Here is a 56,781-nt window from a genome sequence, read left to right on the forward strand (position 1 = left end):
GTCAAGGCCGACAGAAGATAACGAAATTGTAACTTTCCCGTTTGACGGGTAACGTTAATGCACGGTGCGTGGGGTTTATCCCGCACCGGCCCATGTATTGCGCGAACGCCTAGTATTGCCCTGCGCGCAGGTGGGAAGTCAGTTCAAAGGGCAATAGCGGGGGACCCACTTTCCGACGTTTACGTCTAGGGGTGAAGTCCTGCCAAAAGCAGGCCGGTTCATTCTCAGGAACCGAATCCGACAGCTAACTTCGTAGGCGCTACATGAGAGGAATGTTTTGGTAGAAACCAAGACGACCGGCCGTCGCGCCGCCGTTGTTGAGCTGGACGTGATTGGCGAAATTACTGCTGCCGCTACCGAGCGCGCTGGCGGACGCCGCGCATCTCGTGCGAGCGAATCAGTTGCAGCCATCGCGCCCGCAGCGCCCGTGCACGCCAACTATGTAGGCCGCCGTTTCGAAGAACGCTCACGCTACGGCATCGCCCCTACCCGCCAGATGCTGGTGCTGGAAGAAGCGGGCAGCAATGTCATTGCACTGCCTGGTGCGATCGCTGTCGAGCCGGAATCCGCAGAGATCTCGAGCAACGTTGAATTCATCTCGAAGCTGGATACGGGTTCCAAAAAGCCATCGCGACTTGGATTTAGCCACAAGGTTGCCGCAGTTGCCGCCGTCTCAGGCCTGGCCCTTGCCGCTGTTGCTCCGCAGTTCTCGGGCTCGTCCAGCGATGACGTGAACATGGCAGTTGCCTCCGAGCGCACCGCAACCTCCGCAGTAGTGGACGTAACCGCACCGGGGTCGGCCGGCCTGGACGTCGAGCGTGCAGCTTTGACTTCAGAGCTGAACCCCAATGTGGCGGGTGAAGAGAAGCTGTCTGAGGTCATGGCGGCTTCCGGCGGCAAGGTGACCGCCATCAAGTCGACTTCCGGTCTGCTTGACCGTCCAGTGAAGTCGAACCGCATCACCTCGCCTTTCGGACACCGCAACAACCCGACCGGCGCTGGCACCATGATCCATGGTGGTACAGATTACGGTGTGGCCTGCGGCACTGAGGTTTATGCCTCCGCATCCGGCACCGTAACAGTCGCAGGATGGGCCGGCCACTCGGGCAACCGGGTCATGGTGGACCACGGTGACGGTCTGGAGACCGGCTACAGCCACAACACGAAGGTTCTGGTCAACGTCGGAGACAAGGTCAAGCGCGGCGACTTGATCGCGCTGAGCGGCACCACCGGCAACTCCACTGGCTGCCATGTGCACTTCGACGTCATCATCGACGGACAGTTCAAAGACCCTGCCGGCTGGTTGTAACGATCTCCGTCACCATTCCGTGACCTAAACGTGACATTTGGAAAATCATCCTATAGGCTTATAGGCGTGCCAGGGGGGATCCTCTGAGCAACATTGCGTGAGAACCGAGCACTGCCAACACGCAATGTGCACTTATAAACAACTCGTACGGCAGTGGCGGGGGAACCAATATCGGGTAGTTAGTTTGAACTAACAACCCTAGGGGTGAAGTGGAAGAGAAGGAAACTTCGAATCCACCGAGGTAACTCCACTTCGAACCCGACAGCTTACCTCGTAGGTATCAAGGAGAGGCTTTAACAAGTGACCAAGCGTCAAACTCACGGACGTCGCCGCGCCGATGTGCCACGTACCAATTCTCTGGAAGCGATCTCGCAGGCTGTTGCATCAAATGCCGGCTCTGTAGGTCGTCAGGCAGCTGTCGTAGCTGCAGCTTCCGGTCTGATCATCACCCTGGGTGTACCTGGCCAGGCCACTGCCCCACGCGACGTTTCCGCAGCTCCGGTTGATACGATCAACCCAGAGCGCGTGGCAGTCAAGGCTGTCAGCGTTGCCGCTGACAAGAAGTCTTCGGTGGATATCGAGCGAGCCAGCTTCACTGCTGATGAGAAGCCGGAACCGGTCGTCATCGCAGTAGCCAATGAAGTTTCCGCGACTTCTTCGAACGCGTCGGCTCCAACGACCCGCTCGAACGCGTCGGCTCCAACGACCCGCTCGAACGCCTCGGCTCCAACCACCCGTGCGAATCAGTCGTCTTCCAGCAGCTCCTCGGATGACTTCGCTCCGGTGACCCGCCAGAACGTCAACAGCCAGTCGAGCTCCACCCAGTCGACCAGCACCAAGAAGAAGGCCAAGAGCACCTCTTCGGTCAACACGTCGAACCTCTCCGGCATTGCGGCTACCGCTGCTAAGTACGTCGGTGTTCCATACGTATGGGGCGGCAACGGCCCTTCGGGCTGGGATTGCTCCGGCTTCGTGAAGTACGTTTACGCACAGCACGGCATCAACATCGCCCGCGGCACCTCGGCAATTCTGGGTTCCGGCCAGTTCAAGCGCACCAGCAACCCTAAGCCGGGCGACCTGGTGTTCCAGAACGGTGGCGGCCACGTTGGCATCTACCTGGGCGGCGGTCAGATGATCGGTGCACAGAACCCAACCGTGGACACTATGATCCACTCGGTGAGCCGTAACCCACTGTACGGTTACTACACCCTGGCTCGCTAAGCCTAAAGCTTTCCATAGGCCGTCGAACGTGAAATACGTTCGGCGGCCTATTGCTTTAAGCAGGATGAACATCTTGGCCTTCATAGATGAACTCCGCAGAATATCTGTCTTGAACCCTCACGTAGCAGCGGGTTGATCCCTTAGGCTTGCGATAGAGCCTTTCCACAGGGAACGCGAGCCCCACCAATGCCAGATGGCGGCTATCGGTTCAAGAAGGAAGTACTGCAAGATGCGAACACTGGTTTTGAATGCCGGCTACGAGCCCCTGGCCGTGGTGACTTTCCGCCGAGCCCTTTTACTGGTTATGGCGGAGAAAGCCACCATCGTCCTGCAGGATGACTCGTCGCCCGTGCGCAGTGCTCATGGCGAGTTACCGCGGCCAACGGTCATCGTCTTGAAGCGCTATGTACGACGCCCCTACAGGGACATGAATCATGTCACCCGTAGGGGCGTTCTCCGTAGGGACGGCTTTACCTGCGCCTACTGCGGCAAGTCAGCCAACACCATCGACCACGTCATTCCCCGCAGCAGGGGCGGCCAGAATACGTGGGAGAACCTGGTGGCGGCCTGTCTGGCCTGCAATAGCCGCAAGGCCGACAAGATGCTTGCCCAGCTCGGCTGGCAGCTTCGTGTCACCCCGCATCGCCCACGCTACGGAGGGCATCTGGTCTCGGGGCTCAACCACATCGATGACTCGTGGGATGCCTACCTCCAAGCCGGCTGATCCCTTGCCCTCGGAGTCAAGAGTCCTCGACTAGATGAGTAATTCCAAGGGGTCAGTGATCATACGCAACCAGCGAACGACGCACCGCCAGCCCTAACGATTCGTTGTGCCAGATCGCTGCGGTCAACGCCAAGAGGCGCTGAACCACCCGCGCAGCCACCCCGCTGGGAACCCGGCCACCATGCCGCTCCAAGTCAAGCTGCGCTTTCAACGTCTGGTTGACCGACTCGATGATCTGGCGCAACGGCTTGAAAAACCGTGCACCAGCCCGGGGTGCCTCGCCGACGCGCGCCGGGTGTAGCAGTTCGATCCCCGACTCATCCAGGATCCGCTCGAACTCCCGGCCGAAATAGTTCTTATCCCCGATCAGCACCTGCCGGTGCCCGTCGGCCTGCACCCGATTCATCACCTCGTCATCGGAAAGGATATCCAGCAGGGTCTGTCGTTCATCGGCTTTGGCCCCGGTCAGCGCGAACCCGACCGGCAGCCCGTGCACCGTGCACACCAGATGCAACCGCAGCCCCCAGAAGTACCGTGAATGCGAAGCGCAGTACCCGTACTCGGCCCACCCGGCCAGCCCCGAACGCTTGACCGTTTCCCTGGAGCGGGCGCATTCGACCGGGGTGGAGTCCACCAGCCACACATCGTCGCAGCCCACGTCAGTGCGCTGGGCCAGCACGCCGATGAGCCATTTCATGCACTGCCCCAGCTTGCGCAGGCGCTTGTTATAGCCTGATTGGCCAGGCAGGTAGGGGAAAAGGTTGCGGTGTTGTTCGGTGGCGTAACGCAGCCATCTGGCTTCGGAGACGAAGCCTTGCAGGCCTTGCATCAGGGCCAGGGTGATCAGTTCGGCGTCGCTGATTTTCGGGCTGATTCCGATTCGTGGACGGTAGGGAAGATGTTCTGGGTGACTCTTCAAAATGTCGTCGATGACGACATAGAATGCAGTAGCAAGGGAGTCCAGATCGGTGTCCACCATGACCTCCGGGTCGTGAATGTGGGTTAAGTACGCCGATCATGGACCCCCCTGCTTTGTTCAGGGGTGCGTCACGCCGTGGTGGGATCCCTTGGAATTACTCATCTAGGCTCCGGCGCGGGCAATCGCGGATGGCAGCACGTGCTCGCGCAACAGCGGCGCGAGATCGCCGCGCAGCAGCGCCTTCTTCGGGTCGATCCAAAGGAGTTCTTCAAGCTCGGCCAATGGTTCGAGCTTGCCACTGAGGTGTCCCGAGAAAAGATGTGCGTGGATCGAGGTGGAGGCCTCATTGGCGGCGGGACCGTGCCACTCGCCGCGGTACTCTAGTGCATCCGGCGCGAAGTCGACACCGAGCTCTTCCTTAATTTCTCTAATGACAGTTTGTAAAGGCGACTCGCCTTTCTCGGGTTTGCCGCCGGGTTGCATGAACTTGCTGGTTCCGCGTTTGCGGACCAGCAAGATTTCTCCTTGGTTGTTGATTAAACAAGCAGCTGATATCGTCAATTTTTTCTGCATGAATTCACAATATCGCGTGTGCGAAGCCGTCGCAGGTGGTAACGTGCTTAAGTGGATCTCCAACGTTTTTAGTTGTTGTTCGCCGTGGTCTTATTACTCGCAATTTTTTGACCGAGTTGGTGGTGACAGGTGAAGGCCGAGGAATGGAAAGATCGATCCATCAAATTTATAGATCTATGGAGCATTAATGCGACGGGGTACCAACCTAGGGCGCTTGGGAGACTTCAACCAAGCCGTAATTCTTGAATCCATCCGTAGGGCACCGGATGGAATCAGCCGCGTTGAACTGGCAAGTTCGACGGGTCTGTCACCGCAGACCATTTCAAATGTCGTGCGTCGTCTGCTTGACGACGGCATCGTGCGCGAAGACCGCACCATCGTTTCCGGCCCGGGCAAGCCACGCACCGTGCTCGAGCTGGAAGGAAACCGCTTGGTTTCGATTGGTATCCACCTGGATCCCAGCGTGCTCACCTTCGTGGCCATGAACCTGCGCGGCGAAGTCCTGCGCGAGCGCAGAATTGAGGTTCCTAACCTCGAAGTGGCTTCTGAGACAGTGCAACAGATGGCGACTACTGTCAAGGAGCTCATCGCCGAGATCCGTGTTCCGAAGAAGCATATCGTCGGAGTTGGCATTGCTGTGCCTGGGCCGGTCAACGTCGAAGAAGGCGTGGTCATCAATCCACCGCTGCTCGACGGCTGGGCCGACGTTGAACTCGTTAATCCGCTGCGCAAGCTTCTGCGCCTGCAGGTCATCATCGAGAAAGACACGATTGCCTCCGCAGTTGGGGAACTGTGGCAGTCGAAGGAAGAAAAGACCGACGACTTCGTTTTCGTCTACTGCGGTCACGGCTTCGGTGCCGGCATCGTCATCGATGGCGATGTCCACCACGGTTCGAGCAACAACGCCGGCGAAATCGGGCATTACTCCACCGGGCACAAGTCCGTGCTCTGCGAAGAGTGCGGCGCCGATGACTGCCTCGCTTCAGGGACCTCCTACGAGTTCATCGCTGCGAAGGCCAAGGAACGCGGTCTGGATCTGCCAGCTTACGAAGTCCTCGGCCCCGAGCAGCGCGCAGAAGGCATGAACCGCCTCACCGAGCTGGCGCTCGAAGGCAATGCAGTAGCCAAGGAACTGGTCACTGAGAGCATGGTCATGGCAGCCGAAGTCGCCGGCCAGTTGGCCAACGCGCTGGATGTGCGCGAGGTCGTCTTCGGGGGGCCGCAATGGGACAAGGTCAGCGAGCTCGTCGGTGAAGACGTCGATGCAGCGGTCAAGCGCCGTTTCGGCTTGCGTACGGTGCACGACATCGACACCCGCACTTCCACGCTGGGTGCCAACGTTGGAGCCGTCGGCGGCGCCTGCGTCGTCATGGACGCATCGCTGTCACCCAAGGCCACCGCCTTGCTGTTGCGTTAGCCGTTATTCGGCCCCACGCTATCATTGGGTGCGTTCCATATGGGACGCACCCTTTTGCGTGTTCGGGCGCGATGCCGAGCCAGAAGCGAGGGATCTGGCGCAGCAGACGAGTAAGGGCGCTTCCGCACATGAACCTCGTGTGGAAGCGCCCTTGATATCTCGGTGCCCCTGGCCGGAATCGAACCGACGGCCTACCCTTTAGGAGAGGGTCGCTCTATCCTACTGAGCTACAGAGGCTGGGCGTGAAAACACCATCAAGACTATCCTACTAGGAACTTGCCGGGGGAATCACACGGCCGCGTCAGGAGCTCTGGTCGCGGATCTCGGCCATTTTACGTCTCAGTGAACGGTTGGCCCTGGACAAGCCAAGCCCCAGGATCAGCCCGGCGGTTATGAACAGCAGCGCCCACCGAATAGTGGTGAGGATCGACGCGAGCATGACGGCTCCGGCAGTCACCTCATCGGCGGAGAACAAGGCATCGATGGCGAAATTCTCCACTATATCGGCCACGGCGAAGCCCAGCGGGGCGCACCAAGCCAGCAGTCGGGTCTGGCGACGCGGAATCCAACGGATGAATAACAGCATGCTCATCGCGGCGGTGAACAGGGGGAATAGTATGCCTGCAGTTTTGTGAACATAGTTCAGCTGTCCTCGGGCATCCTCGTCCATGACGCTGCGCAGCGCTTCAATATCCTCCACCGTGTAGCCGAAGACCCGCTGGTCCGGCATAGACAATCCGTTGCTGAGGTCAGACATCTGGCTCAACGCCATCCCGTGGAGATAGATAAACAGAAAAAGACTGATGACCAATCCGGCAGAGATCAGCAGCATGGGATTGGATTTGTTCTCGTGGGAAGTGCTTTGAACGTTATGTTTGTTCAGCTTCCGGTCCAGAGCCTCACCCTGCTGCTCGACGAACTGGGAGGGTTTGCGGTATTCCTTGGACTTCCTGACCTTCTTTGCCATACCTTCCATTATGCCCGGTAGGCTGTGTCCCGGTTCGCTCGACCGGCATCCCGATACTGTCCAATGCGCCACGTAGACTGGCTACACCATGGATTTCCTTTTTGATGACTTCGCTCCTGAACCCACACCTCAGGCTTTGCCAACCGCGGACGAACTTCTTGTAGGCATGAACCCGCAGCAGGAAGAGGCCGTGCGCTACGCAGGGGGCCCGCTGCTGATCATCGCCGGTGCCGGCTCGGGCAAGACCCGCGTTTTGACCCATCGCATCGCGTATCTGTTGGCCACGGGGCGCTCCCGGCCGCACGAAATCCTGGCCATTACCTTTACCAACAAGGCCGCGGCCGAAATGCGCGAACGTGCCGCCGAGCTCATTGGCGAGGACCAAGCGAAAAAGATGTGGATCTCCACGTTCCACTCGTCGTGCGTGCGCATCCTCCGCCGCGAGGCCGCCACCATCGGCTTGAAGTCGAACTTCTCGATCTACGACTCGGCAGACTCGCTGCGCCTGATCACCCTTGTTTCCAAGGGATTGGACATTGATCCGAAGCGCTTCACTCCCAAGGCCATCGCGCACAAGATCTCTTCGCTCAAGAACGAACTGATTGACGACGAGGACTACTCGGCGACCATCAACACGAATGATCCGTTCGCCCGGGCCGTTTCCGAGGTCTACCGCGGGTACACCCAGCGGTTGCGCGCAGCCAATGCGCTGGACTTCGACGACCTGATCGGCCAGGTCGTGTACATGTTCCGGGCGTTCCCGGCTGTGGCGGACAACTACCGCCGCCGGTTCCGCCATGTGCTGATCGACGAATACCAGGATACAAACCACGCCCAGTACTCGCTGGTTCGCGAACTCACCGGCCCCGACGGAAAGACCCCTCCGGGAGAACTGACCGTGGTCGGCGACTCCGACCAGTCCATCTACGCCTTCCGCGGCGCCGATATCCGGAACATCATCGAATTCGAGAAGGACTACCCGAACGCGGCGACGATCAAGCTGGAGCAGAACTACCGTTCCACGCAAAACATCCTGACCGCTGCCAACGAGGTTATCAAGCTCAACCCGGACCGCAATGACAAGCGGCTGTGGACCGCCAGCGGCGACGGCGAACAGATCGTGGGCTACGTGGGGGAGTCGGAGTCCGACGAGGCCCGGTGGATCGCCGAGGAGATCCTGCGGCTGAATGACGACGAAGATGTGCGCCCCGGCGACATAGCCATCTTCTATCGCACCAATGCCCAGTCGCGCGCGCTCGAAGAGCAGCTGATGCGCGTCGACCTGAAATACCGGGTGGTCGGTGGGACCCGGTTCTACGACCGCAAGGAAATCAAGGACGCATTGGCCTACCTGCGCGCCCTGGTGAATCCGGAGGACGACATCAATGTCCGGCGCATCCTCAATGAACCCAAGCGCGGCATCGGGGATCGTGCAGAGGGCGCGGTCGCCGCGTTGGCGGAACGCGAGCGCATCTCCTTCATGGAGGCGCTGCGCCGCTCGGACGAGGCTCCGGGGCTGGGTACCCGCGGCATCAAGATGACTGCGGCATTCGTGGCGCTCATGGACGACCTCCAGACGGTGGCCGAAGGCTCGGGCCCGGCCGAGGCGCTGGAGGCAGTGCTGGAACAGACCGGGTACTTGGAGACCCTTCGGTCCTCCAGCGACCCGCAGGACGAGTCCAGGGTCGAGAACCTCGCAGAATTGGTCGCCGTGGTACGCGACTACGTGAACGACGAACCCGAGGGCGGTCTGGCCGGCTTCCTGGAGCGGGTCGCGCTGGTGGCCGACGCGGACCAGATCCCCGAAGCCCCGAGCGACGAGGAGGGCGCCGCCATGGCGGCGCGCGAAGGCATGGTGACGTTGATGACCCTGCATACGGCCAAGGGGCTGGAATTCCCCGTGGTGTTCCTGACCGGCATGGAGCACGGCGTCTTCCCTCATCAGCGATCCATGACAGATGAAAAGGAACTGGCCGAAGAGCGACGCCTGGCATATGTCGGGCTGACCCGTGCCCGCGAGCGTCTCTACCTGACGCGCGCCGAGCAGCGCAGCCTCTGGGGGCAGGCGCAGTACAACCCGGCCAGCCAATTCCTGGAAGAGGTCCCAGCCCAGCTGATCGACTGGAAACGCGAGGGATCCTCCTTCGGCTCGGGGCTGTCCTTCGGGTCGGGAGCGGTCAACTTCGCCACGAGCCGCTACGAGCGAGGCAGCCACTGGGGGTCGGGTTCGTCGATGGCGAACACTCCGGCTCGCGGGCACAACGCCGCGCCAGTTGCAAAGCAGCGAGTGGTCCAGAACAAGGAAATCGTCATCCCGGAGGTCGGGCAGTCGGTCAAGCATTCGAGTTTTGGCTTGGGTACTGTCATCGCGTTGGAGGGCGCCGGGGATAAAACCGTGGCGAAAGTCCAATTTCCGGACTCCGAGAAACGGCTCCTGCTTCGTTACGCTCCCCTCGAAATCGTCGAATAGTCAATCCAATATGCCTGTTGGCTTGGTCACAGTGATAACCAATCGTTGAATCCTGCGGAAGCTCTACAACTTGTAAAAGTGGGCAGATCGGGCAACTAAGGATAGTCTGAGAAATGCGCACGGCCTATGGCGCCATTTCGGCGCTTATTTGGTTGCGGTGCGCTCTCTTTGGGTACGGCACGGACGCAGGTCCGTGACTGTGCCGCGAGTCAGCATGAACTTCGAACGAAGGACACAAACCCGTGGACCTGTATGAGTACCAGGCGCGCGATCTATTCGAGGCACACGGCGTTCCCGTGCTTGCCGGTATCGTCGCTTACACCCCTGAAGAAGCCAAAGCCGCAGCTGAGAAAATCGGCGGCGTCGTAGTCGTTAAGGCTCAGGTCAAGGTCGGCGGCCGCGGCAAGGCTGGCGGCGTTAAGGTTGCCAAGACCGCAGACGAGGCTTTCGAGCACGCATCGAACATTCTCGGTATGGACATCAAGGGCCACACCGTGAACAAGGTCATGATCGCACAGGGTGCGGACATCGCCGAGGAATTCTACTTCTCCGTGCTGCTGGACCGTGCAAACCGCAACTACTTGGCCATGTGCTCCGTAGAGGGCGGCATGGAGATCGAGCAGCTGGCCGAGGAGCGCCCGGAGGCGCTGGCTCGCGTTGCCGTTGATCCGCTGGTCGGCATCGACGCCGAAAAGGCCGCCGAGATCGTCGCAGCCGCCGGTTTCGCCGAGGAGCTGCGTGGCAAGGTCGAAGAGACCCTGCAGAAGCTGTGGGTCGTCTTCAAGGAAGAGGATGCAACCCTCGTTGAGGTCAACCCGCTGGTGAAGACCGGCGCAGGCGACATCGTCGCACTGGACGGCAAGGTCTCCCTGGACGACAACGCTTCCGAGGTCCGCCACCCGGCTCACGAAGAGCTCGAGGACAAGGGCGCAGCCGATCCGCTGGAGGCCAAGGCCAAGGCCGCGGGCCTGAACTACGTCAAGCTGGACGGCGAAGTGGGCATCATCGGCAACGGTGCAGGCCTGGTCATGTCGACCCTGGACGTTGTCGCCTACGCTGGCGAGAACCACGGCGGCGTGAAGCCGGCGAACTTCCTGGACATCGGCGGCGGCGCCTCGGCTGAGGTCATGGCTTCGGGCCTGGACGTCATCCTGAACGACCCGCAGGTCAAGTCCGTGTTCGTCAACGTCTTCGGCGGCATCACCGCATGCGACGCCGTGGCAAACGGCATCGTCGGCGCGCTGAACACCCTGGGTGACGCAGCGAACAAGCCGCTGGTCGTCCGCCTGGACGGCAACAACGTTGAAGAAGGCCGCGCCATCCTGGCCGAAGCCAACCACCCACTGGTGACCCTGGCAGCAACCATGGACGAGGGCGCCGACAAGGCCGCCGAGCTCGCCAACGCAGCGAAGTAAGAGGGATTAGCGAACAATGAGCATTTACCTGAACAAGGACTCCAAGGTCATCGTCCAGGGCATCACCGGCGGCGAAGGCACCAAGCACACCGCCCTGATGCTGAAGGCTGGCACGAACATCGTGGGCGGCGTGAACGCCCGCAAGGCCGGCACCACCGTGACCCACGGCGAGCAGGAAATCAAGGTGTACGGCACCGTGGCCGAGGCCAAGGCCGAGACCGGCGCAGACGTCTCGATCGTCTTCGTTCCGCCGAAGTTCACCAAGGACGCCGTCGTCGAGGCCATCGAAGCCGAGGTCGGCCTCGTTGTGGTCATCACCGAAGGCGTGCCGGTCCAGGACTCCGCCGAATTCTGGGCCCTGGCCCAGTCGAAGGTCGATGCTGACGGCAACCAGATCACCCGCATCATCGGCCCTAACTGCCCGGGCATCATCACCCCTGGCGAGGCGCTGGTCGGCATCACCCCGAACAACATCACCGGCAAGGGCCCGATCGGCTTGGTCTCCAAGTCCGGCACCCTGACCTACCAGATGATGTTCGAACTGCGCGACCTGGGCTTCTCCACCGCCATCGGCATCGGCGGCGACCCGGTCATCGGCACCACCCACATCGACGCCCTGGCTGCGTTCGAGGCGGATCCGGAGACCAAGGCCATCGTCATGATCGGCGAGATCGGCGGCGACGCCGAGGAGCGCGCAGCCGAGTACATCAAGGCGAACGTCACCAAGCCTGTTGTGGGCTACGTGGCAGGCTTCACTGCCCCTGAGGGCAAGACCATGGGCCACGCGGGCGCCATCGTTTCCGGCTCGGCTGGCACCGCCCAGGCCAAGAAGGAAGCACTGGAAGCTGCCGGCGTGAAGGTGGGCAAGACTCCTTCGGAGACCGCCGTGCTGCTGCGCGAAGTTTTCGCAGCCCTCTAAGCGAGGTTTCAAACCCGGTGTGACCGGGTGAGAGCGCAATGGCCGCCTGTGCCACGGGATTACCGTGGCTCGGGCGGCCATTTTTCGTCTCCACGGCGTTGTGGCTACGAATCAGAAGATTTGGGAAACAGCCCCAAGCCGGCTCTGGGATGCTGGCCCGGGGTATTGCAGTGCTCGGGGCGCCTAGCCCCGCAGGCCGGTTGCGGCCTCGGTGTCCACCCTCAGGAACGAGGATCCAATGACCGCGAAGGCTCCCGGAATCAACAGCATCCGGTGCTTCGGGTTATAGAAGATCTCATCCAGCGGAGAAGCGAGGACTTTCCGGATTTTTTCCAGAAGCCGGTCGTTCTCCAAGAGCAGGCGCTCCTGCTCGGTTTCAATCACCACACGATCTGCTTCCGTCGTCACCGAAGCGTTCATCCAGTCATCTTTCGGTGTACTCAGAGTCTCCGATTTGATCAGGGACACGGTTATGACCGCCTTCATCTTGCGCTGCCCCCTGGAGAAGACCTCCACGGGGGTGCCCGACTCGTGCGTCCGGTGTGGCGTAACGCACATGAGGTGGCATATTGAATATATCGTGTCTTGCTGGTAAGCGCCTGCTAAACCACGAAGAGTTAATCAACCTGTTACTCGAGCAGTCCCCGGATGTCCTGCGCGGTCAGCGCCTTGGAGAAGCCGTCGGCCTCGTCCATGACGGTGTTGATCAGCTTCCGCTTGGAATCCTGCAGGGCCACGACCTTCTCTTCGATGGTTCCCTTGGAGATCATGCGGTAGACCATCACCTGGCGCGTCTGGCCGATGCGGTGGGTGCGGTCGATCGCCTGGGCCTCCACCGCGGGGTTCCACCACGGGTCAAGCAGGAAGCAGTAGTCCGCCTCGGTCAGGTTCAGCCCGAATCCGCCGGCCTTCAGCGAAATCAGGAATAGCGGGGCCTCGCCCTCCTTGAACTGCTGGATGACCTCCGCGCGGTTGCGGGTGCTGCCGTCAAGGTAGACGAACTTGATTCCGCGCGCGGTCAGCTTCTCGGCCAGCACCTTCAAATACGAGGTGAACTGGCTGAACACCAGCGCTCGGTGCCCTTCGTTGAGCACATCGTCGAGTTGGTCGAAGAGCGCTTCGAGCTTGGAGCCGGGTATCCCCGCCAGTTCCGGATCGACCAGCGAAGGCTCCAGCGCGAGCATGCGCAGGTGCGTGAGCGACTGGAAGATGGTGAAGCGGTTCTTGTCCAGGTCCTCGACCAGGTGCAGGATCTTCTGGCGTTCGCGGTTCAGGTGCGTGTCGTAGACGTGCTGGTGCTCGTCGGACAGACGTACCAGCACCTGCTGCTCCTGCTTGGCCGGCAGGTCCAGCACCACGGATTCCTTGGTGCGGCGCAGCATGAACGGCTTCACGCGGCGCTGCAGCAGGGCCAGCGTCTCCTTGTCGCCCAGCACCTCGATGGGGCGGGCGAACTGGCGGTTGAATCGGCTGATGTTCACGAACAGCGACGGGGAGGTCAGCGACAGCAGCGCACCGAGCTCGGAGAGGTTGTTCTCCATCGGGGTGCCGGTCACCGCCAGCTTGAAGTTGGTCTGCAGGTTCACCGCGGTGCGGTGGGCCTTGGTTGAACGGTTCTTCACGAACTGGGCCTCGTCAAGGATCAGCCCGGCGAAGCGCTGGGATTCGTAGATCTCGTCGTTCAGGCGCAGCAGCGTATAGGTCGTGAGCACCACGTCGTGCCCCTCGGCCAGCTCACGCAGCTGCCGGGCGTCGCCCAGCGTGGAATCGATGCTGATGACCCGCAGGCTCGGCGCGAAGCGGCGGACCTCCATTTCCCAGTTGGAGACCACGGAGCTCGGGGCGACGACCAGGAATGGTGCGCGCACCCGCTGGGCCGGCGGCAAATCGGCGCAGGCCTCGGGGTCTTCCCACAGCTTGTGGGCGTGCAGCACCAGGGCGATGGTCTGCAGGGTCTTGCCCAGGCCCATGTCATCGGCCAGGATGCCGCCGAAGCCGCCCTGGTAGAGGCGGGCCAGCCAGCGGAAGCCGTCGACCTGGTAGGGGCGCAAGGTGGCCTGCAGGGTGTCCGGTACGGCGGCCTGACCGCCTTCGGCGACCCGGAGCAGCGAGCGCATGCGGCCGATGAACAGATCCGCCCCGTCGATGCCCTCGGCCAGCTCGTCCAGTTCCTCGAACAGCGAGATCTGGAATACCGAGAGCTTCAGGTCGGCGTCCTTCGGCTTGTCGTTCAGCGACTGGGCCTCGTCCACCAGCTCCTTGAGCTTGGCGAAGATCGGCTGGTCCAGGGAGAACCAGGAATTGTCCGGCAGCTTCAGTTTCATGGCGCCGTTGGTCATGGCCTTCACGATGTCAGCGAACGGCACCTCGTGGGAGCCGACGGAGATCAGCAGGCCCAAGTCCAGCCAGTCGTTGCGTTCGTGGTCCACGGCGTTGATCTTGAGCTTGGGCAGCTCGCGCAGCTGGCGGTACACCGGACGCGGCCCGGTTTCCTCCAGCTTGAGCGTGTTCAGCGCCTCCAGGGCGGGGACCAGCTCGGAAACGAAGGTGATCATCTGCTCGCCCGAGTAGAACTTGGGGGACAAGTCCGGATTGCCGGCGCCCATGACCCGTTCGAAGACCTCGTTGACCGCTGCACGCAGGAAGCCCTCGGCATGGGCGTCGTGGGGCTTGTGCTCGTCGTCCACCCCCGGGTAGCTGATGGAGAAGTCCAGGGTCGCCGATTCCTTGGAACCCTCCGCGGTCTGCTCCACCTTGTAGTCGACCTTGGCGCGGACGAACGGCGGCTTCAGCTCGGGGAAGACCAGGGCCTCGGAGGTGCTGCGCACGCCAAAGGTCCGGGCCATGCGCGGGTACTCCGTATCGAAGAACAACTGGTGGTCCTCCGCCGGCACCTGGAGGCGCTGGTGCGAGTCGTACCAGTTCAGCTGCTTGTCGGAGAGGCGGTCCAGGCTCGGGGCGATCAGGATCTGCTCCGGGTCGTCGAGCTGGATGTAGAATCCGTGGTTGCCGATGGTTCCGGCAGGGCTGTAGTCCTCCAGCGCCAGGTCCTGGCCCGCGGTGTGCAGCACGCCGTGCACCTGCAGGTTCTCCCGCTCGTCGAGCCCTGCGACCAGTTCGGTCCATGACTGCCCGGCGACCAGGACCGACAGGTCGTTGCGGGTGCCGATCAGCTCGATGCCCAGCTCGTGGGCTTCGTCCAGCAACGGCCAGAGCAGGTTCGAGGAGTACTCGTCCAGGAACAGCCAGTCTTCGTCGGTCTTGAAATTCGTTTGGGTGTTGCTGCGGGACATCGCCGCGAACCGGCAGAACCAGTGGTGCTGCGCGCGCAGCAGGTTCCAGCCGAAGGTCTTGAAGCCGATGGTGGTCCAGCGCAGCTGGCCGCGGACCCAGCGTCCTTCGGAATTGCGCACCATGGGGCGCACGCCCAGGCGGAAGCGGCGGTTGCGGTGGGTGGCATGCGGGAGCTTGCTGACCGGCAGCCATTGCTGCTGCTGGGTGGTGTTCTTCGCGTCGAAGAGCAGGAACTGCAGCGCCATCGGCACCACCGGGTCGTGGGGGGAGCCGACCAGACCGTCGCTGGGGAGCGGCTCGCGTTCGGCATACCAGGTGTCGGCCTGCTTGGACCAGGTGGTGACAACCTTCTCTTCCAGCTTGGTTGCCGCCTTGGCCAGCCCGGAGAGCTTGTTGGAGGTCAGCACCAGGGCGGCGATGTGCGGGCAGATGCCCCGGGTGTCGCAGCTGCATTCGCCCGAGTCGATTTCCCATCCGGAGGCGCCGCGGCGCAGCTGGATCATGGGAGAAAAGTCCTCGCCGCCGGCGAACACGGTGCCTTCGATCTGCCCCGATGACTCCTCGAATTCAACATCGACCACGGCATTGGCTTCGTCGGCGAGTTTCTTGCCGTGGAAGAAGGGAACGTTGCCCAGGAACGCCAGCAGATGCCGTGCGTCGATGGTCGGTGGAACAGCATTAGTCATCCGCTTATCGTTTCACGTTCTGGCCCGTCGTGAAAGTTGAGAGCCCCCTACTGTGAATAATCCCTAACTGTCACGTAGCGTGGAGCCATGTCCCAAGTCTGGCCGTATCTTCCGGCGCGAGCCGTGAACATCACTTCACTGGCAGAATTTGACAGGTTGGCGGCCGAAGCGCTGGGCTTCCAGCGCTCCCGCGGCCGCAGCTGGCGTGTGCACCGGGTGGATCTGCGCGAACGCGATACGGTGCTCGCGGCGCTGGACCTGGCCGAGGCGCTGTTCATCGACTGCCAGTTCAGCGAGGCCGGCCGCGGCCTGGTGCAGCGCACCGGCGGCCTGTGCATGGACTCGGGCGAGCAGCTGCCCTTCCGCACCAGCGGCCGAGGCCTGTACACCCCCGAGGAGCTGTACGAGGGAATCCGAAGCCAGACCTATGACCACGTGCCCGACGCGTTGATCTACACCTATTCGCAGCAGCACGGCCCGCGCCGGTCGCTCACCGACGACCAGGCGATGGCCGCAACGCTGCACGACCACCATGTGGGGCAGGCATTGATCGCCGAGGTCTACGACGGCGCCTTCAAGGACACCCCGATCATCGGGGTCATGGGCGGGCATGCACTGAGCCGCGACACCGAACGGTATGCGCAGGCGCTGGACCTGGGGGCGCAGCTGACCCGCGCCGGATACGCGGTGGCCACCGGCGGGGGACCGGGAGCCATGGAAGCGGCGAACGCCGGGGCGTGGCTGGCCGACTACGGGCCGGCGGAGGTCTCCACGGCCCTGCAGATGCTGGCCGCCGAGCCGGATGCGATCCGCCGGCGCACCGGCTGGGCGCGCACCGCGCTCGCCGTGAAGGCCCGCTTCCCCTCGGAACGCACGTCGCTGGGGGTGCCGACCTGGTTCTTCGGGCACGAGCCGCCGAACTTGTTCGCCACGCACATCGCCAAGTTCTTCGCCAATTCGACCCGCGAAGCGCTGCTGCTGGAGCAGTCCAACGGCGGGATCGTGGTGCTGCCTGGATCCGCCGGCACGGTGCAGGAGATCTTCCAGGACGCCTGCGAGAACTACTACGCCACCGGGGCCAGGGTGGTGCCGCTGGTGCTGGTCGGCCGCGAGCACTGGACCCGCACCTTGCCGGCCTGGCAGCTGCTCAAGGCGCTGGCCGCCGAGCAGACCATGGAGGACAAGATCGCGCTGGTCGATTCGGTGGACGAGGCAGTGGAATTCATCGGCGGCATGCAGTCGCTGCGCCGGCGCACCAGGTTTTGAGAACGGAAGCGGCCGCCTCCTGATGGATCAGGCGACGGCCGGGGGACTGGCTGACGGGGCCAGCGGGGCTCAGGCGACGTTGGTGCCGAACAGCAGGCCCAGGCAGTAGGTGACGGCGGCGGCGCCCCAGCCGATGGCCAGCTGGCGCAGGCCGCGCTTCATCGGCGAAGCCCCGGACAACAGCCCGACGATGCCGCCGGTGATCATCAGCGCGGCGCCGACCAGCAGCACCGAGGTGATGATCGCGGCCAGGCCCGACATGCCGAAGATGTACGGCAGGATCGGAATGACCGCGCCGGAGGCGAACAGGCAGAAGGAAGTCGCCGCGGCGCCGGTGGCCGAGCCCAGTTCCTCGTGCTCGTTCTCCAGTTCTTCGGCCCGGGCTTCCGGGTTCAGCGAGAAGGACGGGTTGCAGTCGCAGGTGAACAGGCCCATGCGTTCGGCGGCGCGGTGCTCGGCGTCCTCGTCGGTCATGCCGCGGGCCTTGTAGATGAGCACCAGTTCGTTGGCGTCCAGATCCAGGTCCGGAGCGGCGGTCAACGTCACCTGGGTGGGGCGCGAGGCGGTGAGCAGCTCGCGCTGGGAGCGCACCGAGACGTATTCGCCCGCGGCCATGGACAGCGCACCGGCCAGCAGGCCGGCAATGCCGGAGAACAGCACCAGCCCGGAGGAAACGCCGGTCGCACCGATGCCCATAACCAGGGCCAGGTTGGAAACCAGGCCGTCGTTGGCGCCGAAGACTGCGGCGCGGAAGTTGCCCGACAGCCGCGCGCGGCCGGCGGTGGCCAAGGCGCGGACGACTTCCTCATGGACCTGCTCGTCGGCGGCCATCTGCGGGGAGGCATCGGCATCGGTCGCATAGGGGGTGCTGCTTTCGGCCCGCTGGGCCAGCGCCAGCACAAACACCGAGCCGAAGCTCAGCGCCAGGAAACGCAGGAAGCTGCGGCGCAGCGAGGGCCGTACCGGGCGGGCATGCTCGCCGAGCTTGGTGCGCCAGTATTCCTCGTGGCGTTCCTCGGCCGCGGCCAGGCCCAGCAGGATCTGCTTTTCCTGTCCGGTCTTCCTTCGGGCCAGCGCGCGGTAGATCGCGCCTTCGGCGACCTCGTCCGCAACGTACTTGCGCCAGCGGCGGATCTGGGCGGGGGTGGGCTGCGTCGCGGGGTGTTGCGGCATCACGAGGATGACTCTCCTACGGCTTGGGATTTCTCAACGAAACCCGGGGTTCTGTTCAGCCTCTCACTCTAGCCAGTGCGATGGTGCCGGGGAATTTGGCAAGCCTAAAAGCGCACCTGCGCCCGTCCGGCTGTCCGGCGGCCGCCACGAACACCACCAGCTCCCCAGCTCGGGGATCGAACACCGGGCGCCGGGAGGAGCGGGAGACCAGCCGTTCAAGATGCGCGGGATCGGCGATATAGCGGGTGTGCCAGCGGCCCTGCACCGTGAACTGCACCTGGCCGGTTTGCAGATCGATAATGGGGAGGACGGAAAATGCCATGGCAGGGACAACTCTCGCTGAGCTCTTGCCCGTGCATCGGTTGATGCCCGGACCGCTTCTTCATCCGAACCACCCATGAACCTGGGGTTGGTGCGCGGCCAGTCGGAGCTTGGCGCCGCGTCTCGTGAAGCAACACTGTCGATGCTACCTTCGCGCGATTAAGCAGTGAAGTTCCGTTCCGTAATATGACCGCCGGGCAACGCCCTAGCCGCTGCCGCGCTTCGAGTCGGCGGCCTGCTGCAGCCGGTCCCGCTGCTCCTGCCATTGCCGGGCCGTGTAGTCCGGCAGGTTCGGGGCTTCGGGGCGCAGCCCGACCTGCCCGTCCAGCAGTTCGCGCACGATGTCCAGATGGCCTGCATGGCGCGAGGTCTCGGCGATCATGTGCACCATCAGGCGCTCAAGGGTGGTCTGCCGGTGGCGGACCCACCAGGGGACTTCGGCCGGGGAAGCGAGCTCGAGCTTGTCGAACCCTGCGTCGGCGAACTCGATGGCCCGCTGGTAGAGGTCGATGACCTGCTGTGCGGAGAAATCTGCCGGAGGGATGAAATCCGCCTGCGGGTCATCGAGCTCCAACATCTTCCGCGCGTAGGGGTCGTCTACCGGTCGGTTGAGGCACAACCCGAAATAGCCGTACTCGGTGATGGCCAGGTGGTGCACGACCCCCAGGATGTGGGTGCCGGTGGCGGTCATGGGCCGGCGGGCCAGTTCCTCGGTGAGCTGCCCGCTTTTGAAGATCACCGCCTGGCGCGCATCGTTCAGGTATTCCCGCAGCCGGGCGGCGGTGCTGTTCGGGGTGGAGTCCATGGATCGAGTGTAGGCGCGGGCCCCGGCCGGCGGATACCGGATCCAGCCAACGGGAAGCCTGCCCGAAAGGTGTCATAATCTTCCGTTCAGGCTGGACGGATGTTGCGTATTGGTAAACTGGGGCGCGCAACGGCCGGCAGGAGAACGCGCCCGCAGTCGCTGCCCATCCTCCGAGAGAACAGGTTCAGGTGCCCCACTGATGAAAGCTCTGCCCGTTGAACCCTCAGGCTCATCAATCAACATCGGTGCACGACTGCGCGGCATCCGCCAGCAGCAGCGCATGACGATCGACCAGGTCGCCGAGCTGTCCGGGCTGACCAAGGGTTTTCTTTCCCGCGTCGAACGGGATTTGACCAGCCCGTCGGTCTCCACGCTGCTCAAGCTCTGCGAGGTGCTGGGTATCGAGGTCGGAACCCTGTTCGAGGTCCCCGACACCACCTTGGTGCGCCTGGGCGAGGCGCCGAGGATTTCGCTGGGCGGCTCGGGGATCACCGAGCAGCTGGTCACCCCGCGCGGCGAAAAGCGCGTCCAGGTCATTCGCGCCGAGGTGGAACCGCGCGGCAGGGGAGAGGCTGAGCTGTATTCGGTGGACTGCGAACTCGAAGTGCTGCACGTGGCCTCCGGGGTGTTCACGCTGGTGCTTCCCGAGCAGCGGGTCGAGCTCGCCGCGGGGGACACCATGACGTTCCCGGGGCGCGAACCGCACAGCTGGGAAAACCCCGGGGACGAACCCGCCGTGGTGCTCTGGACCCTGATTCTCTGAGCAGCGGCCACGCCCCGAGCGCGGCGCGGCTGCCCGGGCGGCGCACGCCGGGAGGAGGGCCCGCGTTCACGTCTGGCCAATGCACCGCGTATTCTTGGAATAGTGCCTGTCAACGCAGGCGGGCTAGTGAAAACGGGAAGGAGCGCAATGGCGACTGGTAAATCCACCGGAAGCTCGGAGACCACGCCGCACGAATTGCGCTCCATCAGCTGGTGGGCTTCGGCCTTGGCCGGCATCCTGGTCGGCTCGACCCTGGCGTGGCTGCGAACCCAGCGCAACTTCTTTTTCCTCGGCGCCGCCATCCTCGCGGTCGTCATCATCGTGCTGACCGTGCGCACGGTCCGCCGCCGGGCGCGGCACCCGCAGATGATGGAAGCAAAGACCTCCTGGGCCTACAACATCTGGGCGCTGGTCCTGATCATCTTGGCCGGGCCGGTGCAGCTGGTCTACGTTCCCGACGACATCAGCGAGCTGACCATCAAGTCGCTCATCCTTTCGGTCGGATTCTGCCTGGGAATTCACGAAGTCGACCGGGCGCTGGTCAAGGGCGCCGGATCCAAGCAAAAGGCCTAATCAGAGGTTCGTCGCCGGCTAGCCGCCCAGATTCTTTTTAGATCTTTCGACCTCCACTTTGGTTCTTTTATCCAAAGAATTCTCCCCACCTCTTTCGTAGTGTGATCCACATCATCATCTTGAAAGGGGTTGGCATGACGCGAGCAGCGGCGAACCAACAAGGCACTGAGCAGGGACTCAAAAAGGTTCTCGGCAAGTGGGATGCATTGGCCATCGGCGTTGGAGCCATGATCGGCTTCGGCTGGGTAGTGCTCACCGGTGACTGGATCACCACCGCCGGCCCGATCGGCGCCTCGCTGGCCATGCTGGTCGGCGGCGGCATCATGGCCGTGGTCGGCCTGACCTACGCCGAGCTCGTCGCGGCAATGCCCAAGGCCGGCGGAGAGCACAACTACCTGCTGCGCGCCATGGGAGCCCGCTGGTCCTTCGCCGGATCCTGGGCCATCGTCGGCGGCTACATCACCATCGTCGCCTTCGAAGCGGTCGCGCTGCCCAAATCGGTGCAGTACATCTTCCCCAACCTCTCGCAGATCAAGCTCTGGGACATCGCCGGCTCCGAGGTCTACCTGACCTGGGCCTTGGTGGGCGTGCTGGGTGCCGTGGTGATCACCTGGATCAATATCCGCGGCATCAAGACCGCCGGCGTGGTGCAGACCTTCGTGGTGATCTTCCTGTTCATCATCGGCGCAATGCTGCTCACCGGGTCCTTCGCCGGCGGCGAAACCCGCAACATGGAACCGTTCTTCGAGAACGGGCTGGCCGGATTCTTCGGCGTCATGATCGTTGTTCCGTTCATGTTCGTCGGCTTCGACGTCATCCCGCAGTCCGCCGAGGAATGCGACATCCCGCCGCGCAAGATCGGCAAGTACGTGATCATCTCCGTGCTGATCGCCACCGCCTGGTACGTGATGGTGGTGCTGGCAACCTCCTCCGGCCTGGGCCCGGCCGCGCTCGCCGGTTCCGACCTGGCCACCGCCGACGCCATGGGCGCGCTGTTCAACTCCGAGGTCATGGCCAAGATCCTGATCGCCGGCGGCATCGCGGGCATCCTGACCTCCTGGAACTCGCTGCTGATGGGCGCCTCGCGGCTGATGTACGCGATGGCCCAGTCCGGGATGCTGCCGCGCTGGTTCGCCCAGCTGCATCCGAAGTACCGCACCCCGCATCATGCGCTGCTGTTCATCGGCGGGCTGTCGATCCTGGCGCCGTTCTTCGGCACCGCGATGCTGGGCTGGCTGGTCGACTCCGGCTCGCCGTCCATCGTGATGGCCTACCTGCTGGTCGGCGTAGCCTTCCTCATCCTGCGCCGCCGCGAACCGCAGATGCCGCGCCCGCTGCGCATCGGCGGCAAGGGCAACTTCGGCCAGGTCATCGGCGTCCTGTCGGTGCTCTTCTGCGCCGGCCTGATCTCCCTGTACCTGCCGGGCATGCCGGCGGCGATCACCTGGCAGCCGTGGGCGCTGTTCGGAGCCTGGTGGCTGCTGGGAATGTTCTTCCTGTTCCGGGTGCCCCGCGGGGTCCAGCCCGGTGAGCATGCCGAGGAAGAGCTGCTGCACCTGATCAGCATCCGCCAGCAATCCAAGCTGGGTGCCGTCGGGCCCGACGACGTGGCCGCGACCTCCCGCCGGGGCCGCCGCCGGCAGGCGACCAACGCGAAACGCTAGAAACCAACAGGCAAGCCCCGACCGCAAGGTCGGGGCTTGCCTGCGTCCCGGGGCCCGGCGGCCGGCCTATCCCTTGTTGCGGCGCAGGGCAAGCCAGAGCGAGGCCGAGACGTCCGGGTCGTCCAGATCGATGCCCAGCAGGTCCCCGGCCACGGTGATGCGGTGGCGCAGCGAATTGCGGTGGATGCCCAGCGCCCGCGAGGCATCTTCCCAATGCCCGCGATGCCGCAGGTACTGGGTGACGGCCGAAAGCAGATCGGCCCGGGTGTACGCTGCCAGCGCCTCCACCCAGGTCTGCGCGCTGGCATCGAAGTCCGCCCCGGCATCGGACAGCTCCCCGGCCGGGGCCCCGGACAGGTTCTGGCGCAGCGCCGGAAGGTTGGCCGGCAGCTCGGCCAGCGTGAGCGGGGCCGAGAGCACCGCGCGCAGGTTCCGGGCGGTGTCCCCGGCGCTGGGCTCCGGGTCCTGCCCCGGAGCGGCGGCGGAGGTCTTGCCCAGCTGCGCCTCGTCCAGCAGCAGGTAGAGCACCCCGTCGTCCGTGAAGCGCAGCTGGCAGCGTGCGGCCGCCTCGGCCACCGGCGGCAACGCGGCGCCTGCTGGCAGCGCACCCAGCGCCTGGATCACGGTGCGGACCTCGGTCTCCCCATCCAGGGACAGCGCCAAAACCCTGACGCGGGAGGGAAGCTCGTCCATTCCGGCTTCCTCCGCGACCAGCCGGGCGGATTCCGGCTGCCCGTGCAGCAATAGCTTGGCGGTGGCTGTGCCCAGGGCCGCATTCGTGCTGACCATCAGCTCGCGCTGGCGGGCGCGCAGCGACAGCAGCATGCACACCGTCATGATGATCTGCCGGTCGGCCTTGGTCAGCGTGCGCCCGGAGCCGACGCCGAGGAATCCGTGGATCCGGGTCCCGGCCAAGATCGGGTACAGCACCACGGCCTGGCCGTTGATCCCGAAGGTGGACGCCGAGGGCATGCCGGTGCGCGGGAAGCGCAGCGACTCCTGGCGCAGCATCGGCACGAAACCCTGGGCGGAGGCCGGGTAGACCGTGGCCGGCTGCGGGTCGTCCGGGAGGAAGGCGGCCCAGCCGCCCAGCGCCTGCGCCAGCCCGCGCACCACCGCGTTGATGGCATCGGAGCGGATCGCCGCCCGCGCCAGCGCGGTCTGGGTGCCCAGCGAGCTCATCAGGTTCACCGTGTCGTCCCTGGCCGACAGCCGCCAATAAGCCCGCGACACGCTTTGGAAGGGCGCCCCGTCCGGGACGATGCCCAGTTCCACCCCGGTCTGCCGGCAGGCATCGATCACATGCTGCGGAACCTCATCCAGCCACGGGCCGAGACCCAGGCCCAGCGCCCGGACTTCCTTGTCCCGCAGCCGCTGCATGTAGGCCAGCGAAGCGGTGGCCGAATGGCCGAAGGGCATGCCGGTGGTCAGCAGCAGTTCGCCGCCCTCAAGATAGGTGGTGGGATCCTCCAGCTCGGAAATGTGCACACCGGTGACCGGTGAGGCGCTGAAAGTGGGCGAATCGGCGGGGAAGAACTCGTCGCCAAGCTCAGCCCCCAACTGCAACAGAGTGATCATGGGTAAATTATCCAATCTTTAACTGCTCTTTGGACGTAGGAACTAATGACGCGTGTCACATGGATTTCTATCGTTGGAAGCATGACCGAAACTCTTGCGGCGCGCGACGCCGAAACGCTGACCCAGACCCGCCACCTGGCTACCGCCATCCCGGGGCCGCGCTCCATCCAGCTCCACGAAGAACGTGTGCAGCAGGTGAGCAGCGGCCTGGGCATCACCCTGCCGGTCTTCGTCTCCCGTGCCGACGGCGGCATCATCGAGGACGTCGACGGCAACCGCCTGATCGACTTCGCCTCCGGCATCGCCGTGACCTCGCTGGGCGCCTCCAACCGCCGCGTGGCGCAGCGCGTGGCCAGGCAGCTGGAAGCCTTCACCCACACCTGCTTCATGGTCACCGAATACGAATCCTTCACCAAGGTCTGCGACTGGCTGAACCGCAACACCCCGGGCGACTTCGACAAGCGCACCGCGCTGTTCTCCACCGGCGCCGAAGCCGTGGAGAACGCGGTCAAGATCGCCCGCGCCGCCACCGGCCGCGCCAACGTGCTGGTCTTCGACGAGGCCTACCACGGCCGCTCGCTGCTGACCATGGGCATGACCGCCAAGGTCAACCCCTACAAGCTGAACTTCGGCCCGATGCCGGAGCATGTCATCCGCGCCGCGTCGGCCAACCCGCTGCGTCCCGCCGTCGACGGCGGCGTCGAGGCCGCGCTGGCTTCCGTCGAGGCCACGCTCGTGGAGCACGACCCGGCCAGCTTCGCCGCCATGGTGATTGAGCCGATCCAGGGCGAGGGCGGCTTCATCGTCCCGATGGCCGGCTTCATCCCGGGCCTGCGCCAGCTGGCCGACAAGTACGGCATCGTGCTGGTCATCGACGAGATCCAGGCGGGCATGGGCCGCACCGGCACGCTGTTCGCCTCGGAGCACGAAGGAGTTGCCGGCGATCTGATCCTCACCGCCAAGGCGCTGGCCAATGGCGTGCCGCTGTCCGCGGTCACCGGGCGCACCGAGCTGCTCAACGCCCCGCATGCAGGCGGCCTGGGCGGCACCTACGCGGGCAACCCGCTGGCCTGCGAGGCGGCGCTGGCGGTCTTCGAGCAGTTCGAGGACGGCAGCTTGCTGGAGAACGCCCGGCTGATCGAGCGAGTGGCCCGCGAGGTGCTGGAACCGCTGCTGGAATCCACCGATGTGGTGGCCCAGGTCCGCGGCCGCGGCGCCATGCTGGCCGTGGAGTTCGCGGACCGCGGCACCCTGGCTCCGCGCCCGGAGCTCGCCGCCGCCGTTTCCAAGGCCTGCCACGCCCGGGGTGTGCTGACCCTGACCTGCGGCACCCATGGGAATGTGCTGCGCCTGCTGCCTCCGCTGGTCATCGGCGAGGCGCTGCTGCGCGACGGGCTTGAGGTGCTCGCGCAGAACATCATCGAGCTGGCCGGCTAACTGCCTGCCGCTGTTGCGGACCGGTTCCGCCGCCCCGATCGGGGCGGGGGAGCCGGTCCCTTTGTTTTGCGCCGGGCGGGTTCGGGAATTCCCGGCTCCGCGGCGGCCCGCATCTTGTCGTGGCGCAGATCGCAAAATAGCATAATAGGAAACTGAAGTTTCGTATTAGACAACTAGTTGCGGACTGGTCCGGGTTGTCGGAAGGATGCTCCCATGAAGGAAATCAGGATTGAAGAGAACGGCAACCTGGGCCCCATCAACGCGGCCCAGATTCCGCGTTATGCAGGCTTCGGCACCTACGCCCGCCTGCCCCGCCTGGACCAGGTGCAGCAGGCCGATATCAAGATCGTCGGCGTGCCCTTCGACACCGGGGTGTCCTACCGTCCCGGCGCCCGCTTCGGCGCCAACCACGTGCGCGAATCCTCGCGCCTGATCCGCCCCTACAACCCGGCCACCGACTCCTCGCCGTTCGCGCAGAGCCAGGTCGCCGACGCGGGGGACATGGCGGTGAACCCGTTCAACATCCACGAGGCCATCGAGACCATCGAGCACGAAGCCCTGGAGCTGACCGCCGACGGCGCCACCCTGGTGACCCTGGGCGGCGACCACACCATCGCGCTGCCGCTGCTGCGCGCGGCCGCCCGGCGCGCCGGCGCCCCGGTGGCGATGCTGCACTTCGACGCGCACCTGGACACCTGGGATACCTACTTCGGCGCCGAATACACCCACGGAACCCCCTTCCGCCGCGCGGTGGAGGAAGGCATCCTCGATACCGAGGCCATCTGCCACGTCGGCACCCGCGGCCCGCTGTACGGCAAGAAGGACTTGGAGGACGACAAGCGCTTCGGCTTCGGCATCGTGACCAGCTCGGATGTCTACTACCAGGGAGTGCGCGAGATCGTGGACAAGCTGCGCGTGCGCATCGGCAACCGCCCGCTGTACATCTCGGTGGACATCGACGTGCTGGATCCGGCCCACGCCCCGGGCACCGGCACCCCGGAAGCCGGCGGCATCACCAGCCGCGAACTGCTGGAAATCCTGCGCGGGCTGCGCGGGCTGAACATCGTCGGCGCGGACATCGTGGAGGTCTCCCCGGCCTACGACCACGCGGAGATGACCGGCGTGGCCGCGAGCCACGTCACCTACGACCTGATTTCCCTGATCAGCGACTTCCGCAGCCGTGAAGGGGTGAATGCCCGATGACCGGCATGCAGGACGCGGCGCAGGGCACCGTGAAGCGCGCCGCGCAGCGCAACGGCGGCGACCTGGTCATCGAGACCCTCACCGCGCTGGGCGCCAAAACCGTCTTCGGCATCCCCGGGCAGCACGCCCTGGGCCTGTTCGACGCGCTGTCCCGCTCCACGCTGCAGTTCATCTCCTCGCGGGTGGAGAACAACTCCGCCTTTGCGGCCGACGGCTACTCGCGGGCCACCGATGAAGTCGGGGTGCTCTTCCTGTCCACCGGCCCCGGAGCGCTGACTTCCCTGGCCGGGCTGCAGGAAGCCTATGCCACCGGCGTGCCGATGGTCGTGATCGCCAGCCAGATCCCGCTGGATGGACTGGGTGCGCGCCGCAAGGGCATGCTGCACCAGCTCGACGACCAAAAGGCCTCCGCCGCGAATGTCACCAAGTTCCAGCAGACCGTCCACCACGCCTCAGGCATCCCCTCGGCCATCCAGGATGCCTGGGCCCGGGCCGTGACCGTGCCCATGGGCCCGGTGTGGGTCGAAGTGCCGCAGGACGTGCTGCTGGCCCCGGTGATGGTACCGCCGGTGCAGGACGCCCTGGCCGAGGCCTATGACCACCCGCCGCGCGTGGAGCTGATCCGCGAAGCCGTGCGCTGGCTGTCCGAGGCCAAGCGCCCGGTGATCGTGGCCGGCGGCGGCGTGCGCCGCGCCAAGGCGCAGGCCCAGCTGCTGGACGCGGCCCGGACGCTGCAGGCCCCGGTGCTGTGCACCCCCGGCGGCAACGGCGCCTTCCCCTGGGAGCACGAGCTCTCGCTGCAGTCCTGGGTGGAAGACCGCTATGTTTCCGAGGTCCTGGAAGACGCCGACGTGCTGGTGGTCATCGGCTCCTCGCTGGGCGAGGTGTCCAGCAACTACTTCACCCTGGCCCCGCGCGGCCGGCTGATCCAGATCGACGCGGAACCGCGGGTGCTGGAATCCAACACCCCGGCCCTGGGCATCCGCGCGGATGCCGGGGCGGCGCTGGATTTCCTGAACGCGCAGCTGCACCGGGAAGGCTTCACCGCCCGCGCCGACTGGCACGGACGCGGCCCGCAAGAGGTGGTGGCCGAGACCCTGGGCAAGGTCGCGGCGCGGCTCGACGCCCAGGACCTGGGCCTGGAACGCCGCTTCATGGCGGACATCCGCGAGGCGGTCCCGGCGGCCATGCAGACCTTCTGGGACATGACGATTTCCGCCTACTGGGGCTGGAGCTGCTGGGACTCCCGCGAGGGCCAGTTCCACTCGGCGCAGGGCGCCGGCGGGCTGGGTTTCGGTTTCCCTGCGGCCATCGGCGGGGCCATCGGCCTGGGCGAGCGGGTGCTGGCGGTCAGCGGCGACGGCTCGGCCATGTACTCCATCGCGGAGCTGGCCACCGCCAAGCAGCACGAGGCCCCGGTGACCTGGCTGATCGTGGATGACGGCGGCTACGGCATCCTGCGCGAATACATGGAAGGGGCCTTCGGCAAGGCCACCGCCACGGAGCTGGCCCGTCCGGACTTCGTCGCGCTGGCCCGCTCCTTCGGCATCCCCGCCCGCGAGGTGCAGCCGCAGGACGTCGGGCAGGCGCTGCGCGAATCCTTCGCGGCGCAGGGCCCGAACGTCGTGGTGGTCAAGACGCTGCTGAAGATGTTCGCCCCGACCCACTTCTAGGTCGCCGGCGCAGCCAGGGGGCGGCACCCGTACGGGTGCCGCCCCTAATGGCAGCGTTGTTGCTGGTGTTCTAGTACTGATGCTCAGTGCGTGAAATGGTAGACGATGCCGAACATCATCGTTGAGAAGCCCAAGCTGACGCCTATGAGCAGTGGCACCCAGTCCTGCGTTTGAGTCTGGGTTGCCAACATCACTGCGAAAGTACCGAAGAGAATCATCACTCCGATCCCTCCCAGGATCACCCCTCCGCCTCCGTGATGACGCACGGCGGAGTGTGCGTTCCGGTGGAATAGTGGTTCCATACTCGTATCCTACGACCGGGAATCTCGAATTCCGAGGGGTTGGCCCAAGATCTTTGGAATTGTCAGATTATATTGCGGACCGGGCGCTGCGCCGCGCGTGCATCCGCTGCGCAGCCAGCGACAGCGATGGGTAGTCGGCCCCCGGTCCCTGGGCGATGAATCCCGGGCAGAGGTGGTCGGCGGCGAACTGCGTTCCATAGCCGAGCCCCGTGTAGCTGCCGCCGGCCATGCGCACCAGATGCGCCCCGGCGGCCACATCCCATACCTTGGTGTCGAACCCGATGGTCGCATCGCACCAGCCGGCCGCCACGTGCGCCAGCGCCAGCGCGGCGGACACCTTGCGACGCACCGTCGCGAAATCGTGGATCCACCCGCCCAGCAGTTCGAGGGCCAGCGGGCCGTCGGCCACCAGCGATTCGGCGCCGGGGTAGTCGGTCATCAGGTTCGCACGGGCCTGCTCCGGACGCGCGGCCGGGCTGAGGATGTGCCCGTTGAGGTAGGCATGGGCCAGGTCGGCGCTGAATTCGTCCCCGGAGACCGGGTCGATGACGGCCGCGGCGACCAACCGGTCGTCGATGGCGGCGGCGATGGAAACGCAGAAGAAGGCGATGCCGTGCACGAAATTGCTGGTGCCGTCGATCGGATCCACGATCCACTGCACGGTGCCCGGGGCGGCGGAGCCAGCCTCCGCCTCGACCTGCTCCTCGCCCAGTACCCAGGAACCGGGAACCGCGGCGCGCAGCGAGCGGGTGATCAGCTCCTGGCTCTGCCGGTCGATCGTGGTGACCAGGTCGTGGGTGTTGGTTTTTTCCTCCGCCCTCACGCCGCCGCGGAAGGCTCCGCGCAGCAGTTCGGCTGCCTGCCGTCCGGCAGACAAGGCGGCGCTTCGCAGGGTCGCGGCGGTGGATTCCAGATGCGCTTCGGAAAGATCAATCACGACTCCAGCCTATCGGGAGTGAGACCCGCAAAACGTTGACCTAGGCAACTATCTCAACTTACAGTTGAGTGGAACCCTAAAGATAGGCAGGCGATATATTGTGCAGTGGCCAGTAAATGAGGCTCCAACCGAGCTGCTGGGACGCCTGCTGGACGAGCTGGCCCGAACCTCGCGGCTGCTGCGCTCCTTCTCGCACCTGGACCAGACCGATCCCGAAGTCTCCAACGCCTCGCACCACGTGCTCAAGACCCTGGACATGCGCCAGCCGACGCACGCGGCCGACCTGGCCAGCCACCTGGGCATCGGCACCGCGGCGATGAGCCGGCATCTGGCCGAGCTGGAGCAGGCGGGACTGGTGGACAAGCGGCCCAGCGACCTCGACGCCCGCCGCCAGGTCCTGTGGGTCACCGAGGCCGGCAGCGACCGGCTCGAAGCCAGGGCGCAGCTGCGCATCGAACGCCTGCGGCCGCTGCTGCCCGACTGGGACGTCGACCGGCTGGCCCTGGTCGCCGACGCGCTGGGCGAACTGAACAACTCGATGATCCAGGGCATCCACGAGCATCGCGAGCTGCAGGCCGAAGAACCACGAACCGACCCCGATGACTAATCCGCCCCAGGGCGCCGCGACGCCGACCGACCTGACCGAGACGGCCGCCGACACCCCTCAGATGACGCAGCGCGAGGTGCTGCGCTCCATCGCCGGCGTGCTGGCCTCGTTCTTCGCGGCGATGCTCGCCGCCACCATCGTCGCCATCGCGCTGCCCACCATCATGGACAAGCTCGGCGGATCGCAGACCGACTTCAACTGGGTGCTGTCCACCACCCTGCTGGCCAATGCGGCCACCACCCCGATCTGGGGCAAGATGGCGGACCTGTTCAACAAGAAGAAATTGCTGCAGGTCGGCATCCTGATTTTCATTCTCGGGTCGTTCCTGGCCGGGATGGCGTGGTCCATTCCGGTGCTGCTGGCCGCCCGCGTGGTCCAGGGGATCGGCATGGGCGGGCTGACCGCCATGGGCATGGCGGTGATCGGCACGGTCATCGCCCCGCGCGAACGCGGGCGCTACTCCGGGTACTTCGGCGCCGTCATGGCGGTGTCCACCGCGGCCGGGCCGCTGCTGGGCGGGTTCATCGTCGACTCGCCGCTGGGCTGGCGCTGGTGCTTCTTCTTCGGCATCCCGATCAGCGTGCTGTCCCTGATCCTGATCCAGAAAACCCTCCACCTGAACCACCAGAAACGCACTGTGCGCATCGACTGGGGCGGCGCGCTGCTGCTGACCGTGGCGGTCTCGACGCTGCTGATCTGGGTGTCCTATGTGGGCAAGGACGAGTACTTCGCCTTCAACTCCTGGCAGACCTACACCATGCTCGGCGCGGTCGCGGTGCTGACCGCGGCGCTGCTGCTGGTTGAATCCCGCGTCGTGGAACCGATCATTCCGCTGAAGATCATCGCCACCCGCACCACCTCGCTGGCGATCCTCGCCTCCGTCTCGATCGGCGTGGGCATGTTCGGCAGCGGCGCATTCATCGGGCAGTACTTCCAGATTGCCCGGGAAGCCACCCCCACCCAAGCCGGGCTGATGACGCTGCCGATGATCGCGGGAAACTACTTCGGCTCGGTGTTCTCCGGCCAGATGATCACCCGCTACGGGCGGTGGAAGGTCTACCTGGTCATCGGTTCGCTGCTGAACGTCGCCGGGTTGGGGCTGCTGGGTTTCATGCACCACGACACCGAGTACTGGATCCTGGCCATCGGCATGTTCCTGAACGGCGTGGGCATGGGTTTCATGCTGCAGAACCTGGTGCTCGCGGTGCAGAACACCGTGAAGGTCACCGACATCGGCGCTGCCAGCTCCTCGGTGGCATTCTTCCGTTCGGTGGGCGGTTCCGCCGGCGTCGCCTTCCTCGGCGCCATGCTCGCCGCCCAGGTTGCCACCCTGGTGTCGGAGGGGCTGGAGCGGCTGGGCGTGAACACCTCGAAGGGCGGTGCCGGCGGCTCGCTGAACTTGTCGGGCATGCCGCCGGCGGTGCGCGGGGTCGTCGAATCGGCCTACGGCGAAGCAACGGGGCTGGTGTTCCTGGTCTCGGCCGCGGTCGCCGCCGTCGCCTTCATCTGCATCCTGTGCATCAAGGAAGTGCCGTTGCGCAAGACGATCTAGGATCCGCGCCGGGACGGTCCTGTGCCGGCGCCAGTCGCGGAACCCCTTCCGGAGCGGGCGGGGCCGCCCGGGAGAAGGAACTGCCGTGCCCCACCCAACCTTTCCAGGTTTCCGCCGGATCGGCGCCGCCGCGCTGGCGGCGGCGCTGTCCCTGGCCGCCCTTCCGCCGGCGCAGGCCGTCGAGCCGCCGCAGGGATGCAGCGGGCGCGCGGATCCCGGCAGCTGCCGGACGGTCGTCGGGTGGGCCGCTGCGCAGCTCGGGGACGTGCCCGGGGACGAAGCCGAGCTCGGGGCTTCGAACGGGATGCTGTCCACGTACGTGGACTTCGCCAACCACCCCGGATTCCCGGCGGATTATGCGGCCGAAGCCGCGCGGCGTGACGCGGCCCTGCTGATCGCCTGGGAGCCCTACGACTGGGAGAACCGCAGCGTGGACCAGCCGGACTACCGCCCGGCGGCCATCGCCGACGGACGCTACGACACCTATCTGGTCTCCTGGCTGCGGCAGGCCCAGGAGCATGCGGCGGACCAGCCGGTCCTGGTGCGTTTCGCCCCGGAGATGAACGACGCCATCCGACCCTGGTCGGTCGGGGTGAACGGCGGGAATACCGCCGCCGACTACGTCCGGATGTTCCGGCACGTGTACGAGCTCAAGGAGCGCTGGGCGCCGGATGCGGCCATGGTCTGGAACCCGTTGGTAGCGGGCTCGACCCCCGACGGGACGCCGGTCGACTTCGCCTCGGTCTACCCGGGCGCGGACTACGTGGATGTGCTGGCGTTGGATGGTTTCAACTGGGCCGACGCCAACGACCCCGCCGTCAATTGCAACTGGCAGTCCTATGACGACGTCTTCGGCGCACCGGTGGCGCAGCTCAAGGAGCTGGCCGGCGGCAAACCGTGGGGCATCGCGGAAGTCGCCTCGGCTTCGCGCGGCGAATCATTCTTCACCGGCTCGGGCGAGTGCGCCGAGGCCTGGGGCTCCTGGGTCTTCCACTGGCCGCAGAGCCCGCCGTTCTACGCCGAGGCCGAGGACTGGATCACCCAGGCCGGCTGGGTGGAAACCATGATGCTCCAGGCGCACGCGGACGGCGCGTTGTTCGTCAACCTGTTCAACATGGACAAGGAAACCGACTGGCGGCTTGAATCAACGCCGGCCGGAACCGAAGTGCTGGTCCGGATGGATGCCACCGGTTCCTTCAGCTTCGGGCACGAGGGCAGCTCCCAGCTGATTCACGACGCCCTGCGCGCCGAAGCTGCCGCCCCGTAGCAGGTGTCCGCAGGCCGTGCGGCGGCAAAGCACCGATCTTTTGTGCATTCTTCACAAGAACTTGGGCAGAACGGCCTAAGCCCGTGACGGTGCGCACACCTAGGGTAGAGAAGGACGAAATCAACGAGCAGGGGAGCATCATGACCGGACTTCGACCATTGGACGGAATCGTCGTCGCAGACTTTTCCCGGGTTCTCGCCGGACCACTGAGCACCATGACGCTCGCCGACCTGGGCGCGCGGGTCATCAAGGTCGAACGCCCGGAATCCGGGGACGACACCCGCAGCTGGGGTCCTCCCTTCTCCGCGACCGGCGCCACCTACTTCGAGTCGGTCAACCGCAACAAGCAGTCCATCGCACTGGACCTGCGCAACGAGCAGGACCGCGAGGTCGCCCGCGAGCTGGTCTCCAAGGCGGACGTGCTGGTGGAGAACTTCATCACCGGCGGCATGGACAAGATGGGTCTGGGCTATGCGGAGCTTTCAGAGCTGAACCCTTCGCTGATCTACGCCTCGATCACCGGCTTCGGGTCGGCGGGCGGATCCAAGATCCCCGGGTACGACTTCATCGTGCAGGCCCTGGGCGGGCTGATGTCCATCACCGGCGAACCGGACGCGGACCCGATGAAGGCCGGCGTGGCGCTGGTGGACGTGCTCACCGCCAAGGACGCCACCATCGCGATCCTGGCCGCGCTGCAGAACCGGCAGAAGACCGGACGCGGCGCCCACATCGAGGTGAACCTGCTCTCCAGCCTGCAGGGCGCGCTGGCCAACCAGGGCCAGGCATACCTGGGCGCCGGCAAGATCGCCGGGCGCATGGGCAACGCCCACCCGTCCATCGTTCCGTACCAGCTGCTTGACTGCCAGGACGGCTCGGTGGCCGTGGCCTGCGGCAACGACGGCCAGTTCGTCAAGCTGTGCGCCGAGCTGGGGGTTCCCGAGCTGAGCGGCGACCCGAAGTTTTCCACCAACACCCAGCGCGTGGCGCACCGCGAGGAGCTCATCCCGCTGCTGGAGCAGGCGCTGCGCGCCGACACCGGCGCCAACTGGCAGCGCCGCCTGACCGAGGTCGGCGTGCCCGCCGGCAAGGTCGCGAACATCGCCGAAGGCCTGGACTACGCCGCCTCGCTGGGCCTGGAGCCCACCATCGAGGTGCTGGACGAGCAGGGCACCGCAGTTGGCGAACAGGTCCGGCATCCGGCGACCTGGACCCCTGCGCTGGATACCCCGCGCCAGGCCCCGCCGAAGCTCGGCGAGCACAACGACGTGGTGCGCGGATGGCTGGGGGCCGCCGCCGCCGTCTAGGACCTGTTCCTAGAATCCGTGCGTTTCGGCGTGCCGCAGGGCAAGCCACAGGTGCGCTGAAACGTCCGGGTCGTCAACATCCACGCCGATCAGCGAATTCACCAGCTGCATGCGGTAGCGCAGCGTGTTGCGGTGCAGCCCCAATTCCCGGGCCGCTTCCTCCCAGGTGCCGCGGTGGCGCAGGTAGCTGGTGACCGTGGCCACGAGATCCGCCCTGGCGTATTCGTGCAGCGCCTTGACCCAGTTGGACGCCTTGGACTCGTCGCTGGAGCCCAGATGCGTCAGCATGCCCTTCGGCGCCCGCGCAATGGCGGCGCGCAGGGCCTGGAAGATCGCTGGGATCTGCGTGCCCTGGATTTCCGCGGAGAGCACCGCCGCCGTTTCCGGTTCCCGGGCCGGGTGCTCGGGGGAGAAGCCCAGCACCTGGAACTCGGTGCCCTCCAGGTCGTCGAAGGGACGCTCGGTCAGCGGGGCCACCAGTGCCGCGTCAAGCAGGGCGATCAGCGAGTTCTCGTGCTCGAACACGAAGGGCGTGGCCTTCAGCGCCGGTCCCAGGTCGTAGGGCTCCGGACCCAGCAGCCCCCGGACCGACTCGGCGGCGAAAGACACCGGGATGCTGCCCTGCGCGCGCAGCCCCAGCAGCCTGAGCGTCGAGGGGACATCGGGCAGCCCTGAATCCTCGGCCAGCATCCTGGCCGCCTCCAGCTGGCCGCGCACCGCGAGCTTGGCCACCGCGCTGCCCAGCACCGCAGTGGATTCGGCCTGTTGCTCGCGCTGGCGCGAGCGCATGGCCAGCAGCACGCAGACCGTCGTGATGACCTGCCGGTCCGCCGGGGTCAACCGCCGGCCCGGACCGAGCGCGAGCACCCCGTAGACCTGCGCATTGACCAGGACCGGATAGAGCACTACCGGCTGGTTCAGGATTTCGAAGGTCGCAGTGCTGGGCGCTTCGAGCTTGTCGATGCGGTGGGTTTCCCTGCGCACCTTGGGCATGAACTGCTCCGCGGACGGCGGCCAGACCGTTTCTCCCTCGCCGAAGCGCGGCACATAGGCCGCCCAGCCGCCCAGCGACTGCGCCAGCCCGCGCACCACCGCGGGAACCGCGTCCGGGCGCATGGCCGCGCGGGCCATGGCCGTCTGGGTGCCGAGCGAATCCATCAAATCCGCGTTGCTGCTGCGCATGGCCAGATTCCAGTAGGCGCGCGAGATGTTCTGGAATGGCACCTGGTCCGGAATCACCACCACCTCCAGGTTTGCCTCCGCGCAGGCCGCGGCCAGGGCCGGCGGGATCGCGGTCAGCGAAGGCCCCAGGCCGATTCCGAGAACCTTGATGGATTTCTCCTGCAGCCGCTGGATGTAGGCGGCCGGGTCGACCTGGCCGCGGGCGAAAATCATGCCGGTGGTCAGCAGCAGCTCGCCGCCGGAAAGATACGGGGTCGGATCCTCCAGCTCGGAGACGTGGACGCCGGCAATCGGGATGGCGCTGTAATGGCCCGAAGGACCCGGTTCCAGGTCCGTCGCCAGGGCAGTGCCGAGCTGAAGAAGGGTGATCATAGAAAAAGTATCCGATGAAACGCAGTCTCTTGTACAGAATGTCTAAGGCGCGAATCACAAAAGTTCCGTAATTTCTTAGGTAAGCAGTTCAACAGCGTGTGACGAAGTCCCGTCTAACGGGACCGTGGCGCACCGAATCCCACGTTTCAACACCTCTTTCAAGGAGACCACCATGGCACTGGCAGAACGCGTTTTGGACCCGGCAGACCTGATCAACTTCGATGCGCTGCTGACTAGCGAAGAGCTCGCCCTGCGCGACTCGGTTCGCGGCTTCGTCAATGAGAACATCAAGCCGAACATCGCCCGCTGGTACGAGGACGCGGTCTTCCCGCTGGAGATCGTGCCGGAAATGGCCAAGCTCGGCCTGCTGGGCATGCACCTGGACGGCTACGGCTGCGCCGGACGCTCGGCCGTGGAGTACGGCCTGGCCGGCGCCGAGCTGGAAGCCGGCGACTCGGGCCTGCGCACCTTCGTCTCGGTGCAGGGTTCGCTGGCCATGAGCGCCATCTACAAGCACGGCTCCGAGGAGCAGAAGCAGGAATGGCTGCCGCAGATGGCCGCCGGCGAGGCCATCGGCTGCTTCGGGTTGACCGAACCGACCGCAGGCTCCGACCCGTCCAGCATGAAGACCTTCGCCCGCCGCGACGGCGACGACTGGGTGCTCAACGGCTCCAAGCGCTGGATCGGCCTGGCCAACGTCGCCAAGGTCGCCGTCATCTGGGCGCAGACCGACGAGGGCATCCGCGGTTTCGTGGTCCCGACCAGCACCCCGGGCTACAAGGCCACCCCGATCGAGCCGAAGCTGTCCATGCGCGCCTCGATCCAGTGCGAAATCGAGCTGGTCGACGTGCGCCTTCCCGGCTCGGCCGTGCTGCCTGAGGTCAAGGGCCTGAAGGGCCCGTTCTCCTGCCTGAATGAAGCCCGCTACGGCATCATCTGGGGCTCCATGGGCGCCGCCCGCGACGCCTTCGAGGTGGCGCTGAAGTACTCGCAGGAGCGGCTGCAGTTCGACAAGCCGCTGGCCGGCTACCAGCTGACCCAGCAGAAGCTGGTGGACATGGCCCTGGAAATCAACAAGGGCTTCCTGCTGGCGCTGCACATCGGGCGCCAGAAGGACGCCGGGACCCTGGACCTGCACCAGATCTCCGTGGGCAAGCTGAACAACTGCCGCGAGGCCATCGAGATCTGCCGCGAGGCGCGCACCATCCTGGGCGGCAACGGCATCACCCTGGACTACTCGCCGCTGCGCCATGCCAACAACCTGGAATCCGTGCGCACCTACGAGGGCACCGACGAAGTCCACACCCTGATCCTGGGCAACAAGCTGACCGGCGTCCCGGCCTTCCGCTAAACCGGACGAACCGCACGAGAGAAGGCATACTTCGATGACCCTATCGACCTCCGCAAACCTGCTCGCCCAGCTCGACCAGTACATCAACGGTGTCTGGGTGCAGGGCGAGGGCGGCACCATCACCACGCAGAGCGCCTCGGACTCCACCCGGGTCCTGGCCTCCGGCAATGCCGCCAGCGCGGACCAGATCGACCAGGCGTTCCAGGCCGCCGAGTCGGCGCGCAAGTCCTGGGCGGCCACGCCGATGGCCGCCCGCGGGGCGATCCTCGTCAAGGCCGCCGCCTACCTGCAGGAGAACTCCGCCGGCTTCGGCGAGCAGCTCTCCGCCGAGGAAGGCAAAACCAGGGCCGAAGGCGTGGGAGAGGTGCTGCGCGCCGCGCAGATCCTCACCTACTACGCCGCCGAGGCCGAGCGCGCCGCCGGCACCGTCTACCAGTCCCCGCGTGCCGGGGAGCAGATCATGGTCACCCACAAGCCGCTGGGCGTCATCGGCGTGATCACGCCGTTCAACTTCCCGATCGCCATCCCGGCCTGGAAGATCGCCCCGGCGCTGGTCTTCGGCAACACCGTGGTCTTCAAGCCGGCCAGCCTGGTGCCGCTGCTGGCGGTGCGCCTGGTGGAGGCCCTGGCCCACGCCGGCCTGCCGGCAGGCGTGCTGAACCTGGTCATCGGGCCGGGCTCGCTGGGCGACGCGATCATGGAGCACGAGCACCTGGACGGACTGAGCTTCACGGGATCCACCGGGGTGGGCCGGCGGCTGTGCGCCGCCGGCGCGTCCCGCGGCATCCCGGTGCAGGCGGAAATGGGCGGCAAGAACGCCTCCGTGGTGCTGGCTGACGCGGACCTGGACCTGGCCAGCGAGCAGGTGCTGTTCGGCGCCTTCCGCTCCACGGGCCAGAAGTGCACCGCCACCAGCCGGCTGATCCTGGACGAGTCGATCGCCGACGAGTTCCTGGCCAAGCTCTCCGGCCGCCTTGATTCCTGGGTGACCGGCGATCCGCTGGATCCCTCGGTGCACATGGGGCCGCTGGTGGACACCAAGGCCGCGGTCTCGGTGCGCGCCGGGGTGGACAAGGCGATCGCCGAAGGCGCCACCGTGGCCTACGCCGGGACGGCGCCGAACGGCGGAAGCTTCATGGCGCCGACCATCCTGGAACTGCCTGCCGGGCAGGCCGGGCGCGCGAACACCGCCTGGCGCGAGGAATTCTTCGCCCCGGTGCTGTCCGTGGTGCGCGTGAACGGCACCGAGGAGGCCTTCGAAGCCGCCGAGGACTCGGAGTTCGGCCTGAGCCTGGCGCTGTTCACCCGCGACCTGTCTGTGGCGCTGGCCGCGCAACAGACTCTCGATGTGGGGATTTTGCATGTAAATTCGGAATCAGCGGGTGCCGACCCGCACGTTCCGTTCGGCGGTGCCAAGGCCTCAGGCTACGGTCCCAAGGAACAGGGCGCCGCCGCGCGCGAGTTCTACACGCACACCACGACGGTGTATCTGCGCGGCTAGTGAAGCAGCAATACCCGAGCAGAGAATAGAGGAATCAATGACGATCGAACGCATTCTGGTAATTGGCGCAGGAACCATGGGACGGCAAATCGCCATGAGTTGTGCGCTGGGAGGCTATGCGACCATCCTGCAGGACATTTCCGAGCAGGCTCTGGCCGCCGCCCGCACGGAGCTGGAGGGCTGGGCCGCCTCCCGCGTGGCCAAGGGCAAGCTGAGCCAGGATGAGGCCGATCGGGCGCTGGGCCTGCTGACCCAGTCGACCGACCTCGCCAGCTCCGCCGCGCAGGCGGATCTGGTCATCGAGGCAGCGGTGGAGCGCTTGGACATCAAGGAGCAGATTTTCGCCCAGCTAGGCCAGGCCGCACCGGCCCACGCCATCCTGGCGACCAACTCCTCGACCCTGCCGTCCTCGCGCATCGCCGCGGCCAGCGGACGCCCGGAACTGGTGTGCAACATGCACTTCTTCAACCCTGCCCTGGTCATGAAGTGCGTGGAGGTCGTGCGCAACGAGCAGACCAGCGACGCCACCGTGCAGGCGGTCACCGAGGTCGCCAAGCGCCTGGCCAAGCAGCCGGTGCTGGTGAACAAGGAGATTCCGGGCTTCATCGCCAATCGCATGATGGGCGCCATCAACCGCGAGGCGCTGGACCTGGCGGCGGCCGGAGTGGCGAGCATCGAGGATATCGACACCACCGCCCGCACCGCGCTGGGCCACCCGATGGGCCCGTTCGAGCTGATGGACCTGGTGGGCCTGGACGTGGTGGACTTCATCGCCAAGGCCACGTTCGACGAGACCGGGCGCCAGGAGGACAAGCCCCACGCCCTGATCGTGGAGAAGGTCCAGGCCGGCAAGCTGGGCCGCAAGAGCGGCGAGGGCTTCTACCCGTACAACGGCTGAGCCGTTCGCCGTTTCGGGCAGACACAGGACCCGCAGCACCAACCGGTGCTGCGGGTCCCGCGCTTTAACGGCTTCTGGAGCCTACTGGCCGACCTCGGGCTGCTCGCCGAGCTGGAAATGGCGACCGGAGATCGAGCGGACGTGGATGCGGATCCAGAAGTCCTTCTGCGTCGGAACCCAGGGGCTCACGCCGCTTTCGCGGGCTTCCTGGATGTCGGCCTCGTGCTCGAGCACCTCGGCGGTGCCGTGCACCACGACGGACCATGCCTCGTCGGCGAGGATTCCGTCGGCTTCGAAGGCCACCTTGTCGTTGATGGTCATGGAAGCGAGCTTGTTGCCCGGTGCGGTGCGCAGGAAGAGCTTGCCCTTGTGAACCCCGTAGTTGACCGGGACGATATCGACATCACCTGCGACGGAGGTGGCAACGCGACCGTGCGAGGTATGGGCCAGAAGTTCCCAGGACTGCTCCTCGTTCAGGACGAGGACCGGATGGTTGTTGTCGTGGTCGTATTTCATACTCTGATCTTTCTACGTAAAGTAGAAAACTGCAAGGTCTGCGACACATTGTGATTGGTCAGGGCTGCCGACGGAAGCCGTGAAAGACTTGGAGCATGAGTCACGCTGCAAGCGACGGAGTTGCGCGCCATGTCGCCTCCCGGTTCGAGGACGGCTACCACCGCTGGAGGGTCCGCAACGCGGAACGCAAGGGCTTGGGTCCGGTCATCCTGCCCTACCTCGGTTACGGCTACGCCAGCAGCGCCGGCGGCTGGATCCGCGTGCTCGCGCGGGTTGTGCTCGCCAAGCCCGGCGCCTTCGAAGACGGGCACCACCAGGCGCAGGTCATCGCCGACGGCATCCGCGGTTTCCGGAATTTCATGTCCCCGATCCTGCCGGGCGGCAAGGTCTCCATCGAGGTGGCGGGCCGGCGCTTCGAAGTGCAGGCGGACCGCGGCGGGGTTATCGACGCGAAACTCGCGGTGGACCTGGAACCCGGGTGGCACGAGGTCGCGCTGCGCGCTCACGACGGCGATGACGCGAGCGCGAAAATCCTGGTCATCAGCGAGGACCAGCGCTTTGGCGTGATCAGCGACGTGGACGACACCGTGGTGGTCACCGCGCTGCCGCGCCCGCTGCTGGCCGCCTGGAACTCCTTTGTGCTCTCCGAGCATGCGCGCGTGGCAACCCCGGGCATGGCGGTGATGATGCAGCACATCCTCAAACAGCATCCGCACAGCCCCACCATCTACCTGTCCACCGGCGCGTGGAATGTCGCGCAGACGCTGCAGCGCTTCATGTCGCGCAACCTCTACCCGCGCGGGCCGCTGCTGCTGACCGACTGGGGACCGACCGACCGGGCCTGGTTCCGCAGCGGCCAGCAGCACAAGGTTGACCAGCTGCGCCGGCTGGCCGAGGAATTCCCCCATATCGCCTGGGTGCTGATCGGGGATGACGGCCAGCACGACCCGGCGATCTACGCCGAGTTCGCCCGCCGCTATCCGGAACATGTGCGGGCCATTGTGATCCGCCAGCTCACCCCGTCCGAAGCGGTGCTGGCCGGCGGCCGCTCCCAGGAGCTGTGGCGGACCACTCCGGGGATCCCTTGGGTCTACGAGCCCGACGGCGCACGGATCCTCCAGGGGCTGGCCCGGCTGGGGCTGGTCGATGTTGATACCGAATTCCAGGAGGATGAATCATGAGCGGTGCACCGCTGCGAGTACAAGTTCCCATGCGCTGGGGCGACATGGATGCCTATGGCCACGTGAACAACGTGAACCTGATCAGGCTCATGGAAGAGGCGCGCATCGCCGGGTTCGGCGTGCCGGGAGGCACCGGGGCGCCGGGCATGGAACCGAAGGCCGACATCTTCTCCGCGGTGCCCGCGGGGGTGCAGATCCTGGTGGTCGAGCACCGGGTGCGGTATGCGCGGCCGCTGGAATACCGCAACGTCCCGGTGAACGTGGATTTGTGGGTCGCCAACATCAAGCCGGCCAGCTTCGAGATCTGCTATGAATTCCGCGATCCCGTCGAGGACTACCTCTGCGTCAAGGCCGCCACCACCCTGGCCTATTTCGATCCGGCGGTCGGCCGCGTCCAGCGCTTGAGCGAAGCCGAGCGCCGGGGGCTGGCGGTATTCGAAGGGGCTCCGACCTTCGCAAAGTAGGGAGCCCGGCTTGGGTGAATTAGGATTGAGTTATCTAGTCTTATTCAGATAGGAAGTGCTACCGTGGCCAATCCCCAAGCCGAACGCCCGCAGGGTGGCGGGCGCGCAGCCCGTCCGCAGACCGTACTGCAGGTCATGCAGCGCGAGCAGATTGCTCCGCACCTGGTACGCCTGACCCTCGGCGGCCCGGGCTTCGAGACCTTCGTCGACAAGCCGGTGACCGACCGCTACATCAAGTTCCTGTTCGCCAAGCCGGAGCTCGGCCTGACTCCTCCCTATGACATGGAGGAGCTGCGCGGGAAGCTGGAGATGCAGGACCTTCCGGTGCGGCGCACCTACACCGTGCGCAACAGCGACGCGGAGGCGGGGACCATCCAGGTGGATTTTGTGGTCCACGGCGATGAGGGGTTGGCCGGCCCATGGGCCCGCGATGCCCGGATCGGCGACACCGTCTGCTTCTCCGGACCCGGCGGCCTGTACTACCCGAAGGAAGAATTCGACTTCCACTTCCTGGTCGGCGACGAGACCGCCATCCCGGCCATCGCCGCCGCGCTGGAATCCATGTCCGAGCATATGCGCGGCGTTGCGATCATCGAGGTTTCCGCCGCCGAGGACGAGATGGAGCTCCAGGCTCCGGCCGGCGTGGAGATCCGCTGGGTCCACCGCAACGGAGCCTTCACGCCCGAGAACACCAAGCTGGAGTCCGTAGTGCGCGACTACCCGTGGCCCGAAGGCAGGGTGCAGGTCTTCTCCCATGGGGAGCGCGAAGTGACCAAGAAGCTGCGCGGCTACTTCTACAATGAGCGCGGCGTGGACCGCCGCGACATGTCGCTCTCCGCCTACTGGGCCTTCGGCCGCGCGGAAGACGACTTCCAGGCCGAGAAGCGCAGCCCGGTCGGCCAGATCTTCGAGGAAGCCCCGTTGCAAAGAAGTTAGAGCTACCTAAGTTAATTTTTATTAAATTAGCATCTTAGGGTTGACGTTATTACCTGCCGTCGGGTTATGCTTATTCCAGAGCTTCTCCCGTGTGTGGTCGGGAGAAGCTGCAAACTTGACCGATGCGAATCGGCTTGTTCACCGCGAGCCAGGAAATGCTCATCCTGCTCTGGTGGTCGGCTTAGCCGGCTTGAAATAAGGGGAATAGGGAAGCGGTTGACCTGCTCAGTCAGCCGAGTCGCAGAAAAATGAGACCTGCCGGGATCGCACACCCTGGCAGGTCTCATTTTTTATGCCGTTGCGGCCGACGCCGCGCGGCGCCCGGTCTGATCGGCCCGGCCTCCTCGGCGGAGGAAAGCCTACTGGGGCCAGATCCCGGAGCTGCCGCGGCGATGGGATCCGAGCAAGTGGGTATCGACCATGCCTACGGCCTCCATGAGGGCGAACATGGTGGTCGGCCCCACGAACTTGAAGCCGCGCTTCTTTAATTCCTTGGCCAGCTGCTTGGACTCTTCGCTCTGCGTGGGAATCTCCGACATGGTGCGCGGTCTGGGGGTTTGCCCCGGCTGGTGCGACCAGATGAGCTGCGCCAGCCCGCCCTCGTCGCGCAGGGCAAGGGTCGCCTGCGCGTTGGCGATCGTGGCGCGGATCTTCAAGCGGTTGCGCACGATACGGGGATCCTCGATGAGCCGCTCGAAATCCGTTTCGGAAAACAGGGCGACCTTTTCCGGGTCGAACTGCGCGAAGGCGTCGCGGAACGCCTCGCGCTTGGACAGGATGATCGCCCAGGATAAGCCCGACTGGAAGCACTCCAGGCTCAGCCGCTCGAAGAGCCCGGTCTCGTCGGTGATCGGCATGCCCCATTCGGTGTCGTAGTACCGGCGCAGCATCTCATTGCTCGAAGCCCACAGCGGCCGGGCCAGCCCGTCATCGCCAATGATCAGGTCGTTGCTCATTCCTCCATCTTGCCATTGGCGGATGACGCCAGGATCAAGCGAGCCTGTTGTACGCTGACCGGAAATGCTATCATCGCCATATGGCGATAATAGAGTCACAGATCGATGCAACGGAAGAGGCCCAGCAGCGCCTGCAGCTCGCGGCGCTGTTCCATGCCTTGGCCGACCCCACGCGGCTGCTGATCCTGGAACACCTGAAGACCGGCGAGCACAAGGTCAAGGACCTCACCGAGCATCTGGGCCTGGCCCAGAGCACCGTCAGCGCGCACCTTTCCTGCCTGAAGGACAGCGACCTGGTCAGCGTCCGCAGCCAGGGCCGCGCGAGCCTGTACTCCCTGAACCACGCCCAGGACCTGGCCGCAGTGCAGGACCAGGCCCTGCGCCTGGGCCGGGCGGCCAACCAGAACCACCGATGGCATGAAGGCCATCCGATCGCGGACGGCGAGGCGTAGCAGCATGGGCCACGACCATTCGCACGACCATTCGGAGACCAACCGGACCCGGCTGGCCTGGGCGCTGGGAATCACCGCCAGCATCCTGGTCGCCGAGGTCATCGGCGCGATCACGACCAATTCGCTGGCGCTGCTGGTGGACGCCGCGCACATGCTCACCGACACCGCTGGCCTGCTGATGGCCCTGACGGCGGCGAACCTGATCATGCGCAAGCCCACCACGAAACGGACCTGGGGCTTCCGCCGGGCCGAGGTGCTCTCCGCCACCCTGCAGTCCGCCTTGCTGCTGGCCGTGGGCATCTACGCGGCGGTGGACGCCATCCAGCGGCTCTTCGACCCGCCCGAGGTCCAGCCCACCGGCCTGCTGGTCTTCGGCATCATCGGCCTGGCCGGGAACATCGCCTCGATGCTGATCATCGCCGGGGGACGCGGCCACAACCTGAACATGCGCGCGGCCTTCCTGGAAGTCGTCAACGACGCCCTGGGCTCCGTTGCCGTGATCGTGGCCGCCGTGGTCATCGCGCTGACCGGCTGGATGCGCGCGGACTCCGTGGCGGCCCTGCTCATCAGCGCGCTGATCGTGCCCCGCGCCGTCGCCCTGCTGAAGGAAACCACCCACATCCTGCTGGAATCCACCCCGCGAGGCTTGGACCTGAACGCCGTGCGCACCCACCTGGAGGGGCAAGCGGGCGTGTTGGCGGTGCACGACCTGCACGCCAGCCAGATCGCATCCAACCTTCCGGTGCTCACCGCGCACGTGGTGGTCAAGGACGAGATGTTCGACGCGGATGCGGCCGGGGGACTGCTGCGCAATCTGCAGCAGTGCGTGGCCGCGCATTTCGAGGTCAGCATCGAGCACTCGACCTTCCAGATCGAGCCGGAATCGCACCAGCGCACCGAGCACCACCCGGACTGCTGAACGGCCCGGCAAGACCGGCCTGTCGGCCGATACGGGTTTCTCTTGGGGTTTTATAGTCTTGGAACATGACATCTGAAACTCTGCCCCTTACCGAATACGCGGTCTCAGCCCGAGGTCTGACCAAGAGCTACGGACACGACAGCACCCGCGTGGAAGCGCTGCGGACAGTAGACGTCGCCTTTGCCCGTTCCCGTTTCACCGCCATCATGGGCCCCTCGGGTTCCGGCAAGTCCACCCTGATGCACTGCCTGGCCGGACTGGACACCGCGGACGCCGGGGAGATCATCATCGGCGGCCGCGACCTGATGACCCTGAACGACGACGAACTGACCATGATGCGCCGCGAACAGATCGGCTTCGTGTTCCAGTCCTTCAACCTGGTCCCGACCATCAACGCCAAGGACAACATCCTGCTGCCGCTGTCGCTGGCCGGCAAGAGCCACGACCGCGAATGGTTCAACACCGTCATCGACGCGCTGGGCCTGCGCGACCGCCTGAGCCACAAACCGCACGAGCTCTCCGGCGGACAGCAGCAGCGCGTCGCCGTGGCGCGCGCACTGCTCACCCGTCCCGAGGTCGTGTTCGGCGACGAGCCCACCGGAAACCTGGACTCCCGCACCGGCGCCGAGGTGCTCTCGCTGATGCGCACCTCGACCCGCGAAATGGGGCAGACCATCATCATGGTCACCCACGACCCGGCCGCCGCCTCCTACGCGGACACCGTGCTGCTGATGAAGGACGGCAGCATCGTGGGCCAGCTGGAAAACCCGACCGTCGCCACCGTGACCGAGGCCCTGGCCTCGCTGGCGGAGTAGTCCATGCTGCACGTAGCCCTCGCCAACATCAAGACCTATGCACGGCGCTATATCGCCGTGATCCTCGCGGTCGCCATCGGCACCGCCTTCCTCGCGGCCACCCTGGCCGTGAACACCTCGACCCGCGCCACCTTGAAGAACTCGCTGGGCGACACCTACAAGAACGCGGACCTGGTCGCCTTCCAGGACTGGGAACTGGTGCCCGAGGACGATCCCGACTTCGAGTACACCGAACTGGCCATGGAACAGGTCGAGGACATCCGCAAGCTCCCGGAGATCTCCACCGCCTACGGCACCGCCTACGAAACCGGTGAACTGCACACCGCGGACGACGGCTATGGCGTGCTGCTCCAGCCGGTGTCCGCCGAGCAGAACCTGGGCGGCATGGAGCTGCTCGAAGGCCGTGCCCCGCTGAACGCCGACGAGGTCATCCTCGACGACGAGCACGCCGATCGCATGAAGGTCTCGGTGGGGGACACCGTCGGCCTGACCACCTCCGAGTCCACCAAGGACATGAAGGTGGTGGGCATCCAGCGCACCAGCACCGATCCGCAGCTCTCCGGCTACGCCATGGTGGGCCTGCCGGAATCCGTCTGGACGAAGATCGCCGGCGATTCCGGTTCCTTCCAGAACATCGTGATCGATGCCAAGGACTCCCTCCCGGCCGCCCAGCAGGCGCTGGCCGTGTACTTCGCCGAGCACCAGATGAGGGACGTCTCGGTACTGACCGCCGATGAAAAGGTCATCAAGGACGTCGCCATGCTGACGGACGGCACCGACCAGCTCACCGTGGTGCTGCTGGTGTTCGCCCTGGTCGCCCTGGTGGTCACCGGCCTGGTCGTGGTGAACACCTTCAACGTGGTGATCGCCCAGCGCACCCGCGAACTGGCGCTGCTGCGCACCCTGGGCGCCAAGCGCAAGCAGATCCGCAGCTCCGTGCTCATCGAGGCCCTGGTCATCGGCATCGTCGCCTCGGCGATCGGCGTGGCCCTGGCCGTCGCGCTGATGGCAGGCCTGATCCAGCTGCTGCACGTGATGGTGCCGAGCCTGTCCTACGCCACGCTGGCGCTGGATGCCAAGGGTCTGGTGATCCCGGTGGTCGTGGGCATCGCAATGACCGTCATCGCCGCGAGCCTGCCGGCCCGCCGCGCCATGAAGCTCGCCCCGCTGGCGGCCCTGCGTCCCTTCGACGCGGCGAGCGTGAAAAACCGCGCCGGCAAGCTGCGCATCGTCATCGGGATCTTGCTGGCCCTGGCCGGCGCCGGGCTGCTGGCCTGGGGCGCGATCGACGGTTCGCTGCCCATCGCCTTCCTCGGCGGCCTGCTCTCCTTCCCGGGCATCCTGATGCTCGCCTCGCTGTTCGTCCCGGCCAGCGTCTTCGGCATCGGCAAGCTGGTGGCCGGACGTTCGGTGGCCGGCAAGCTCGCCGCCTTGAACGCGGTGCGCAACCCTGGCCGCACCACCGCCACCGCCACGGCCCTGCTGATCGGCGTCACCCTGGTCTCCATGATCATGGTCGGCGGCCAGACCGCCAAGGCCAGCCTGAACAACTCCATTGCCGGCGAGTTCCCCGTGGACCTGACCCTCTCGCTGTATGAGCGCCAGGTCGACGACGCGAAGACCCAGGAACTGGCCCGCGAGCTGGCCTCCTTGGACGGCATCGAGGAAACCTCGACCTTCGTGGCCGGCACCGCGGAAATCAAGGGCCGGGAGGGCGAAGCCCCGGTACAGCTGATGGGCGTCGATCCGCAGGGCTTCTCCAAGACCGTGCTGGACCAGAGCATCGTGCCGGCGGACGGGCAGATCATCCGCTTCAACACCGGCACAGAAGAACAGCCCAAGAAGCTGACCGTCGGTGGCAGGGAACTGGACGTCAAGGTGTCCTCCGCGGCGCTGTACCAGGACCTGGTCACCAAGGACACCTTGGAATCGTTGAAGCTGGCCGACTCGGAGAACGAGTACGGCGGCGTGCTGATCAAGGCGGCCCCCGACCTGTCCAACGCCGACATCACCGCCCTGGTGGAGCAGATCGCCGATGTGGCCAACGTCGAGTCGTACATGATCGACGGCGGCGTGGTGCAGAACGCCATGTTCTCCCAGGTGATCGACGTGCTGCTGGCCATCGTGTCAGCCTTGCTGGCCGTGGCGGTGCTGATCGCGCTGATCGGCGTGGCCAACACGCTCAGCCTCTCGGTGCTCGAACGCACCCGCGAGAACTCGCTGCTGCGGGCCCTGGGCCTGAAGAAGAAGCAGCTGCGGGCCATGCTGGCCCAGGAAGCCGTGCTGATCGGCGGCGTGGCGGCCCTGCTGGGACTGGTGCTCGGCGTGGTCTACGGACTGCTTGGCGCCCACGCCACGCTCTCCGCGATCGGCGAGATGTCCTACGAGATCCCGTGGCTGCAGCTGGCCCTGGTGCTGGTGGTCAGCATCGTGGCCGCGCTGCTGGCCTCGGTGACCCCGGGACGCCGTGCCGCGAAGCTCTCCCCGGTCCAGGGGCTGGCTACCGAGTAGCCCGGCGCTTCGCGACAGGAAGGCAGACGCCCGGGTTCGATGACTTCACGTCATCGGACCCGGGCGTTGCTCGCATACCGTTGGTTCTATGAACATCGAGCTGATGCGTTTTCGCGTGAAACCAGGCAAAACCGAACGAGTCGACCAATGGCTGCAGTTCCTGAACTCCAATATGCCAGCGGTTCTGGAAACCCTGGAGGGGGAGCGGATGTACGTCGAGACGATTTTCAGCGAGACGCTGGACGGGGCGCAATACCTGTACTGGTACAGCATCCAGGGCCGCGGCGGCACCGAGGTCCGCGACTCGGCGCACTGGATCGATGCGAAGCACCTGGAGTACTGGGACGAATGCATCGATCCCGAGTTCACCCCGCAGACGCTGGCCACGCGGGTGAGCATGATCCCGCAGCGCATCCTGGAACAGATGCAGTAGCCGCGCCGAAGGCAGGCAAGAGCCCGCAGGACGCTCCGCCGGATGCGTGGCGGAGCGTCCTGCGGGCCATGCATGGCGCCGCGCAGCTAGCGCAGCGTGATGGTGGTGGCCATGGCCGGGGAACGGCCGGTGGTGACGAAGCCCGAGACGCTGGATCCCGGGTGCTTGATGATGTCGGTGATGGAGCCCAGATGGCGGCTCAAATCGATCTTGTCCTCCGGGGCCGCCAGCACCAGATGGAAACCGAACTCCTGCAGCGCGCGGATGCCCGCCGCGGCATATTCGGAGTTGGCCTGGATGAACGCCTCGTCGATCATCACCGTGCCGAAGGACGTGAACCCGGCGGTGGCGAACCCCAGCTGGTAGGCCAGCGCGGCGCCCATGATGAACGAGGTGAAGCGCTGCCCCTCGCCGCCGGAGAGGGTGCCCGGCTCCAGCCCGGTCTCCACCTCGCCGTTCGGCTTGTGCTCATTGCAGCTGATGAGAACGTGCTGGCGCACGTCCAGCACCGTGGAACGCCATGCCGACAGGCCTGGATCGCTCAGCGCCGAGACCAGTGCCTCCAGCGCCCGGTAGGAGCTGGCCAGCGTGCCCTCGTCCTTGGTGGTGTAGGCGTCCTGCAGCGCGTTCTTCAGGTCCTTGCGGAAAGCGGCGGCCTCCACCGGGATGGAGCTTTCCACCTCCAGACGCAGCAGCGAGCCGTGCTCGAAGGCCACCTCGCCGAGGATCTGGTTCAGCGGCTTGATGCGCTCGGAAATCATCCGGCGCTCCTCGTCCAGCAGCTGCAGCAGGTCGCTGAAGCGCTCGTAGGAGCGGTTGGCGAAGTATTCGCGGAACTGCGCCTCGTGGTGCGGCAGGCCGTCGGCGACGATCTGCTCATGCAGCCGGGCATAGTGCTCCGCGGCCTCCGGGGAGGTGCCGTGGGTCTGCGCGTGGGAGCCGCCGAATTCGCGGGCAAAACGGCGGAAGGTCTCGCTCAGCGCCCCGCCGAGTTCCTGGCGCCGCGCGGTCAGCTCGCTCAGCTGGCCCGCCAGCTGCAGCTTGACCTCGGCGAAGGCGCTGGAGATCTCCTCGGAGGCGGGGCAGCTGCCGGTGCCGACCGTTTCCAGCAACCCGCCGAGCAGCTCATGGCCGCGCAGCGCCGCCGGGACCCGCTCCAGCCAGTCGCCGCTGTCCTCGGGGCCGGCGGCCAGGACCTTTTCGGCCCGCTCGATCTGCAGGCCCAGTTCGCCGACGCGGGAGCGGACCAGCGCCAGGTCCCCGACCAGCTGCTCGACCTCGGCCTTGGCGGCCTCGATCTGCGTGCGGACCCGGGAGGAATCGCCGGAAAGCGCCAGCGCGTCGCCCAGCTTCTGCTCGCTGCGGCGCAGGGCTTCCAGCGCGGGGGCGGCATCCAGCTGCGCGAAGCTGCGTTCGTCGTTGATCAGCGCACCGAGCAGCTGCGCCTTGGCCAGCACCTTGGTTTTGGCCGCGCTGCGGTCATCCGCGGCGTTCTTGGCGTCCTGCACCTTGATCTCAAGGCGCGCGGCCTTGGACTGCAGCTCGGAGATCTTCGCTTCGTTGGTGAAGCCCAGCAGGTACTCGGACGCCGGCAGGGTGCGGGTGTCGCGCTCGAAGATGCCGGTGCCGGTCTTGATGGTGCCGGACGGGGTGATGGCCTTGGGGTGGATGTGCATGGCCGCGTCGTTCTCCACGCAGGCCAGCGGGTAGTCAGCAGTGATCTTGGCGCGCAGCCAGGCGCCGGCCTCGCCCGGGGCGAAGTCCAGCTTGGTGACCAGGTCCGCCGGTCCGGCTTCCGCCTCGCGCGGGGCCAGCGAGATGTCCGCCCAGCGCACCCGGCCCAGCCCGTCGAGCTTGTCGATGGCGTGGGTGACCTGGGCCAGGAACTCGCCGGGCACCAGGATCGTGCGGGCCACCGAATGCAGCGCCTTTTCCGCGGCCAGGCGCCACATGGCGCAGTCGGCGGAGACGTCCATCAGCTCGCCGGCGAAGGGCAGCTGCTCCTCGCGCAGCGAGCAGGCCGAGGCGATGGCGCGCCGGGCCGCGACCGAGCGGTCGTCGATGTTGGTGCTGCGGCGCTGGTAGGAGCGGATCTGCTCGGCCAGGGTGTCGGCGCGCTTGCGCAGGTTGACCAGCGAGGCCATGGCCTCGTATTCCACGGTCTGCGCGTCCTTGGTGATGGAGTCCAGCTGCTGCAGGGTGCGGGCTGCATTGGCGCGCAGCTCGTCCAGCCCGGTGGCGCTGAATTCGAAGGCCAGCCCGGCCTGGTCGGCCTGCTCCTGCAGGGCGCGCAGCACGCGTTCCTTCTCGCTCAGCGCCTTGCGGGCGGAGTCCGCCTCGCGCTCCAGCAGCATCAACGAGGCAGATCCGGCCGCATCGTGCGCGGCCTCCAGCGACTGCAGCTGGTCATCGAGCTTGGCCTTGCGTTCGCCCAGCGCGGCCTGCTTGGCCGTGAGCTCCGCATGCTCGGCGCGGTGCGCCGCCAGGTCGTTGCGCAGCACCAGCTGGCGCACCTGCGTTTCGAGCTGCGCCAGCTCGGTCTCCAGCAGCTGGCGGGTGCCATCGATCTGCCCGGCCAGCGACCGGTAGGCGCGGTCCTGCTCCGGCACGGCGGCCAGCACGTCGCGCTGGGCGCGGGCGGTGTCCAGCTGCCGGTAGATGCCGCGCAGGTGGGCGAAGTCCTCCACCGCGGCGGCGGCGGCCTTGAGCGTGGCAGGCTCCTCCAGCACCTCGTGGCGGAAGAACTGGTTCACCCCCTTGGCCAGGCCCTTGCCGTTCTGCAGGGTGCGCAGCAGGGCGAAGGCCTTGTCGCTTTCCACACCCAGCCGGCGGCGCAGCCGGTCGATGAACGCCTTGTGGGTGTCGAAGGCTTCGGTCGGGGCCAGCGCCTTGGACAGCGAGGAGACCGTGAAGCGGCGCGGGCCGTGGTTCTCCAGCTGCGCGATGTCCAGCGCGCCCTCGCACAAGAGGTAGTGCTTGGACACCTGGCCTTCCAGCCCGGCATCCGGCAGGTCGAAGACCGCGCCGGCGCTGACGGTGTTGCCCATGCCGTCCTGGTAGCTGAGCAGCACGGCGCTCCAGGTGGCCCCGGGGCGCTGGAACACGGTGCCGGCGCTGGTCTTGAACTTGCGTCCGCGCATGTACGAATAGGTGGTGCGGCGGTCCTCGCGGGTGGCCGCGTCGTTGGCGGACTCGTTCAGCCGCGGGCTGGCGAAGAACACGTGGCCCATGGCGTCGAAGAGCGTGGACTTGCCCACGCCGGGGTGGCCGGTGACCAGCGTTCCGGCGCGGTCCACCGCCAGGTCGTGCAGCCCGTGGAAGGTTCCCCAGTTCACCAGCTGGACACGCGAGAGCCGGTGCTGGCCGGGGTTGATCTCGCCGCCCAGCGGCAGCGTCATTTCAATGCTCATCGGCTACTCCTGCACCAGTGCGTCGGTCTGTTCGGATGCGTCGGCCTCGTCGGGCTCCGCCCCGGAGAGGTTCAGCACGCTCTCATTGGCGTCGATGGCCGCGATGTAGCGCGGGATGTCCTGGATGGAGGACAGCGGCAGGGCCATGGCCAGCGCCGGGGAAATGCGGAATTCGTCGGACAGCTCGGTATTGGTCAGCAGCCGCAGCGAGCCCAGTCGGGCGATGGCCGCGTCGCAGGACTCGGCGAAGCGCTTGTCGTCGCGGTCGGCGGCGGCGCGGTGCTCGGCCAGGATCTCGTGCATGCCGGCGCGGGATATCACCGCGTCGGCCCCGGTACCGGACTGCTGCTCCAGCAGCAGGCGCAGGCGCAGCGCCAGCAGGGTCTCGTCGCGCTTGAGCGGGCGGCGCGGGGCGATCGGCGCGGTGTGCGCCTGCTCGATGTCCACCGGGGCCAGCATGGCGATCTTGCGGTCCATGTCCAGGCTCAGCGCCAGGAAGATTTCCGAGAAGTACGCGGTGAGCGTGTCCTGCGAATCCAGCAGCAGCTGCCAGGCCGCGGCGTCCATGGAGCCGTCCAGGTACGGGCCGCGCAGCAGCCGCACCAGCAGCTGGCGCAGCGGGAGCGGGAAGCTGCCGGCGTCCCCGTCGAACAGGGGATCGGTGATCGGTGCGGCATATGAGTCGGTGTAGGTCATAGCGGCTCCTTCGTGAAGCTCAGGGCGGGCAGGTAGGCGGTGCGCGGGGAACCGTCGAGCTGGGCGAATTCAATGCACAGAAGTTCGCCCTCGTGCAGGGTTTCGCCGTTGGTGCGCCCGATTTCGATCAGCGCGCGGATGGTGTTCAGGTGCTGGTGCTCGGCCGGCAGCGCGGCGAACATCTCATCCAGCGGCACCGGGGCGTCCGGGGCGCCGCGCAGCCGTTGCGCGATGGCGCTGCGCAGCGCGGGCATGTCCGCCTCCGGGGTGCTGGGGGTGCGCACGATGTCCTCGGCGCTGAACTCCGGCGCGTGGGCCAGCGGCGGCGGGGCCACGTGCTCGGACGGGTCGTAGATGCCCAGCCCGTGCAGGGTGACGAACTGCGGGGCGAACAGTTCCAGCGGGGCCAGCCCGCTGCGCGGCTTCAGGGCCGCGGACTTGCTGATCGCGGCCTCCGCCTCGCGCACTGCCCGGCGCAGCAGCTCGGCCTGCTTGTAGTCCTCGGACTGCACGAAGGCGTGCAGGGATTCGGAGAGCTTGCCGTAGGAGGTGTGCACCTCGGCGGCCTGGCGGCGCAGCTCGCGCAGCAGGTTGGTGAGGATCTGGCGTTCGGGGGTGTCCAGGTCGTCCACGAAGTCGCGCTCCAGCACCTCGGCCAGCGCCGCACGGAAACGCTGTTGGGCATCGGGGGAGTTCAGGAACTCGGTGAAGCCGCGGAAGGTCTCGCCCTCGGCGGTCGAACGCAGCTGCCGGTCGGCTTCCAGCACCTGGCCCACCGCCACGCCCTTGGCGGTGGAGGCATCGAGGATTCCCTCGCGCAGCGAATGCAGCATCTCCTGCACGCCGTCGCGCATGCGGCGGAAGTCCGCCGGGAGGCTCGCGGCCAGATCCAGCACGGAGCGCGCCGCGGACAGCGCGGTGGTGCGCGAAAGCACCGCCGGATCGGTGCCGGCGCGCAGCTGGTCGATCTGCGCCTGGCGCAGGGCGATCTGGGATTCCAGCGCGCGGATGCGGGCCTCGGGATCCGGGTCGGTCTCGTGGGCCAGGGACTCCAGCGAGGACAGCAGGGTATTCAGGCGCGAGGAGTTCAGATGCGAGTCGTCGGTGGAGAAATCCGCCAGGAAACGCAGGGTGCGCAGGGTCTGGGCGCTGGGTTCGTAGACGAAGCGCCCGTCGATCAGCGGCCGGGCCAGCAGTCCCTGCTTGACCCATGCTTCGGCGAAGTCCTGGGCACTGTAGGACTGCGGGATCTGCTCGTCGCCGCGGCGGGCGGTTTTCAGGAAGGAATCCAGCGAGGCGTGGAAAAGTTCCAGGGCGATGCGCGGGCGGTCGGCGGTGAACTCCGCGCGGATGAAGGCGACCGCCCAGGGCTGGGCCGTTAAGAGCCGGTACGCCGCCGAGCTTCTGAACTGCTGGGACTGAATCCACAGGCTATTCGCGCGGTGCGAGGGCTGCATGAATTTCCTTGATCTTCTCGACGCCTAACCTCCTAATTCTAGGGCATCGGACTGCGCGCCAAGTGTGCGCTTCCTGCGCGGCGGATTCCAGTTCTGTATCGATTGGAGTAATGAACCGGCATTCGGTGTTCTTGGGCGGGCGGCCTGTGTAGTGTCGGAAGCAGACGATGACAACGCCGTATCTGCTGGTTTTCGGCGCGTTTCGGGCATGGAGGTCGAAGATGATGAAGTTCGCACGGTTGCTGGCAGCGGGGATCCTGGTGGCGGCGCTCGCCGGATGCAGTAGTGAGCAACCCAACCCGCAGGACGCGGGGAACGGACCCTCCGCCACCCCGGATGCCTCGGCCCAGGCGGCCCAGGAGCGGGCCCGCGTGGCCGAGGCGAAGGCGGAGGTCAATCGGCTGGCCGACGGCTACGACTACTCCGCCGCCATCAAGCTGGCCTCCGAGGATTCCAGCGAAGAGCTGCAGAAGCTGGTCCCGGGGCTGGAAGAGGAAAAGTCCCAGACCGTCGCCTGGGAGAGGCCGGATGCGATCCCGCACCTGTTCTTCCACTCGCTGGTCATCGACACGGACCGCGCCTTCGACGGGGACGGGGAAGCCCAGGGCTACAAGGACTACATGGTGACCCAAAAGGAGTTCACCGCGATCATCAAGGAGCTCTACGCCAGGGACTTCGTGCTGGTGAACCCGGCGGACTTCGCCGCCCCGGACAAGAAGGGGAACATGGCCTATCGCAAGATCATGCTTCCCAAGGGCAAGCAGCCGCTGGTGCTGTCGGTGGACGACGTGAGCTACTACGAGTACATGGACGGCGACGGCTTTGCGAGCAAGCTGCTGGTGGACGACGACGGCAAGGTCCGCAACGAATACACCGATGCCAAGGGCGCCACGCATGTGGGCGCCTACGACGTGACCACCATGCTCGACGACTTCATCGAGGAGCACCCCGACTTCTCCTACCGCAACGCCCGCGGCATCGTGGCCATGACCGGGTACAACGGCGAGTTCGGCTACCGCACCTCGGCCAGCCAGTACCCGGATAACAAGAACCTGGAAAAGGACCAGAAGGGCGCGACCGCGCTCACGGACGCCATGAAGGAGGAAGGCTGGGTCTTCGCCTCGCACTCCTGGGGCCACATCTCCACCGGCACCGTGGACATGGCGCGCTTCAAGCGCGACATGAAGCTGTGGAAGGAAGAAGTCGAGCCGATCGTGGGCAAGACCGAGCACCTGATCTACCCGTTCGGCTCGGACATCGCCCGCACCGCCAAGTACTCCGGAAGCCGCTACGAATACCTCAAGGACCAGGGATTCAAGTACTTCTACGGCGTGGACGGCACCATCCGCGCGTGGATGCAGCAGACCGACGACTACCAGCGCCAGATGCGCATCAACATCGACGGGCTGCAGTTCGCCAAGGAGCTGCGCGGGGACCGGCCGGTGCTCTCCGAGTTCTTCGACGTCCAGAAGGTCATCGATCCGGCGCGCTGAGCGCGCACCGGATCGGCCGGGCGGAGGATTCCGCCCGGCTACAGCCCCATGAAGGCGCCCAGCTGGGACAGGGCGGCCGGGCTGGACGGCAGGTAGTCGGTCAGCCGGTCGCTGCGCACGATGACCGCCTTCCACTGGCCCCGGGAAATCGCCACGTTGATGCGGTTGCGGTTGAGCAGGAAGTCGATGCCGCGGGCCGCGTCATCCGCGCTGGAACAGGCCAAGGTCACCAGCACCACCGGGGCTTCCTGCCCCTGGAACTTGTCCACGGTGCCGACCCGCACCTCTGCGAGCCCCTCGGATTCCAGGACCTCGCGCACCATGTTGACCTGCGCGTTGTAGGCCGCGACCACCAGGATGTCTTCGGCGGCCAGCCTGCGGGCGGCGGCATCCTGCGCCGGGGTCCACTCCAACCCCAGGTGTTCGCGCACCAGCCGGACGATTTCCCCGGCTTCCTCCGCGCTGCTGACCGTGTTGCCGCGGTGCTCCACCAGCCGGGTTTCCACCCCGGCGGCGCTGCCGGCCAGGCTGCGCTGCCCGGCGGCCTGCGCGGAGAACAGCTGGTGGTCGTAGCTCAACGCGGACACCTTGGCGCACAGGGCCGGGTGCATGCGCCACGAGGCGGCCAGGAAGTAGCCCAGCTCCCCGGGCAGCACCGGCCGGCCGTTGGACAGCCAGCCGAGTGCCGACTCGTCCACCGGCTGCGGATGCGACCCCTGGGTCACCTGCGGCAGCTGCTGCGGATCCCCGAGCAGCAGCAGGTTGCGGGCCGCCCTGGACACCGCCAGGGTGTTGGCCAGCGAAAACTGCCCGGCTTCGTCGATGACCAGCAGGTCCAGGCTGCCCGCGGACACCTTGGAACCGGTCATTGTCCAGGCGGTGCCGCCGATCAGCGCGCC

Annotated in this window: 49 protein-coding genes, 1 tRNA gene and 3 riboswitches (2 of these 53 cut by a window edge); of the genes, 31 read left to right on the forward strand and 19 right to left on the reverse strand. The window is 65.9% G+C overall.

Annotated elements, in window-relative coordinates; translation table 11 throughout:
- The 4 genes from JQN66_RS03085 to JQN66_RS03100 form a co-directional block, all read left to right on the forward strand.
- On the forward strand, positions 1–21 hold the end of the coding sequence (locus tag JQN66_RS03085; protein WP_204676588.1) for an iron-dependent transcriptional repressor DtxR. It extends 678 nt beyond the left edge of the window; the window shows 21 of its 699 coding nt (coding positions 679–699); its start codon lies beyond the left edge, outside the window; the stop codon is at positions 19–21.
- Between the two features lie 83 nt (positions 22–104).
- Positions 105–275, forward strand: a riboswitch (cyclic di-AMP (ydaO/yuaA leader).
- 2 nt (positions 276–277) lie between these two features.
- Complete coding sequence (locus JQN66_RS18430) at positions 278–1,309, forward strand: M23 family metallopeptidase (RefSeq protein WP_229777403.1); 1,032 nt, start codon at positions 278–280, stop codon at positions 1,307–1,309.
- A gap of 130 nt (positions 1,310–1,439) precedes the next feature.
- Positions 1,440–1,604: riboswitch (cyclic di-AMP (ydaO/yuaA leader) on the forward strand.
- A 5-nt stretch (positions 1,605–1,609) separates the two neighbouring features.
- On the forward strand, positions 1,610–2,530 hold the full coding sequence (locus tag JQN66_RS03095) for a C40 family peptidase (protein WP_204676589.1): 921 nt from the start codon (positions 1,610–1,612) through the stop codon (positions 2,528–2,530).
- Between the two features lie 229 nt (positions 2,531–2,759).
- Positions 2,760–3,254, forward strand: coding sequence for an HNH endonuclease (locus tag JQN66_RS03100; protein WP_204676590.1), 495 nt, complete (start codon positions 2,760–2,762; stop codon positions 3,252–3,254).
- Positions 3,255–3,306: 52 nt separating this feature from the next.
- Here the strand turns inward: JQN66_RS03100 and JQN66_RS03105 are convergent, their stop codons facing one another.
- Together JQN66_RS03105 and JQN66_RS03110 are read right to left on the reverse strand one after the other, a co-directional pair.
- Positions 3,307–4,230, reverse strand: coding sequence for an IS982 family transposase (locus tag JQN66_RS03105; RefSeq protein WP_420870952.1), 924 nt, complete (start codon positions 4,228–4,230; stop codon positions 3,307–3,309).
- Positions 4,231–4,335: 105 nt separating this feature from the next.
- On the reverse strand, positions 4,336–4,746 hold the full coding sequence (locus JQN66_RS03110) for an NUDIX hydrolase (RefSeq protein ID WP_204676592.1): 411 nt from the start codon (positions 4,744–4,746) through the stop codon (positions 4,336–4,338).
- Between the two features lie 187 nt (positions 4,747–4,933).
- On the opposite strand from JQN66_RS03110, the gene JQN66_RS03115 reads away from it, so the two are divergent.
- Positions 4,934–6,163 carry an ROK family transcriptional regulator gene (locus tag JQN66_RS03115; RefSeq protein WP_204676593.1) on the forward strand — a complete coding sequence of 410 codons (1,230 nt, stop codon included), beginning with the start codon at positions 4,934–4,936 and terminating at the stop codon, positions 6,161–6,163.
- 163 nt (positions 6,164–6,326) lie between these two features.
- On the opposite strand, the gene JQN66_RS03120 is transcribed toward JQN66_RS03115, so the two are convergent.
- Both JQN66_RS03120 and JQN66_RS03125 read right to left on the reverse strand, forming a co-directional pair.
- Positions 6,327–6,400 (reverse strand) — tRNA-Arg (locus tag JQN66_RS03120).
- A 64-nt stretch (positions 6,401–6,464) separates the two neighbouring features.
- Positions 6,465–7,130, reverse strand: coding sequence for a hypothetical protein (locus JQN66_RS03125; protein ID WP_204676594.1), 666 nt, complete (start codon positions 7,128–7,130; stop codon positions 6,465–6,467).
- Positions 7,131–7,218: 88 nt separating this feature from the next.
- Between JQN66_RS03125 and pcrA the strand changes: the two genes are divergently transcribed.
- From pcrA to sucD, 3 genes are all read left to right on the forward strand, one after another.
- A complete protein-coding gene (gene pcrA, locus JQN66_RS03130) occupies positions 7,219–9,600 on the forward strand; it encodes a DNA helicase PcrA (protein ID WP_204676595.1) in 2,382 nt (793 codons plus the stop codon).
- Positions 9,601–9,842: 242 nt separating this feature from the next.
- Positions 9,843–11,015: an ADP-forming succinate--CoA ligase subunit beta gene (gene sucC, locus JQN66_RS03135; protein ID WP_188949071.1), complete on the forward strand. Its 1,173-nt coding sequence runs from the start codon at positions 9,843–9,845 to the stop codon at positions 11,013–11,015.
- 16 nt (positions 11,016–11,031) lie between these two features.
- Entirely contained in the window at positions 11,032–11,934 is a 903-nt protein-coding gene (gene sucD, locus JQN66_RS03140; protein WP_188949070.1) for a succinate--CoA ligase subunit alpha, read from the forward strand.
- A 183-nt stretch (positions 11,935–12,117) separates the two neighbouring features.
- Here sucD and JQN66_RS03145 read toward each other — a convergent pair whose 3' ends face one another.
- Both JQN66_RS03145 and JQN66_RS03150 read right to left on the reverse strand, forming a co-directional pair.
- A complete protein-coding gene (locus JQN66_RS03145) occupies positions 12,118–12,450 on the reverse strand; it encodes a hypothetical protein (protein WP_188949069.1) in 333 nt (110 codons plus the stop codon).
- A 113-nt stretch (positions 12,451–12,563) separates the two neighbouring features.
- Complete coding sequence (locus tag JQN66_RS03150; RefSeq protein ID WP_204676596.1) at positions 12,564–15,914, reverse strand: DEAD/DEAH box helicase; 3,351 nt, start codon at positions 15,912–15,914, stop codon at positions 12,564–12,566.
- 123 nt (positions 15,915–16,037) lie between these two features.
- Between JQN66_RS03150 and JQN66_RS03155 the strand changes: the two genes are divergently transcribed.
- Positions 16,038–17,180, forward strand: coding sequence for an LOG family protein (locus JQN66_RS03155; RefSeq protein WP_239464121.1), 1,143 nt, complete (start codon positions 16,038–16,040; stop codon positions 17,178–17,180).
- A 69-nt stretch (positions 17,181–17,249) separates the two neighbouring features.
- Here JQN66_RS03155 and JQN66_RS03160 read toward each other — a convergent pair whose 3' ends face one another.
- The 3 genes from JQN66_RS03160 to JQN66_RS03170 form a co-directional block, all read right to left on the reverse strand.
- The gene (locus tag JQN66_RS03160; protein ID WP_204677464.1) at positions 17,250–18,353 is read right to left on the reverse strand and encodes a VIT1/CCC1 transporter family protein; all 1,104 of its coding nucleotides are present in this window, start codon (positions 18,351–18,353) and stop codon (positions 17,250–17,252) included.
- Between the two features lie 55 nt (positions 18,354–18,408).
- Entirely contained in the window at positions 18,409–18,675 is a 267-nt protein-coding gene (locus JQN66_RS03165) for a hypothetical protein (RefSeq protein ID WP_204676598.1), read from the reverse strand.
- 16 nt (positions 18,676–18,691) lie between these two features.
- Positions 18,692–18,805, reverse strand: a riboswitch (SAM riboswitch).
- A gap of 74 nt (positions 18,806–18,879) precedes the next feature.
- Complete coding sequence (locus tag JQN66_RS03170; protein ID WP_204676599.1) at positions 18,880–19,479, reverse strand: DinB family protein; 600 nt, start codon at positions 19,477–19,479, stop codon at positions 18,880–18,882.
- A gap of 199 nt (positions 19,480–19,678) precedes the next feature.
- Between JQN66_RS03170 and JQN66_RS03175 the strand changes: the two genes are divergently transcribed.
- From JQN66_RS03175 to JQN66_RS03185, 3 genes are all read left to right on the forward strand, one after another.
- A complete protein-coding gene (locus JQN66_RS03175; protein WP_188949063.1) occupies positions 19,679–20,242 on the forward strand; it encodes a helix-turn-helix domain-containing protein in 564 nt (187 codons plus the stop codon).
- A gap of 147 nt (positions 20,243–20,389) precedes the next feature.
- Positions 20,390–20,815, forward strand: a complete 426-nt coding sequence (locus tag JQN66_RS03180) for a hypothetical protein (protein ID WP_188949062.1) — start codon at positions 20,390–20,392, stop codon at positions 20,813–20,815.
- A gap of 134 nt (positions 20,816–20,949) precedes the next feature.
- Positions 20,950–22,479, forward strand: a complete 1,530-nt coding sequence (locus tag JQN66_RS03185) for an APC family permease (RefSeq protein ID WP_204676600.1) — start codon at positions 20,950–20,952, stop codon at positions 22,477–22,479.
- A gap of 66 nt (positions 22,480–22,545) precedes the next feature.
- On the opposite strand, the gene JQN66_RS03190 is transcribed toward JQN66_RS03185, so the two are convergent.
- Positions 22,546–24,057 carry a PucR family transcriptional regulator gene (locus tag JQN66_RS03190; RefSeq protein ID WP_204676601.1) on the reverse strand — a complete coding sequence of 504 codons (1,512 nt, stop codon included), beginning with the start codon at positions 24,055–24,057 and terminating at the stop codon, positions 22,546–22,548.
- Between the two features lie 81 nt (positions 24,058–24,138).
- On the opposite strand from JQN66_RS03190, the gene JQN66_RS03195 reads away from it, so the two are divergent.
- From JQN66_RS03195 to JQN66_RS03205, 3 genes are all read left to right on the forward strand, one after another.
- A complete protein-coding gene (locus JQN66_RS03195) occupies positions 24,139–25,494 on the forward strand; it encodes an aminotransferase class III-fold pyridoxal phosphate-dependent enzyme (RefSeq protein ID WP_204676602.1) in 1,356 nt (451 codons plus the stop codon).
- Positions 25,495–25,707: 213 nt separating this feature from the next.
- Entirely contained in the window at positions 25,708–26,697 is a 990-nt protein-coding gene (gene speB / locus JQN66_RS03200; RefSeq protein ID WP_188949058.1) for an agmatinase, read from the forward strand.
- Positions 26,694–28,370 carry a thiamine pyrophosphate-binding protein gene (locus JQN66_RS03205; RefSeq protein ID WP_204676603.1) on the forward strand — a complete coding sequence of 559 codons (1,677 nt, stop codon included), beginning with the start codon at positions 26,694–26,696 and terminating at the stop codon, positions 28,368–28,370. The genes speB and JQN66_RS03205 overlap by 4 nt, the downstream gene beginning before the upstream one ends.
- Positions 28,371–28,453: 83 nt before the next feature.
- Here JQN66_RS03205 and JQN66_RS03210 read toward each other — a convergent pair whose 3' ends face one another.
- Both JQN66_RS03210 and JQN66_RS03215 read right to left on the reverse strand, forming a co-directional pair.
- On the reverse strand, positions 28,454–28,672 hold the full coding sequence (locus JQN66_RS03210; protein WP_188949056.1) for a hypothetical protein: 219 nt from the start codon (positions 28,670–28,672) through the stop codon (positions 28,454–28,456).
- A gap of 67 nt (positions 28,673–28,739) precedes the next feature.
- Positions 28,740–29,609, reverse strand: a complete 870-nt coding sequence (locus JQN66_RS03215) for an inositol monophosphatase family protein (protein ID WP_239464122.1) — start codon at positions 29,607–29,609, stop codon at positions 28,740–28,742.
- 100 nt (positions 29,610–29,709) lie between these two features.
- On the opposite strand from JQN66_RS03215, the gene JQN66_RS03220 reads away from it, so the two are divergent.
- The 4 genes from JQN66_RS03220 to JQN66_RS03235 all read left to right on the forward strand — a co-directional run bounded on the left by JQN66_RS03220 (position 29,710) and on the right by JQN66_RS03235 (position 34,339).
- On the forward strand, positions 29,710–30,216 hold the full coding sequence (locus tag JQN66_RS03220; RefSeq protein WP_204676604.1) for a MarR family winged helix-turn-helix transcriptional regulator: 507 nt from the start codon (positions 29,710–29,712) through the stop codon (positions 30,214–30,216).
- Positions 30,209–31,768, forward strand: coding sequence for an MFS transporter (locus JQN66_RS03225; protein ID WP_204676605.1), 1,560 nt, complete (start codon positions 30,209–30,211; stop codon positions 31,766–31,768). Before JQN66_RS03220 ends, JQN66_RS03225 begins: the two co-directional genes overlap by 8 nt.
- Positions 31,769–31,853: 85 nt before the next feature.
- Complete coding sequence (locus JQN66_RS03230; protein WP_204676606.1) at positions 31,854–33,035, forward strand: glycosyl hydrolase; 1,182 nt, start codon at positions 31,854–31,856, stop codon at positions 33,033–33,035.
- A gap of 140 nt (positions 33,036–33,175) precedes the next feature.
- Positions 33,176–34,339 carry a CaiB/BaiF CoA transferase family protein gene (locus tag JQN66_RS03235; RefSeq protein WP_188949052.1) on the forward strand — a complete coding sequence of 388 codons (1,164 nt, stop codon included), beginning with the start codon at positions 33,176–33,178 and terminating at the stop codon, positions 34,337–34,339.
- A gap of 9 nt (positions 34,340–34,348) precedes the next feature.
- Here JQN66_RS03235 and JQN66_RS03240 read toward each other — a convergent pair whose 3' ends face one another.
- Positions 34,349–35,893, reverse strand: coding sequence for a helix-turn-helix domain-containing protein (locus tag JQN66_RS03240; protein ID WP_204676607.1), 1,545 nt, complete (start codon positions 35,891–35,893; stop codon positions 34,349–34,351).
- A 172-nt stretch (positions 35,894–36,065) separates the two neighbouring features.
- Here JQN66_RS03240 and JQN66_RS03245 point away from each other — a divergent pair, with 172 nt between their 5' ends.
- Genes JQN66_RS03245 through JQN66_RS03255 form a run of 3 tightly spaced genes read left to right on the forward strand, consistent with a single transcriptional unit; the run spans position 36,066 to position 39,643 of the window.
- Positions 36,066–37,244 (forward strand): acyl-CoA dehydrogenase family protein, encoded by a 1,179-nt coding sequence (locus tag JQN66_RS03245; protein ID WP_188949050.1) that lies wholly within the window; start codon positions 36,066–36,068, stop codon positions 37,242–37,244.
- Between the two features lie 34 nt (positions 37,245–37,278).
- Entirely contained in the window at positions 37,279–38,745 is a 1,467-nt protein-coding gene (locus JQN66_RS03250; RefSeq protein ID WP_204676608.1) for an aldehyde dehydrogenase family protein, read from the forward strand.
- Between the two features lie 37 nt (positions 38,746–38,782).
- Entirely contained in the window at positions 38,783–39,643 is an 861-nt protein-coding gene (locus JQN66_RS03255; protein WP_204676609.1) for a 3-hydroxyacyl-CoA dehydrogenase family protein, read from the forward strand.
- Between the two features lie 81 nt (positions 39,644–39,724).
- Here the strand turns inward: JQN66_RS03255 and JQN66_RS03260 are convergent, their stop codons facing one another.
- Positions 39,725–40,159, reverse strand: coding sequence for a pyridoxamine 5'-phosphate oxidase family protein (locus JQN66_RS03260; protein ID WP_204676610.1), 435 nt, complete (start codon positions 40,157–40,159; stop codon positions 39,725–39,727).
- Positions 40,160–40,254: 95 nt separating this feature from the next.
- On the opposite strand from JQN66_RS03260, the gene JQN66_RS03265 reads away from it, so the two are divergent.
- From JQN66_RS03265 to JQN66_RS03275, 3 genes are all read left to right on the forward strand, one after another.
- Positions 40,255–41,340: an App1 family protein gene (locus tag JQN66_RS03265; protein ID WP_204676611.1), complete on the forward strand. Its 1,086-nt coding sequence runs from the start codon at positions 40,255–40,257 to the stop codon at positions 41,338–41,340.
- Entirely contained in the window at positions 41,337–41,804 is a 468-nt protein-coding gene (locus JQN66_RS03270; RefSeq protein WP_204676612.1) for an acyl-CoA thioesterase, read from the forward strand. Before JQN66_RS03265 ends, JQN66_RS03270 begins: the two co-directional genes overlap by 4 nt.
- A gap of 63 nt (positions 41,805–41,867) precedes the next feature.
- Complete coding sequence (locus JQN66_RS03275; protein WP_338029212.1) at positions 41,868–42,740, forward strand: siderophore-interacting protein; 873 nt, start codon at positions 41,868–41,870, stop codon at positions 42,738–42,740.
- Between the two features lie 359 nt (positions 42,741–43,099).
- Here JQN66_RS03275 and JQN66_RS03280 read toward each other — a convergent pair whose 3' ends face one another.
- Positions 43,100–43,696 (reverse strand): DNA-3-methyladenine glycosylase I, encoded by a 597-nt coding sequence (locus JQN66_RS03280; protein WP_188949044.1) that lies wholly within the window; start codon positions 43,694–43,696, stop codon positions 43,100–43,102.
- A gap of 80 nt (positions 43,697–43,776) precedes the next feature.
- Between JQN66_RS03280 and JQN66_RS03285 the strand changes: the two genes are divergently transcribed.
- From JQN66_RS03285 to JQN66_RS03305, 5 genes are all read left to right on the forward strand, one after another.
- The gene (locus tag JQN66_RS03285) at positions 43,777–44,148 is read left to right on the forward strand and encodes an ArsR/SmtB family transcription factor (RefSeq protein WP_204676613.1); all 372 of its coding nucleotides are present in this window, start codon (positions 43,777–43,779) and stop codon (positions 44,146–44,148) included.
- 4 nt (positions 44,149–44,152) lie between these two features.
- A complete protein-coding gene (locus tag JQN66_RS03290) occupies positions 44,153–45,067 on the forward strand; it encodes a cation diffusion facilitator family transporter (protein WP_204676614.1) in 915 nt (304 codons plus the stop codon).
- Positions 45,068–45,132: 65 nt separating this feature from the next.
- Complete coding sequence (locus JQN66_RS03295; RefSeq protein ID WP_188949041.1) at positions 45,133–45,882, forward strand: ABC transporter ATP-binding protein; 750 nt, start codon at positions 45,133–45,135, stop codon at positions 45,880–45,882.
- 3 nt (positions 45,883–45,885) lie between these two features.
- Entirely contained in the window at positions 45,886–48,393 is a 2,508-nt protein-coding gene (locus tag JQN66_RS03300; protein WP_204676615.1) for an ABC transporter permease, read from the forward strand.
- A gap of 88 nt (positions 48,394–48,481) precedes the next feature.
- Positions 48,482–48,826, forward strand: coding sequence for a DUF6176 family protein (locus JQN66_RS03305; protein WP_204676616.1), 345 nt, complete (start codon positions 48,482–48,484; stop codon positions 48,824–48,826).
- Positions 48,827–48,912: 86 nt separating this feature from the next.
- On the opposite strand, the gene JQN66_RS18570 is transcribed toward JQN66_RS03305, so the two are convergent.
- From JQN66_RS18570 to JQN66_RS03320, 3 genes are read right to left on the reverse strand one after another with little or no spacing between them, the layout of a single operon-like run.
- Positions 48,913–52,236: an ATP-binding protein gene (locus tag JQN66_RS18570; RefSeq protein ID WP_204676617.1), complete on the reverse strand. Its 3,324-nt coding sequence runs from the start codon at positions 52,234–52,236 to the stop codon at positions 48,913–48,915.
- Positions 52,237–52,239: 3 nt separating this feature from the next.
- The gene (locus JQN66_RS03315; RefSeq protein ID WP_204676618.1) at positions 52,240–52,932 is read right to left on the reverse strand and encodes a DUF4194 domain-containing protein; all 693 of its coding nucleotides are present in this window, start codon (positions 52,930–52,932) and stop codon (positions 52,240–52,242) included.
- Positions 52,929–54,389: a DUF3375 domain-containing protein gene (locus JQN66_RS03320; RefSeq protein ID WP_204676619.1), complete on the reverse strand. Its 1,461-nt coding sequence runs from the start codon at positions 54,387–54,389 to the stop codon at positions 52,929–52,931. The genes JQN66_RS03315 and JQN66_RS03320 overlap by 4 nt, the downstream gene beginning before the upstream one ends.
- Before the next feature lie 221 nt (positions 54,390–54,610).
- Between JQN66_RS03320 and JQN66_RS03325 the strand changes: the two genes are divergently transcribed.
- Positions 54,611–55,882 (forward strand): polysaccharide deacetylase family protein, encoded by a 1,272-nt coding sequence (locus tag JQN66_RS03325; RefSeq protein ID WP_239464123.1) that lies wholly within the window; start codon positions 54,611–54,613, stop codon positions 55,880–55,882.
- Between the two features lie 38 nt (positions 55,883–55,920).
- Here JQN66_RS03325 and JQN66_RS03330 read toward each other — a convergent pair whose 3' ends face one another.
- A protein-coding gene (locus tag JQN66_RS03330) for a TM0106 family RecB-like putative nuclease (protein WP_204676620.1) crosses the window boundary here: on the reverse strand, positions 55,921–56,781 show its 3' end. The gene runs 2,598 nt beyond the window's last position; 861 of the gene's 3,459 nt are visible here — the last part of the coding sequence; its start codon lies beyond the right edge, outside the window — the gene reads right to left on this strand; its stop codon occupies positions 55,921–55,923.

Origin of the sequence: Glutamicibacter protophormiae (genome assembly GCF_016894325.1) — a bacterium.
Taxonomy (GTDB): Bacteria; Actinomycetota; Actinomycetes; order Actinomycetales; family Micrococcaceae; genus Glutamicibacter; species Glutamicibacter protophormiae.

Bases quoted from the DNA above. Each gene is read 5' to 3' on its own strand.
- JQN66_RS03180 (WP_188949062.1), top strand. From the start codon at position 20,390: ATGGCGACTGGTAAATCCACCGGAAGCTCGGAGACCACGCCGCACGAA.
- JQN66_RS03110 (WP_204676592.1), bottom strand. From the start codon at position 4,746: ATGCAGAAAAAATTGACGATATCAGCTGCTTGTTTAATCAACAACCAA.
- JQN66_RS03100 (WP_204676590.1), top strand. From the start codon at position 2,760: ATGCGAACACTGGTTTTGAATGCCGGCTACGAGCCCCTGGCCGTGGTG.
- JQN66_RS03175 (WP_188949063.1), top strand. From the start codon at position 19,679: ATGAAAGCTCTGCCCGTTGAACCCTCAGGCTCATCAATCAACATCGGT.
- JQN66_RS03210 (WP_188949056.1), bottom strand. From the start codon at position 28,672: ATGGAACCACTATTCCACCGGAACGCACACTCCGCCGTGCGTCATCAC.
- JQN66_RS03325 (WP_239464123.1), top strand. From the start codon at position 54,611: ATGATGAAGTTCGCACGGTTGCTGGCAGCGGGGATCCTGGTGGCGGCG.
- JQN66_RS03205 (WP_204676603.1), top strand. From the start codon at position 26,694: ATGACCGGCATGCAGGACGCGGCGCAGGGCACCGTGAAGCGCGCCGCG.
- JQN66_RS03285 (WP_204676613.1), top strand. From the start codon at position 43,777: ATGGCGATAATAGAGTCACAGATCGATGCAACGGAAGAGGCCCAGCAG.
- JQN66_RS03315 (WP_204676618.1), bottom strand. From the start codon at position 52,932: ATGACCTACACCGACTCATATGCCGCACCGATCACCGATCCCCTGTTC.
- speB (WP_188949058.1), top strand. From the start codon at position 25,708: ATGAAGGAAATCAGGATTGAAGAGAACGGCAACCTGGGCCCCATCAAC.
- JQN66_RS03125 (WP_204676594.1), bottom strand. From the start codon at position 7,130: ATGGCAAAGAAGGTCAGGAAGTCCAAGGAATACCGCAAACCCTCCCAG.
- JQN66_RS03305 (WP_204676616.1), top strand. From the start codon at position 48,482: ATGAACATCGAGCTGATGCGTTTTCGCGTGAAACCAGGCAAAACCGAA.
- JQN66_RS03225 (WP_204676605.1), top strand. From the start codon at position 30,209: ATGACTAATCCGCCCCAGGGCGCCGCGACGCCGACCGACCTGACCGAG.
- JQN66_RS03300 (WP_204676615.1), top strand. From the start codon at position 45,886: ATGCTGCACGTAGCCCTCGCCAACATCAAGACCTATGCACGGCGCTAT.
- JQN66_RS03115 (WP_204676593.1), top strand. From the start codon at position 4,934: ATGCGACGGGGTACCAACCTAGGGCGCTTGGGAGACTTCAACCAAGCC.
- JQN66_RS03260 (WP_204676610.1), bottom strand. From the start codon at position 40,159: ATGAAATACGACCACGACAACAACCATCCGGTCCTCGTCCTGAACGAG.
- JQN66_RS03320 (WP_204676619.1), bottom strand. From the start codon at position 54,389: ATGCAGCCCTCGCACCGCGCGAATAGCCTGTGGATTCAGTCCCAGCAG.
- JQN66_RS03170 (WP_204676599.1), bottom strand. From the start codon at position 19,479: ATGGACTCCACCCCGAACAGCACCGCCGCCCGGCTGCGGGAATACCTG.
- JQN66_RS03195 (WP_204676602.1), top strand. From the start codon at position 24,139: ATGACCGAAACTCTTGCGGCGCGCGACGCCGAAACGCTGACCCAGACC.
- JQN66_RS03235 (WP_188949052.1), top strand. From the start codon at position 33,176: ATGACCGGACTTCGACCATTGGACGGAATCGTCGTCGCAGACTTTTCC.
- JQN66_RS03165 (WP_204676598.1), bottom strand. From the start codon at position 18,675: ATGGCATTTTCCGTCCTCCCCATTATCGATCTGCAAACCGGCCAGGTG.
- JQN66_RS18570 (WP_204676617.1), bottom strand. From the start codon at position 52,236: ATGAGCATTGAAATGACGCTGCCGCTGGGCGGCGAGATCAACCCCGGC.
- JQN66_RS03160 (WP_204677464.1), bottom strand. From the start codon at position 18,353: ATGCCGCAACACCCCGCGACGCAGCCCACCCCCGCCCAGATCCGCCGC.
- JQN66_RS03295 (WP_188949041.1), top strand. From the start codon at position 45,133: ATGACATCTGAAACTCTGCCCCTTACCGAATACGCGGTCTCAGCCCGA.
- JQN66_RS03150 (WP_204676596.1), bottom strand. From the start codon at position 15,914: ATGACTAATGCTGTTCCACCGACCATCGACGCACGGCATCTGCTGGCG.
- sucD (WP_188949070.1), top strand. From the start codon at position 11,032: ATGAGCATTTACCTGAACAAGGACTCCAAGGTCATCGTCCAGGGCATC.
- JQN66_RS03190 (WP_204676601.1), bottom strand. From the start codon at position 24,057: ATGATCACTCTGTTGCAGTTGGGGGCTGAGCTTGGCGACGAGTTCTTC.
- JQN66_RS03290 (WP_204676614.1), top strand. From the start codon at position 44,153: ATGGGCCACGACCATTCGCACGACCATTCGGAGACCAACCGGACCCGG.
- JQN66_RS03250 (WP_204676608.1), top strand. From the start codon at position 37,279: ATGACCCTATCGACCTCCGCAAACCTGCTCGCCCAGCTCGACCAGTAC.
- JQN66_RS03240 (WP_204676607.1), bottom strand. From the start codon at position 35,893: ATGATCACCCTTCTTCAGCTCGGCACTGCCCTGGCGACGGACCTGGAA.
- pcrA (WP_204676595.1), top strand. From the start codon at position 7,219: ATGGATTTCCTTTTTGATGACTTCGCTCCTGAACCCACACCTCAGGCT.
- JQN66_RS03265 (WP_204676611.1), top strand. From the start codon at position 40,255: ATGAGTCACGCTGCAAGCGACGGAGTTGCGCGCCATGTCGCCTCCCGG.
- JQN66_RS03245 (WP_188949050.1), top strand. From the start codon at position 36,066: ATGGCACTGGCAGAACGCGTTTTGGACCCGGCAGACCTGATCAACTTC.
- JQN66_RS03280 (WP_188949044.1), bottom strand. From the start codon at position 43,696: ATGAGCAACGACCTGATCATTGGCGATGACGGGCTGGCCCGGCCGCTG.
- JQN66_RS03185 (WP_204676600.1), top strand. From the start codon at position 20,950: ATGACGCGAGCAGCGGCGAACCAACAAGGCACTGAGCAGGGACTCAAA.
- JQN66_RS03255 (WP_204676609.1), top strand. From the start codon at position 38,783: ATGACGATCGAACGCATTCTGGTAATTGGCGCAGGAACCATGGGACGG.
- JQN66_RS03270 (WP_204676612.1), top strand. From the start codon at position 41,337: ATGAGCGGTGCACCGCTGCGAGTACAAGTTCCCATGCGCTGGGGCGAC.